The sequence below is a fragment of the Parabacteroides sp. AT13 genome, assembly GCF_002272965.1.
In the GTDB taxonomy this organism is placed as follows: domain Bacteria; phylum Bacteroidota; class Bacteroidia; order Bacteroidales; family Tannerellaceae; genus Parabacteroides; species Parabacteroides distasonis.
Genome location: NZ_NQMH01000001.1, coordinates 1995001 through 2052671 on the forward strand (window position 1 = coordinate 1995001; position 57671 = coordinate 2052671).

At 47.4% G+C, this 57671-nt stretch carries 48 protein-coding genes (2 of these 48 only partly in view); 24 read left to right on the forward strand and 24 right to left on the reverse strand.

Annotation, left to right across the window (positions count from 1 at the left end):
- Window positions 1-1623: the 3' portion of an inorganic phosphate transporter gene (locus tag CI959_RS08320; RefSeq protein WP_011967031.1), read on the forward strand. 633 nt of this gene lie to the left of the window's left edge; the window shows 1623 of its 2256 coding nt (coding positions 634-2256); the start codon falls outside the window, past its left edge; the stop codon is at window positions 1621-1623.
- A gap of 56 nt (window positions 1624-1679) precedes the next feature.
- On the opposite strand, the gene CI959_RS08325 is transcribed toward CI959_RS08320, so the two are convergent.
- A complete protein-coding gene (locus CI959_RS08325; protein WP_005863981.1) occupies window positions 1680-2552 on the reverse strand; it encodes a hypothetical protein in 873 nt (290 codons plus the stop codon).
- Window positions 2553-2748: 196 nt separating this feature from the next.
- Between CI959_RS08325 and CI959_RS08330 the strand changes: the two genes are divergently transcribed.
- From CI959_RS08330 to phnW, 3 genes are read left to right on the forward strand one after another with little or no spacing between them, the layout of a single operon-like run.
- Window positions 2749-4092, forward strand: coding sequence for a DUF5690 family protein (locus tag CI959_RS08330; RefSeq protein ID WP_034527989.1), 1344 nt, complete (start codon window positions 2749-2751; stop codon window positions 4090-4092).
- A 34-nt stretch (window positions 4093-4126) separates the two neighbouring features.
- Window positions 4127-4915, forward strand: a complete 789-nt coding sequence (gene phnX, locus CI959_RS08335; protein ID WP_057317530.1) for a phosphonoacetaldehyde hydrolase — start codon at window positions 4127-4129, stop codon at window positions 4913-4915.
- A gap of 31 nt (window positions 4916-4946) precedes the next feature.
- Window positions 4947-6032 (forward strand): 2-aminoethylphosphonate--pyruvate transaminase, encoded by a 1086-nt coding sequence (phnW, locus tag CI959_RS08340; protein WP_036618811.1) that lies wholly within the window; start codon window positions 4947-4949, stop codon window positions 6030-6032.
- Here the strand turns inward: phnW and CI959_RS08345 are convergent.
- From CI959_RS08345 to dapB, 4 genes are read right to left on the reverse strand one after another with little or no spacing between them, the layout of a single operon-like run.
- A complete protein-coding gene (locus CI959_RS08345; protein ID WP_008774292.1) occupies window positions 6016-6645 on the reverse strand; it encodes a WbqC family protein in 630 nt (209 codons plus the stop codon). The two genes, phnW and CI959_RS08345, sit on opposite strands and share 17 nt — an antisense overlap.
- 2 nt (window positions 6646-6647) lie before the next feature.
- A complete protein-coding gene (lepB, locus tag CI959_RS08350; protein WP_008774293.1) occupies window positions 6648-7508 on the reverse strand; it encodes a signal peptidase I in 861 nt (286 codons plus the stop codon).
- A gap of 19 nt (window positions 7509-7527) precedes the next feature.
- A complete protein-coding gene (locus CI959_RS08355) occupies window positions 7528-8925 on the reverse strand; it encodes a S26 family signal peptidase (RefSeq protein ID WP_005863994.1) in 1398 nt (465 codons plus the stop codon).
- A 16-nt stretch (window positions 8926-8941) separates the two neighbouring features.
- Window positions 8942-9658: a 4-hydroxy-tetrahydrodipicolinate reductase gene (gene dapB / locus CI959_RS08360; protein WP_005860661.1), complete on the reverse strand. Its 717-nt coding sequence runs from the start codon at window positions 9656-9658 to the stop codon at window positions 8942-8944.
- Between the two features lie 76 nt (window positions 9659-9734).
- Between dapB and CI959_RS08365 the strand changes: the two genes are divergently transcribed.
- The gene (locus tag CI959_RS08365) at window positions 9735-11015 is read left to right on the forward strand and encodes a DUF2851 family protein (protein ID WP_057317531.1); all 1281 of its coding nucleotides are present in this window, start codon (window positions 9735-9737) and stop codon (window positions 11013-11015) included.
- 331 nt (window positions 11016-11346) lie between these two features.
- On the opposite strand, the gene CI959_RS08375 is transcribed toward CI959_RS08365, so the two are convergent.
- On the reverse strand, window positions 11347-11592 hold the full coding sequence (locus tag CI959_RS08375; protein WP_005860665.1) for a hypothetical protein: 246 nt from the start codon (window positions 11590-11592) through the stop codon (window positions 11347-11349).
- Window positions 11593-12329: 737 nt separating this feature from the next.
- Here CI959_RS08375 and CI959_RS08380 point away from each other — a divergent pair.
- The 4 genes from CI959_RS08380 to CI959_RS08395 all read left to right on the forward strand — a co-directional run bounded on the left by CI959_RS08380 (window position 12330) and on the right by CI959_RS08395 (window position 17845).
- A complete protein-coding gene (locus CI959_RS08380) occupies window positions 12330-12944 on the forward strand; it encodes a hypothetical protein (protein WP_095231472.1) in 615 nt (204 codons plus the stop codon).
- Window positions 12945-13024: 80 nt separating this feature from the next.
- Entirely contained in the window at window positions 13025-14977 is a 1953-nt protein-coding gene (locus tag CI959_RS08385) for a hypothetical protein (RefSeq protein WP_057317533.1), read from the forward strand.
- A 146-nt stretch (window positions 14978-15123) separates the two neighbouring features.
- Entirely contained in the window at window positions 15124-17037 is a 1914-nt protein-coding gene (locus CI959_RS08390) for an Ig-like domain-containing protein (RefSeq protein ID WP_057317534.1), read from the forward strand.
- Window positions 16979-17845: a DUF3108 domain-containing protein gene (locus CI959_RS08395; protein WP_005860674.1), complete on the forward strand. Its 867-nt coding sequence runs from the start codon at window positions 16979-16981 to the stop codon at window positions 17843-17845. Before CI959_RS08390 ends, CI959_RS08395 begins: the two co-directional genes overlap by 59 nt.
- Window positions 17846-17925: 80 nt before the next feature.
- Here CI959_RS08395 and CI959_RS08400 read toward each other — a convergent pair whose 3' ends face one another.
- From CI959_RS08400 to CI959_RS08410, 3 genes are all read right to left on the reverse strand, one after another.
- Complete coding sequence (locus CI959_RS08400; protein WP_005860676.1) at window positions 17926-18333, reverse strand: PaaI family thioesterase; 408 nt, start codon at window positions 18331-18333, stop codon at window positions 17926-17928.
- A gap of 25 nt (window positions 18334-18358) precedes the next feature.
- Window positions 18359-19834: a cysteine--tRNA ligase gene (cysS, locus tag CI959_RS08405; RefSeq protein WP_057317535.1), complete on the reverse strand. Its 1476-nt coding sequence runs from the start codon at window positions 19832-19834 to the stop codon at window positions 18359-18361.
- A gap of 90 nt (window positions 19835-19924) precedes the next feature.
- Window positions 19925-22291, reverse strand: coding sequence for an ABC transporter permease (locus CI959_RS08410; protein WP_057317536.1), 2367 nt, complete (start codon window positions 22289-22291; stop codon window positions 19925-19927).
- 195 nt (window positions 22292-22486) lie between these two features.
- On the opposite strand from CI959_RS08410, the gene CI959_RS08415 reads away from it, so the two are divergent.
- From CI959_RS08415 to CI959_RS08430, 4 genes are all read left to right on the forward strand, one after another.
- A complete protein-coding gene (locus tag CI959_RS08415; RefSeq protein WP_011967021.1) occupies window positions 22487-23854 on the forward strand; it encodes a sigma-54 dependent transcriptional regulator in 1368 nt (455 codons plus the stop codon).
- A complete protein-coding gene (locus CI959_RS08420) occupies window positions 23851-25119 on the forward strand; it encodes a PAS domain-containing sensor histidine kinase (protein WP_009018739.1) in 1269 nt (422 codons plus the stop codon). Before CI959_RS08415 ends, CI959_RS08420 begins: the two co-directional genes overlap by 4 nt.
- Before the next feature lie 251 nt (window positions 25120-25370).
- Window positions 25371-27209, forward strand: a complete 1839-nt coding sequence (locus CI959_RS08425; RefSeq protein ID WP_057317537.1) for a right-handed parallel beta-helix repeat-containing protein — start codon at window positions 25371-25373, stop codon at window positions 27207-27209.
- Entirely contained in the window at window positions 27199-27984 is a 786-nt protein-coding gene (locus CI959_RS08430) for a phosphatase PAP2 family protein (RefSeq protein WP_008781033.1), read from the forward strand. The genes CI959_RS08425 and CI959_RS08430 overlap by 11 nt, the downstream gene beginning before the upstream one ends.
- A gap of 29 nt (window positions 27985-28013) precedes the next feature.
- Here the strand turns inward: CI959_RS08430 and CI959_RS08435 are convergent, their stop codons facing one another.
- The gene (locus tag CI959_RS08435; protein ID WP_057317538.1) at window positions 28014-29531 is read right to left on the reverse strand and encodes a GH3 auxin-responsive promoter family protein; all 1518 of its coding nucleotides are present in this window, start codon (window positions 29529-29531) and stop codon (window positions 28014-28016) included.
- A gap of 80 nt (window positions 29532-29611) precedes the next feature.
- Here CI959_RS08435 and CI959_RS08440 point away from each other — a divergent pair, with 80 nt between their 5' ends.
- Window positions 29612-30625 carry an ATP-dependent 6-phosphofructokinase gene (locus CI959_RS08440; protein ID WP_005860691.1) on the forward strand — a complete coding sequence of 338 codons (1014 nt, stop codon included), beginning with the start codon at window positions 29612-29614 and terminating at the stop codon, window positions 30623-30625.
- Window positions 30626-30689: 64 nt separating this feature from the next.
- On the opposite strand, the gene CI959_RS08445 is transcribed toward CI959_RS08440, so the two are convergent.
- The 4 genes from CI959_RS08445 to CI959_RS08460 form a co-directional block, all read right to left on the reverse strand.
- On the reverse strand, window positions 30690-33284 hold the full coding sequence (locus CI959_RS08445) for a T9SS type A sorting domain-containing protein (RefSeq protein WP_057317539.1): 2595 nt from the start codon (window positions 33282-33284) through the stop codon (window positions 30690-30692).
- A gap of 81 nt (window positions 33285-33365) precedes the next feature.
- The gene (gene rnc / locus CI959_RS08450; RefSeq protein WP_005860695.1) at window positions 33366-34208 is read right to left on the reverse strand and encodes a ribonuclease III; all 843 of its coding nucleotides are present in this window, start codon (window positions 34206-34208) and stop codon (window positions 33366-33368) included.
- Between the two features lies 1 nt (window position 34209).
- Entirely contained in the window at window positions 34210-35475 is a 1266-nt protein-coding gene (gene fabF, locus CI959_RS08455) for a beta-ketoacyl-ACP synthase II (RefSeq protein ID WP_005860697.1), read from the reverse strand.
- Between the two features lie 21 nt (window positions 35476-35496).
- A complete protein-coding gene (locus CI959_RS08460; RefSeq protein ID WP_005639879.1) occupies window positions 35497-35733 on the reverse strand; it encodes an acyl carrier protein in 237 nt (78 codons plus the stop codon).
- A gap of 154 nt (window positions 35734-35887) precedes the next feature.
- Between CI959_RS08460 and CI959_RS08465 the strand changes: the two genes are divergently transcribed.
- The gene (locus CI959_RS08465; RefSeq protein WP_005860699.1) at window positions 35888-36448 is read left to right on the forward strand and encodes a phosphoribosylglycinamide formyltransferase; all 561 of its coding nucleotides are present in this window, start codon (window positions 35888-35890) and stop codon (window positions 36446-36448) included.
- 13 nt (window positions 36449-36461) lie between these two features.
- On the opposite strand, the gene pdxB is transcribed toward CI959_RS08465, so the two are convergent.
- The 4 genes from pdxB to CI959_RS08485 all read right to left on the reverse strand — a co-directional run bounded on the left by pdxB (window position 36462) and on the right by CI959_RS08485 (window position 42559).
- On the reverse strand, window positions 36462-37571 hold the full coding sequence (gene pdxB, locus CI959_RS08470; RefSeq protein ID WP_036619007.1) for a 4-phosphoerythronate dehydrogenase PdxB: 1110 nt from the start codon (window positions 37569-37571) through the stop codon (window positions 36462-36464).
- 316 nt (window positions 37572-37887) lie between these two features.
- Window positions 37888-39087 carry an MFS transporter gene (locus CI959_RS08475; protein WP_005860702.1) on the reverse strand — a complete coding sequence of 400 codons (1200 nt, stop codon included), beginning with the start codon at window positions 39085-39087 and terminating at the stop codon, window positions 37888-37890.
- Between the two features lie 71 nt (window positions 39088-39158).
- On the reverse strand, window positions 39159-41684 hold the full coding sequence (locus CI959_RS08480; protein ID WP_057317540.1) for a carboxypeptidase-like regulatory domain-containing protein: 2526 nt from the start codon (window positions 41682-41684) through the stop codon (window positions 39159-39161).
- Window positions 41681-42559, reverse strand: a complete 879-nt coding sequence (locus tag CI959_RS08485) for a GLPGLI family protein (protein WP_057317541.1) — start codon at window positions 42557-42559, stop codon at window positions 41681-41683. Before CI959_RS08485 ends, CI959_RS08480 begins: the two co-directional genes overlap by 4 nt.
- A 160-nt stretch (window positions 42560-42719) precedes the next feature.
- On the opposite strand from CI959_RS08485, the gene CI959_RS08490 reads away from it, so the two are divergent.
- The 6 genes from CI959_RS08490 (at window position 42720) to CI959_RS08515 (ending at window position 48148) form a co-directional block, all read left to right on the forward strand.
- Window positions 42720-44135: a sensor histidine kinase KdpD gene (locus tag CI959_RS08490; protein ID WP_057317542.1), complete on the forward strand. Its 1416-nt coding sequence runs from the start codon at window positions 42720-42722 to the stop codon at window positions 44133-44135.
- Window positions 44132-44815 carry a response regulator transcription factor gene (locus CI959_RS08495; protein WP_005860708.1) on the forward strand — a complete coding sequence of 228 codons (684 nt, stop codon included), beginning with the start codon at window positions 44132-44134 and terminating at the stop codon, window positions 44813-44815. Before CI959_RS08490 ends, CI959_RS08495 begins: the two co-directional genes overlap by 4 nt.
- A gap of 84 nt (window positions 44816-44899) precedes the next feature.
- Window positions 44900-45505: a DUF4254 domain-containing protein gene (locus tag CI959_RS08500; protein ID WP_005864038.1), complete on the forward strand. Its 606-nt coding sequence runs from the start codon at window positions 44900-44902 to the stop codon at window positions 45503-45505.
- Window positions 45505-46560, forward strand: a complete 1056-nt coding sequence (locus CI959_RS08505; protein ID WP_008781045.1) for a glycosyltransferase family 9 protein — start codon at window positions 45505-45507, stop codon at window positions 46558-46560. The genes CI959_RS08500 and CI959_RS08505 overlap by 1 nt, the downstream gene beginning before the upstream one ends.
- Entirely contained in the window at window positions 46544-47278 is a 735-nt protein-coding gene (locus CI959_RS08510; RefSeq protein ID WP_008781046.1) for a lipopolysaccharide kinase InaA family protein, read from the forward strand. Before CI959_RS08505 ends, CI959_RS08510 begins: the two co-directional genes overlap by 17 nt.
- Window positions 47279-47284: 6 nt before the next feature.
- Complete coding sequence (locus tag CI959_RS08515) at window positions 47285-48148, forward strand: hypothetical protein (RefSeq protein WP_005864041.1); 864 nt, start codon at window positions 47285-47287, stop codon at window positions 48146-48148.
- A gap of 13 nt (window positions 48149-48161) precedes the next feature.
- On the opposite strand, the gene CI959_RS08520 is transcribed toward CI959_RS08515, so the two are convergent.
- Genes CI959_RS08520 through CI959_RS08545 form a run of 6 tightly spaced genes read right to left on the reverse strand, consistent with a single transcriptional unit; the run spans window position 48162 to window position 53772 of the window.
- Complete coding sequence (locus CI959_RS08520) at window positions 48162-49226, reverse strand: glycosyltransferase (protein WP_057317543.1); 1065 nt, start codon at window positions 49224-49226, stop codon at window positions 48162-48164.
- Between the two features lie 23 nt (window positions 49227-49249).
- Window positions 49250-50383, reverse strand: coding sequence for a glycosyltransferase family 1 protein (locus tag CI959_RS08525; protein ID WP_057317544.1), 1134 nt, complete (start codon window positions 50381-50383; stop codon window positions 49250-49252).
- 56 nt (window positions 50384-50439) lie between these two features.
- A complete protein-coding gene (locus CI959_RS08530) occupies window positions 50440-51075 on the reverse strand; it encodes a viroplasmin family protein (RefSeq protein WP_057317545.1) in 636 nt (211 codons plus the stop codon).
- Complete coding sequence (locus CI959_RS08535; protein WP_057317546.1) at window positions 51062-51859, reverse strand: polysaccharide deacetylase family protein; 798 nt, start codon at window positions 51857-51859, stop codon at window positions 51062-51064. Before CI959_RS08535 ends, CI959_RS08530 begins: the two co-directional genes overlap by 14 nt.
- Before the next feature lie 9 nt (window positions 51860-51868).
- Window positions 51869-52585, reverse strand: a complete 717-nt coding sequence (locus tag CI959_RS08540) for a glycosyltransferase family 2 protein (protein ID WP_057317547.1) — start codon at window positions 52583-52585, stop codon at window positions 51869-51871.
- A gap of 5 nt (window positions 52586-52590) precedes the next feature.
- On the reverse strand, window positions 52591-53772 hold the full coding sequence (locus CI959_RS08545) for a glycosyltransferase family 87 protein (protein WP_081024235.1): 1182 nt from the start codon (window positions 53770-53772) through the stop codon (window positions 52591-52593).
- Between the two features lie 113 nt (window positions 53773-53885).
- Here CI959_RS08545 and CI959_RS08550 point away from each other — a divergent pair, with 113 nt between their 5' ends.
- From CI959_RS08550 to CI959_RS08560, 3 genes are all read left to right on the forward strand, one after another.
- Entirely contained in the window at window positions 53886-55937 is a 2052-nt protein-coding gene (locus CI959_RS08550) for a hypothetical protein (RefSeq protein WP_229040583.1), read from the forward strand.
- An 80-nt stretch (window positions 55938-56017) separates the two neighbouring features.
- On the forward strand, window positions 56018-56539 hold the full coding sequence (locus CI959_RS08555; protein ID WP_057317549.1) for a shikimate kinase: 522 nt from the start codon (window positions 56018-56020) through the stop codon (window positions 56537-56539).
- Between the two features lie 3 nt (window positions 56540-56542).
- A protein-coding gene (locus tag CI959_RS08560) for an alanine dehydrogenase (RefSeq protein ID WP_005860726.1) crosses the window boundary here: on the forward strand, window positions 56543-57671 show its 5' portion. 83 nt of this gene lie beyond the right edge of the window; 1129 of the gene's 1212 nt are visible here — the first part of the coding sequence; its start codon is at window positions 56543-56545; its stop codon lies beyond the right edge, outside the window.

Below are 57671 nucleotides of genomic sequence, written 5' to 3' on the forward strand. Positions count from 1 at the left end.
AGTTCTTTTATGACGGGTGAGTTCAAGGATATGGTGTATGCCAATACGGGGATGATCGTTTTGGGATGTATGGTATTTTTTACGATCTTGATGCAGGTATTGCATTGGTTGAAGGTGAATGTATTCAAGGTGGTCATTTTGATGGGTACGTTTGCCTTGGCGTTGGCTTTTGCCGGGAATGACTTGGTGAACTTTATCGGAGTCCCCTTGGCTGGCTATTCCTCTTATATGGACTTGATGGCGCAGGGAGGGACCACTACCACGGATACATTTTTGATGACCTCCTTGTTGGGACCGGCCCAGACACCTTGGTATTTCTTGGTGGGGTCCGGGATCGTGATGGTAATCGCCTTGGCTACCTCCAAAAAGGCTCAGAACGTGGTGAAGACTTCCTTGGATCTGTCTCGTCAATCGGATGGAGAGGAGTCTTTCGGTACATCGCCTGTCGCACGGGTATTGGTACGGAATTGCAGTAATATATCCGCTACGATATTAAGTATCGTGCCCACTCCGGTTAAGAACTGGATTGATAGCCGTTTCAACCAAAGCGAGATGATCATGGATGACAAGGCTAGCTTCGACTTGGTACGTGCCTCGGTGAACGTGGTTTTGTCCGGATTGCTGATCGCTTTGGGAACCTCCTTGAAATTGCCTTTATCTACGACGTATGTGGCTTTCATGGTCGCTATGGGTACTTCGTTGGCAGACCGTGCTTGGGGGCGTGAGAGCGCCGTATATCGCATCACAGGCGTATTGTCCGTGATAGGTGGTTGGTTCATTACGGCAGGGGCTGCTTTTACGATCTGTTTCATCGTCGCTCTTTTGATTTATTGGGGAGGTATTCCAGCTTTGGTCGCTATGATTGGTTTGGCGATCTATTCGTTGGTTCGTAGCCACTTCGCTTATAAGGCTAAATTGCGGAAAGAGGCATTGAAGGAGGAGGTGAATTCTACGGTGTCTAAACTTCGTAAGGCTACGGATACCCGTGAGGCTTTGGCCCTGTTCCGCGAGCATAGCCGTGAGGAATTACAATCCGATCTGGATTTTACGGCGGAAGTATTCGGTAAGGCGGTAAATGGATTCATGAATGAGAACCTCCGTGAGTTGCGCAAGGTCTTGACTGCCGTGGAGGAGAAGAAGATTCACTTGAAGCAAGTGAAACGTGTCGGTACGCTTGGCGTTACCCAATTGGATCACGATATCGCCGTGGAGAAGGGGCTTTATTATTATCAAGGAAATGACTTCGCCAGCGAGATCATATTCAGTATCCGTCGCTTGGCCGAGCCGCTGAAAGATCATATCGATAATAATTTCAGCCCGTTGAGTCCGGTACAGAAAGATGATTTTGGTAAGGTATCTGAACAAATCATCTCCTTCTTGAGAAATTGCGCTACTATGATCCGTAAAAACGATTATATTGGTTTTGAGGAGCTGATCGCTGAGTCGATTACCTTGATGAACCAACTTACCGCCTTGAAGAAAGGGGAGTTGAAGCGTATCCAAGGGCAGTCCGGCAGCACGAAGGTGAGCATGGTTTATTTGAACATGGTACAAGAGGCCCAAAACGTGGTCTCTTTTACGGCGAACCTTTTGAAGGTGAGTAGGAAGTTCCAGAAGGAATAATCAGTCTCTATTATATTAGGATGGTGGGAGACGGGGCATGCCCCGTCTCTACTGGTTTATAGGGTTAGCATCTTCTTTTCTTTGACTAAATCACTCTCGTCCATCCGCAGGGATGGGACTGTACACATCTTGATAAAATCTCCTGTCTGGCAAGTATAATCATAGTAGACCTGTTGTTCCGGGGTAAAATCTTCTTTATCGATCAGTCCGCTTTTCCGGCTCATGAATTCATCGATCTCCGTGCTTTCTGATTCCTTGATAAGAAGGATTCGGCGGGCGATCGGGTTACGATTATAATCCTGCCCGATGTATAATCCTCGTAATTGGCGGGGATTCTTGAAAAATGGTATTTGCAGGTATATCGTTACCATCGTGAATTGGGGCGCTTGGTTCTCGTTCAGCATGCAATGGAAATTCTGAGGATCGGGCATGATCCCGAATCCCCATTGAGCCTCTCCATAAGCGCTGATCCGCCCTACACGGACTTGATTATCCGAGGGGGAGAGTAGGAAGGGTTCCATCTTGAGGCAGTCCGAGGAGGAAGAAAGGCTGTAACTGGTATAGATTCCTTTGAAAGCCTCTATTTTAGAGGCGGAGAGCCGTGTCTCCTCCATCAATTGCTTGGCGAAAGGATTATCTTTTAGGCTATCCGGTTCGGCGAGCTCCATCTGGTCTAGGCGAAGGATCATCTCCTCTATATGGGAAAGCAAACGTTTTTTCGACACGTTATTCACTAGGGCGAGCGCCGAGTCCAGTGCTTCTTCCGGCGGGTAACTCTTGATGCCCTCGAAATAATTCGGCAATACGGTCGTATATAGGGAGGACAATATGCTGGGAGCCATATCGATCCAGTCGGCTATCTCTTTCATCTTAACCCCATTGCTTCGTAGATATTCGATCTTTCGGTAGAATTCTTGAAGATTGTTCATGTGTTTATATTCTTGATTTACCTTACAAAATAAGAGGACATATGTTGCGTTTCCGTTTCATGAATGTTACATAAATATTTCTTTATAATTTATTGATTCCTAGTTGGGTATTAATAATATACATTCATGGGTTCAGTAATATGTCTGTAACATGGCGGCTGTACTTTTGCCTTCGAAAATAAAACGACAGAAGATTATGGACACTGCGATACAGAGCAATAAAACATCCCGGAAACGGATTTCCGATCTCCTTTTCATCCTATGGGCCGGAGGGGCCGCCTTGCTTTCTTATTCCTTGGTATATATGTTGCGTAAGCCGTATACGGCTGCCGCTTTCGAGGATCTGGAGGTATTCAATATGGACTATAAGGTGGCGGTCACGATCGTGCAGATCTTGGGATACGTGGTGTCGAAGTTCATGGGAATTAAGTTGATATCGGAGTTGCGGCGGGAAGAGCGTTTGCGGTTCATCTTGATGTCCGTGGTGATGGCGGAACTTTCGTTGGTATTCTTCGGGTTGCTCTCGGCTCCTTATAATATAGCGGCGATGTTCTTGAACGGGCTTTCGCTGGGATGCATGTGGGGGATTATTTTTAGCTTTATAGAAGGACGTAGGATGACGGATGTCCTCGCTAGTTTGTTGGGCGTAAGTATGGTGATCAGTTCCGGTACAGCGAAGTCTGTCGGCTTGTACGTGATGGATATATGGCAGGTCAGCGAGTTCTGGATGCCCGCCTTGATCGGGGCGGTGGCATTGCCTTTGCTAGCCTTGTTGGGATATGCGCTGAACCGACTTCCACAGCCTACGGAGGAGGATATCGCCTTGAAGTCGGAGCGGGAGACCTTGAACGGGCGGCAGCGTTGGGAGCTTTTTAAGCATTTCATGCCTTTCTTGACGATGCTTTTCGTGGCGAATATAGCGATCGTGGTATTGCGGGATATCAAGGAGGACTTCTTGGTGAATATCATCGATATGTCCGGTTACTCGCCTTGGTTGTTCACGCAAATAGATAGCGTGGTGACCTTGACTATCTTGGCGATCTTTGGTTTGATGGTGCTCGTGAAAGATAATTTTAAGGCGCTTTCAGTCCTGTACGGTTTGATTATTACGGGCATGATGGTCATGGCGTTCGTGTCGTTCGGGCAGGAGCGGATGGGATTGAGCCCGGTGACATGGCTTTTCTTGCAGAGCCTTTGCCTGTATATGGCTTACTTAACCTTCCAGACAATTTTCTTCGATCGCTTCATCGCCTGTTTCAAGATACGGGGAAACGTCGGTTTCTTTATTGTCTTAACAGATTTTCTGGGGTACACGGGTACGATACTGGTATTGGTGCTAAAGGAATTCGTGGGTACGGGATTGGACTGGGAGGTATTTTATAACCAACTTGCCGGATATGTAGGGATCTTTTGCTGCGCCACTTTTGTCGCTTCCTTCGTATATTTGCGGCAACGCTATCGCAAGGAGACCGCTTTATGTGGCTGCGAGGAAATAGCAACTCTTGAACCTACCGAAAACAATGTCCTTACGATCGCTTAAACAAGAAAATTATTAAATACGATACATACAGAATATGAAGAAGATTTCAGGTGTCATTATGGATTGGGCCGGTACGGCCGTGGATTATGGATGCTTCGCTCCACTGAACGCTTTTCTCAAGGTATTCTCGGAAGAGAAAGGGATTGATATCACTTACCGGCAGGCCCGTGAGCCGATGGGTCTCTTGAAGATCGATCATATCAAGGCGATCTTGAGCATGCCGGAGGTGAACGAGAAGTTCCGTGCCTTGTATAAGAGGGACTGGAACAAGGGGGACGTGGATGAGATGTACGCTAGTTTCGAGAAACATTTGTTCGCTTCCTTGAAGGATTTCACCACTCCGATACCGGGAGTCTTGGAGACGATGGCGATGCTTTGCGAGCAAGGTATAAAGATCGGCTCTACGACCGGGTACACGGCGAAGATGATGGAGATTGTCCGTCCCGGAGCCGAGGCCAAAGGATATAGGGTAGATAATCTGGTGACACCGAACGAGGTCCCGGCCGGTCGCCCCGCCCCGTATATGATCTATAAGAATATGATAGATTTAGCGATTCCTTCCGTAGATCAAGTGGTGAAGGTAGGAGATACGATCGCTGATATTAAGGAGGGCGTGAACGCCAAGGTATGGAGCGTCGGTATCGTGACCGGTAGCAACGAGATGGGCGTGAGCGAGGAGGAATATAACAGCCGTCCGGCGGAAGAATGGGAATCTCTGAAGAAAGAGGTGCGTGAGCGTATGTTGGCGGCGGGGGCTCATTTCGTCTTGGATACGATCGCCGAGCTGCCCGCTTGCATCGAGAAGATTAACAACAGGAATTAAGCTTGATAACCGAATAGAATAAAACAATCATATGAGAAACTATTTATTATTGACACCGGGCCCGTTGAGTACGTCGCAGACGGTGCGTGAGGCCATGCTTCAAGATTGGTGTACGTGGGATAAGGATTATAACGAGGGTATCGTTACCCCGATCCGTAAAGGCTTGCTGGCGATAGCGGGATTGGACGGGGATGAGTACACCAGTGTCCTGCTGCAAGGTAGCGGAACGTATTGTGTGGAGGCTACGATCGGGGCCGCCGTGCGTCCGGAGGATAAATTATTGATCCTCGCTAACGGTGCTTATGGCAAACGTATGGCGCAGATCGCCGATTATTATCATATCAATTACGTACTGGTCTCTTTGCATGAGACGGAACTGGTAACCGGCGAGGTAGCCCGACGTGCCTTGGAGGAACATCCCGGTATCACGCATCTCTCAATGGTACATAGCGAGACCACGACCGGTTTGTTGAATCCGATTGAGGAGGTAGCCGAGGTGATCAAGGGCCGGGGGATTACCTTTATCGTGGATGCGATGAGCAGCTTTGGCGGTGTCCCTATCGACGTGAAAGGTTTAGGTATCGACTTCTTGGTCAGTAGCGCGAACAAATGTATTCAAGGAGTTCCCGGCTTCGGCTTTATCCTCGCCCAAAAAGATAAATTGATGGCGACGAAGGGGAATGCCCGCTCGCTTTCCTTAGATATCTATGCCCAGTGGGAAGCGATGGAGAAAGGGGGAGGCAAATGGCGTTTCACGTCTCCGACGCACGTGGTTCACGCTTTCTACCAAGCGATGAAGGAATTGAACGAGGAAGGCGGTATCACGGCTCGTTATAAGAGATATCAAGAGAATCACCAGATATTGGTGGAAGGTATGCGTGGATTGGGTTTCAAGACCTTGCTGCCCGATGATGCCCAAGGGCCTATTATCACTTCGTTCTTATATCCTTCCGCGGATTTCGATTTCACCTCGTTCTACGCACGGCTGAAGGAGAAAGGCTTCGTGATCTATCCGGGTAAGATCTCGGATGCGGATACGTTCCGTATCGGTAATATCGGAGATATCTTCCCGAAAGATATGGAAGCCTTGATACAATCGATTAAAGAGATCCGGTAATTGATGCCCGTAACGTAACGAGTCCTTCGGGGCCCATATTGAACAGCAAATCTGCTATACTCAGATTGGGGAGGAATCCGAATTTCTCCCGGAATACTTGATAATAAGGTTCCGGGCGGAAGGCGGGATCTTCCCCTTCGTGTTTCGGGCGGATCGTTTCCCGGAAATCGTTGGCTACCTCTGGCTCATAATGCTCGGTGTAGACGACTGCGGGTTGCATATCCAACAGGTCACAGACTAGACGGCGCAGTTCCTCGTTGAAGTCGAGGAGGAACTCGTATTTCTTTTCGTAGAAAGGAGCGAAGTCATCGGCATAATACTCGAAAAACGGACTCATATTGTAGGCCGATACCAAAGCGTTCCAGTGTAGGTGCCGCCAGTTTCCGTGGTCGGAGATACGGATGTCCTTGGTCTGGCATTTCAAGGTATCCGGCTTGACGATGGGGATGGATAGGGAGAGTGGGCCGTTCGCGGCGGCGATGGAACAACGGTTACGATAGGTTTGCTTCACGTAATTCTCGGCGGTCTCGATACGGACCTCCGGGTATTGGAGCATCTTACAATATTGTTGTATGGGGCCTAGATAGGCGGTCGCTATATATACAGGTCGCATGATTAATGAACGGGTTTAAAGATTCGTTGTTTGTCGGGGCTGTACCAGCAGAGCCAAGCGTTGCCGACGATATGGTCGGCCGGTATGAAACCGAGATGGCGGGAATCTACCGCCTCGTTGGTATTATCGGACAGTACCCAATAGTAGTCTTGTTGGAAAAAGAAGAAATTAGTCTCCCGCCCGTCCAGATATAACTTTCCGTCACGGAAGGAAGCTTTACCATCCGTCTCCCGCATGATGATCTCCTTGCAGGCGGTGAGCGAGGCGGCGTCCAGCGGGTAAGCCCGGTCTTTCCGGGGGACGATCAACATGTATTCTTGCATTTGTTCCCCGATAAAATGACGGTTTATGGCGTCGGGCAATTCCTCCCTCAATTGATATTCCTCGAAAGCCGTGAGGCTGAGCATACAGCCGAAACTTTCCTGCCTGAAATCCCTAAGTGGGATGTCCAACTTCTCTAACGTCTCCAAGAACGTCTCCTTGGCGCTCAGTGTTATGAAATAGGAACAGAGGGAGCGAGGAGAGCGGGGGATTTTATGCCCGTTTATCGTATATCCGTCCATGCTGACCCGGATCGTATCGCCCGGCATACCGATGCATCGGCTGATGAATAAGGGAGCATCCGCTGAATCTCGAGAGAGCGGGCTGGTAAAAAGCACGACCTTGCCCCGGACGGGCTTATTCTTCCCCGGTATTTTATTGACTAGGATATAATCCCCTTTATGCAAAGCCTCTTCCATAGAGTCCGTGGAGATGCGATAGGACTCTATGCAGAAAAGGCGTATGAGCATGACGATCCCCGCGGCTAGTGCGAAAGCTGCCAGCCATTTCATGAGAACTATCAGGAATCGTTGGATTGTCATAATACGAAGTTTTCACCTCTTAATCCGGATGCACCCAACGGAACAGGCGGTTCCAACGGATACCACCGTCGAACAGACTGCGATCCTTGTCCAAGGATAGCCAAACCAAGATCGGCTTGCCGACAATGTGATCCTCGGGTACGAAACCCCATGAGCGGCTATCCGCGCTATTATGGCGGTTATCGCCCATCATCCAGTAATAATCGTATTTAAACGTATAGGAAGTCTCGGGCTTGCCGTTGATGTAGACCTTGCCGTCCTTCACTTCCAAGGTGTTGTTCTCGTAATTCTTGATACAACGGCTGTACAACGCCAGATTACGTTCGTCCAACGGGATGGTAGCCCCTTTCTTCGGGATCCAAAGCGGCCCGAAGTTATCACGGGTCCAGCCTGTATTGTATCCGACCGGATAGGTAGGGCCGCCCAATGTCTCCGGCTCGATGATAACCTTCTTCACGGTAGGTAACTTCTCCGCTATCGCCAAGGCCTTTTTCGTGAGTGGCAGGCGATATACCGGGTTGTACTGTCCGTTCGCGTTAGGCGTAAAGCCTAGGTATGACAATAGGTTTTGGTAATAACCGCCGCTGGAGGCCAGCATACGGTCATCCTTGCTTACGTCCATCAAACGGAATTGCTCCTCTGTGATCGGGGAACCGTCTGTTTCGATGAAGTAGTTGAATTGCATATCTTTCGGGTTCTCGGCGGGTTTACCGTCTATGTACACTTGGTTGTCTATGAGTTGGAGCGTATCACCCGGCATACCGATACAACGCTTCACGTAATTCTCCCGTTTGTCGACCGGGCGGTACATTACCTCGCCGAACGTGGCCTTATCCAATAAGATACGTTCCCGTCCGTACTCCTCGACCAAGGAGTAGTAATCCGGGTTTTGCACTTTCACGGCGATCGTGTCGCCTGCGGGGAAGTTGAACACTACGATATCATTACGTTTCACGTGGCCCAAACCTTTCACCCGTTTGTAGCCCCATTCCGGCCAATCCAGATACGATTTACAGTTTAAGATAGGCAACGTATTTTGTACCAACGGGAAGGAGATCGGAGTGTTCGGAACGCGAGGGCCGTAACTTAATTTGCTGACGAACAGGTAATCTCCTACCAGCAAGGATTTCTCTAGGGAAGAACTCGGTATCTGATAGTTCTGGAAGACGAACAAATTGATGAAATAAACGGCTACCAGCGCGAATACGATATCGTCCACCCATTCCAATACGTTGCGTACCGCCGGGTTCTTAGACCGTTTCCAAGCTCCCCAAGGGATGTAGTGCGTCAAGAATATATCGACTAGGACGATTAATCCCAGCAGTAACCATAAGTTTTGCATCCAGATAGCGAACAACGTGTATAATACGGCCGCTATACTAAACTTGATCCATTGTTTTTTCGTGAACTTCTTCATCTTTTAGCTAATACGTTTAGAATTTGAATAAGTCATTCATGCCTAGGAAACCTTTCTTTCCGGCGGTAAACTCTGCCGCTATTACGGCGCCTAGCGCAAATCCAGCACGGCTCTTGGCATCATGCTTGATGCTGATCGTATCTACGTCCGACTCATACGTGATCTCGTGGATACCCGGAACCTCACCCTCACGGATAGCGTGGATCGGCAGGTCGGTCGCGCTCTCGGCGTTCTCTAAGGTCCAGCGGTCTTTACGATCGATATTTTCCAAGATTCCTTCGGCCAACGTGATAGCCGTTCCACTGGGTGCGTCCAGCTTGTGGATATGGTGGACTTCTGTCATTTTAACGTCGTAGGAGGGGAAGTTGTTCATGATTTTCGCCAGATACTTATTCATGGCGAAGAAGATATTTACGCCGATGCTGAAGTTGGAGGCGTAGAAGAAGGTTTTGCCCTCTTTCTCGCATTTCTCCTTGATCTCGCCGATACGGTCCAGCCATCCGGTAGTACCCGATACGACCGGCACGCCTACCTCGAAACATTTCATATAGTTATTGAAAGCGGTAGCCGGGGTAGTAAACTCAATCGCCGCGTCGGCGCTCTTGAACGCTTCTGAATATATATCCTCAGCGTTATTGATATCTATGATGGAAACAATTTGATGTCCTCTTTGGATGGCGATCTGCTCGATCGTTTTGCCCATTTTCCCGTAACCTATAAGTGCAATTTTCATACTTTAATTCAATTAATGTCGCAAATATACAGAAAATGAATTACATTTGAATCCAAAATCTTAACTCTGAAAGAATATGGAACGTTTATTACACTATGTTTGGAAATACAAACTCTACGCGAGTACTCCATTGACTACCACCGAGGGGCTTCCTATCGCTGTTATCGATCCCGGAATACAAAACACCGACGCCGGTCCCGACTTCTTCAACGCCAAGGTAAAAATCGACGGCACGGTATGGGCCGGAAGCGTGGATATCCACGAAAAAGCTTCCGATTGGTTGCTACATCATCATGATTCGGATAAGGCATATGACTCCGTTATCTTGCATGTAACGGGTGTGAATGACGCATCTATCTGCCGGATGAACGGTGAGCCTATTCCTCAATTGATATTACCCGTTCCGGAACCTGTCCGGAAAAATATCGATTGGTTATTGGTAAGAGAGGTGCCCGTCCCCTGTCTTGAGCGGATTCAAGATGTGGACTCCGTACATCTGGCCTCATGGATGGATGCTTTGCTCGGTGAGCGGCTGGAACGAAAGACAGAGGATATATACCGTCTGCTGGATCAGTATCAAGAGGATTGGAACGAGGTGTTCTATATCCTATTAACCCGTAGTTTCGGCTTTGGCGTGAATAGCGACGCTTTCGAGTGGTTGGCGAAAAGCCTCCCCCTGCGATATATCCAAAAGCAAAGGGCTAGCGAGTCGCAAGTAGAGGCGATGCTTTTCGGACAAGCGGGTATGCTCTCGGAAGAGGGCTCCTGCCATTACTACCGTCTGCTGAGGCGGGAATATGAGTTTCTCCGCCATAAGTTCGGCCTCAAGCCTTTGGATGACTCCTTGTTCAAAAGCCTTCGCATCCGTCCGACCAACTTCCCGCATGTGAAGTTGGCGCAACTGGCCGCTATCTGGCATCGGTACGATACGTTATTCTCGATGATCCTGTCCGCTTCTTCTCCTAAAGAGATCAAGGATTATTTCCGTATCCAACCCTCGGATTATTGGAAGAATCATTATCATTTCCAATACGCCTCGGTGGAAAAAGATAAAATGATCGGGGAGAATGCCTTGAATATCCTGTTAATAAATACGGTAGTCCCTCTGCTATTCGCTTACGGCGGTCGAAATAAACTTCCTGAGTATTGCCTGCGTGCGACCCGCCTCTTGGAGAGTATCCCGCCGGAACGCAATCATATCGTAACCGCTTTCGCTCGATCCGGTATCGAAGTCCATAACGCTGGTGATACGCAATCACTCATCCAGTTAAAACGAGAATATTGCGAGAAGCGAAAGTGTTTGTATTGCCGGATTGGGTTCAGGTTGCTGAAACGGAGTGTTAATCCTCCTCCTTGATGGGGGCATGTATGTATTTGCCGTCTTTGTGGTTGTTAGTAATATAATTATATATAAGTCTTCCTGCCGGGAGAAAAATATATACCAAGTGGTATGCTTACTGCTTTTCCTTTTAAAAAAGGTATATTGTAAATTCTGCCCGTATCTGCTGAAATAGACTTGAGCGTAGGGGGTAAGATGATAATGTGGCGCATAGGGGATCGTTTTTACGAAGTCAATGATATCATCTACGATGTTTTCTCCATGTTCTATGTATGAGACGTAATCTTTCTCAAGTAAGGTTTGGGCTAAAACATCTAAAAAATCGTAAACTTCAGGGAGTAAGGCTACTTTATTGGTTTACTTCATGGCTATGTTTTTGATTGAATAATTCTCTTAATCGTATTTTCGCTTCTTTCCGGAATGTCTCCGGGTCGAGTGCTCTTTCCCAATCCTTGTCAAATTGAGTTTGTCCGATAACTCCTAGCTGTTTCAATATAGGATTGATCATATCCCCATATTTCTTTAAGTCGATACGGACGTAGCTGTTGTTCCCTGCCGCATCTTTCTCCAATTCGATACCTGATACTTCTGACATAGTCGTTGTATTTATTTGGTTATATTCCTATTAGATGCAAAGATACTGTTTTATATAAATGCCCGCTTCATTTTTAGTGATTTATTTTACAATAAGTTCGATACGAATTGCCATTTTGTAAATGATTGATAACCAATTTCAGAAAAACACGTACATGTTTTTTGCGAAACACTATGGTGTTTTTTCGAAAACATGTACGTGTTTTCTGGAAAACAAGCTAATGTTTTTTCCTGTCTGAGTTGCGATGACATACTTTAAGAGAAAAAAATGACAATAAGGGCTTCTGTTTACTGTCTTACAAAAATTAGTTGATATGAAATCCGTGATGTGGGAATATCCGGACAATGCTTTATTTATAACATGATATGATTAAGAAAATCTCTCTTTATCTACTCAAATATCTTGGAATAGTTAAATATAAGACCTATATTTGTTGATAGGATTTAACCTATTGTTAATAAAGAAAGGACGGTGGAAGTAAACAAAAATTTTATCATGTTATTGGCATATTTATGCCTTAGTCATATACTGACGAATATTCGGGGATACGGAGTACTATATATGCTTGATATCTCTGAGGTTGGATCGGGAAGTTATCAGTTAACTGGTAAGGGCTTTGGGAGGCTATCTTTATGGAGTTATTGAAAGATAGTTTTTATATCGAATATTTATGAACGTGCAATATGGGATGGAGTATGAGTAAGAAGTATATACTGAGGAGTAAATGGTTTTTGTCTATGGCTGTTCTTTTATTATTTGCGACATCCAATGCGCAGGAGATTACAAAGGAAAAGGAACCGGCTCGGTTTGGTATTGGTATCGCCTATGGTTTTAAAGATCGGGTGAAGGAGCTAATACATCCGATAGAGCTTACGGTACGGTATAATCTTTCAGAAAAGCATTCATTTTATGTGAATGTGCCGTTGGGATGGAAAAGTTGGAGAGACGATTATGCTTCCGTAGATCCCGTCATACGGGGTTACTATACTCATAAAATGCGATTGTATGGCTTGGGTATTGGATATGATTATTCCATTGTGTCGTATAAGAACTTAGATCTGTTTGCGGGTGGAGGATTGGAATACCAAAGATTCTATTTTCGATATCAGGAGGTTCAAGAAGGAGAGCCTTACCCTTTTCTGCGAGATAGATTCAATGATTATTCTTTATATCCCAAAGTGGGATTGAGATATACGTGGCGATTTGTAGGTGTTGAGTTTGATTATAGATGCTATTTCTCCGTGAGAGGGTTGGATCATTATTCCGAACAATTCTCAGAACTTCCTCGTGAAGTGGATTATGATACACATATCGATCATGCTTTTCGATGTGGAGTGTATTTTTTGTTTTAAACCTTTAAATTGATTTATTATGAAACGAATGAAATTGTTGTTATCCGTTTTGGTATGTTTTTTTCAGTATAGTTAGTGCGATGGCACAGCATCCAGTGTTAAAACCAGACAAAGACGTACCAGAGTTCGTTACTCCAAAAATGGGATATTATTATGTATTGGATGCAGGGAGTAATATTGCCCGAGTAAATTGGACTGTCTCGGGTGGGTCTTTTTCCCTTGGTTCATCCCAAACCTCAATCCCCGGTGGGAATTTCTATGGTATAACCGTATATTGGGATAATGTGAAGTCTACAAATGGTAGTACTCCTCAAGGGAAATTAACGGCTGAAGTTTATTATAGTTCGGGAGTTAGCGGAGTGCAGTCAGCCTCTTACACTCAAAAAATAAAAAGTTTGAATGGAGTAACTCCGCCTTCTCTTACTTCAAAAACTTCTACTAATTTAGACTATGGAGTTCAGAATATAACAGTTTTGCTTGGTCAAAAATTTTATTACCCGGGACAAACAACAACTGGAGATAAAAATCTGGTTACTAAATATGAGTGGACTTTACCTGAAGGATGGAAAAGTGGTACTCAAACAGGTGTATTTACTACTTCTTCTGAATCCATCAATATTACGACAAATAATGTCGGTACAGGAACAGTCAAGGTACGTGGTGTAAATCAAGGTGCTGAATTTGATAAAAGTGGGTATTCCTCTATATCTTTCACTCGTAAATTTGGCTTTACGGCTTATCCAACTTCTGTTCCTTTTGGAAAAACTCAGACTAATACATTTACCACTCAATTAGTGAAAGGAATGACTTATGAATGGAGTACGCCCTCCGGATGGAAAATCAATAATGGAGGAAATACGAAGGAAGGGTTGGAATTGAATAGCGTAAGTATCACCTCAAGTGTGTGCCCTACAGATGGAATAGTTAAGGTCCGGTTGAAGAAAAATGGTGAAGTATCTCAATGGTATAATTGTCCTTATAAAGGAATTTCAGATCCAGCGATAACTTCTACAGCTGCTTACCAATTTGAATATAGTACGTTAGCGTTGGACGTCGCTTCTTCTTCGTTAAGCAAGGCTACATGGTCCGGAACGGGTATATATGTGGCATCAGGGCAAGGAACAGCTGCCCCTAAAGTGATATTTACGAAGTCCGGATCTGTTACGGTGCAAGCTGTTGTTAGCTTGTCGGGTTGTTCCGGTGTGCGAACTATCTCTAAGACATTTACCGTATCACCTTTCCGTTATCTGATTTCTGGAGAATCCGTGATTTGCTATAATGGTAATTATACGATTAGTAATGTAACTGTTCCTTCTGAGGTACAATTGACTTGGAGCTATACTAATGGCAAGCTAGAGATACAGGGAGGACAGAGTACGAAAACAGTATCTGTAGGGATAGCTCCGGGTAAGTTTGGAGATGAGTGGATACGCTTGACCGCTAGTTTAGGAGGACAAAGTGCTGCGGTATCTAAAGCGATTTATGCAGGATATCCAACAGTAACTAAAGTTACCGGACCTTCGAGTGTACGCCTAAATCAAGGGGGGAGTTTTATAGCGAATCCTCTTTATGATAATAGTGTTTGTGAGTATAAATGGACCGTATCACCAAGTCAGGGAGCGAGCCAATCTCCTTCTCGTAATACAAATTATATAACATTCTCGATTCCGGGCAGTTATTATATAGCGTGTCGTGCTTATACTACTCAGTGTGGGGCGGCGGGCTCTGCGGCATCAACAACTGTATCCGTGCAAAGCTCTTATATGGTTTATTCTGATGGATCCAGTAAAATTGTGGATGTCATAGAAAATCAATTAGAGAATGACGAGTCATCTATTTTGTCTGATGTGGTTGTTTCAAATCAAGTCTCTTATCAGCTATATAATCAAGCGACAGGCCTATTAGTCGCTGAGGGGAAAATGGAACGAAGCGGGGGTACGCTTGATTTTAATCAAGTGAATTCCGGCATATATATTTTAAGGATACAAGTAAGCGATGCGATTTTTGAGGTTCATAGAGTAGCGTTCAAATAATTGAGATACTTGTAGAGCCCCTATCTCTTTTATTTAATAGGAGATAGGGGCTTTTTCATTTTAAGATAGATTAATTAGCGTATATATCCTTATCGTTCACGGGATTTTTCCCTATTTTTGTCCCTCAATTGAAATGAGAGTATTGAATGGAAGATAAATATGTGAGAAATAGTTTACGGTTCTTTATAGGGGTACTTCTGCTGGCCGTGCTGTACTCGTGCGCGAATATAGCCTCTCCGAACGGAGGGCCTTATGATGAGGCTCCGCCTAAGTTCGTAAGCAGTACGCCGTTGCCCGGCCAGATAAACTATAAGGGAAAGAAGGTGGAGATTATCTTTGATGAGTTGATCCAGATCGATAAGCCTACCGAGAACGTGATCATCACTCCACCCCAAATGGAGCAACCCGTTATCCGGGCGAACGGCCGGAAGGCGGTCATCGAGCTGATGGATACGTTGAAGGAGAATACGACCTATACGATAGACTTTACCAATTCGATCTCCGATAATAATGAGAAGAATGTATTGGAGAATTATTCCTTCGCGTTCTCTACCGGCGAATCCATCGACAGTATGGAGGTGTCCGGAGTCTTGCTGAACGCCGAGAATCTGGAGCCTATGCCGGGTATTACGATCGGTGTGCATACGAATCTGGAGGATTCCGCCTTTACGACGATCCCATTTGTCCGTACTTCCCGTACGAACGACAAGGGCGAGTTTACGATTCGTAATATGGCCCCCGGAACCTATCGGATCTATGCCTTGGAGGATGTGATGCGCTCCTACAAGTACAGCCAGCCCGGGCAGCAGATCGCTTTTTACGATTCCTTGATCGTCCCTGCGTTCGAGTTGACGACCCGTCAAGATACGATTTGGAAAGATAGCTTGACGATCGATACGGTGATGACAGTCGGTTATACCCATTTTATGCCGGACAATATCGAGTTGCGCCTGTTTAAGGAGAAAGTAGAGCGTCAATATATGTTGAAGCCGGAGCGTACGGATGAGAAAATACTAACCTTGCGTTTCAATACCTCCTTGGATACTATTCCGGTACCGGTTCCTTTGAATTTCACCCCGGCGGATAGCAATTGGTATTTCTTGCAGACAGCGGAGGAAGGAAAAGCCGTGCATTACTGGTTGACCGATTCTTTGATCTGGAAGCAAGATACGCTGCAAGTGGAGGTGAATTACCTGAAAAGCGATTCCATGAATATACTTCGTCCGCAGACCGATACGGTACAATTTACCATGCGTCGTCGTCCTGTGGAGAAGAAGAAAAAGAAAAAAGACGATGAGCCGGAACCCATCGAGTTTCTAGGAATGAACGTAAACGCTTCCGGTTCGATCAACCTGTATGATACGGTCGCTGTTACGTTTAGCGAACCGGTAGCGGGGTTAACGAAAGATCATTTTTATCTGGATCAGAAAGTGGATACGCTTTGGGAAGCCGTTGACTTCGATTTCTTCCCGGATACGACGAATTCCTTGAATTTCTTCATCAAGCGCCCGTGGAAATATGGCGAGGAATTCCGTTTGGAAGTAGATTCCGCCACGATATTCAGTGCCTATGGTAAATGGAACGATGTGTATAGCGGGGAATTCAAGATCAAGAAGGAAGATGAGTACGGGCATTTATATATCAATATCGAGGGAGCGGATACCACCGCTTTCGTGGAATTATTGAATAGCAGCGACCAGCCGATCCGTAAGGTGAAGGTAAAAGATGGCGGCGTGCTTTTCATGGACTTGAAACCGGATAAATATTATGCCCGTTTAGTATTAGACGTGAATGATAACGGTGTCTGGGATACCGGTAATTACGCCGATAAACGGCAGCCGGAACTTGTCTTCTATTGCCCGAAGATATTCAATATCATGCAGAACTGGCAAGTGGAGGAGACTTGGAATATCAAGGCTACACCGATGAAACGGCAGAAACCGATCGATATCACGAAGAATAAACCGAAAGAGCTAACGAAAAAGAAAAGAGATTACAAAAATGAGGGAACACAGTCTTCGTCCAATAGGAACAGCGGTGTGGGCGGCTTGCGCTTCTAAACTGTATATATGCGTTTTCTTTTTGTGTGTAGCGAGTCTTACGTCTTTGCGGGCACAAACGTTGCCGTTATCCCATGGGGAACGGGTGGATTACGATCTTTATTTCAAATGGGGGCTGATCATGTCGAAGGCCGGATTGGCTACCCTTTCCGTGAAAGAATCGGAATACCAAGGAGCGCCGTCATGGCATTATAACCTGTTGTTCCGCTCTGCCGGCGTGATCGAGAAAGTCTTCAGGATGCGTGATACGATGGATTGCCATTACTCAAAGGAGCCTCGGCTCTTGTTCAGCTCGAAGCGCACGAACGAGGGAGACTACTATCTGGTGGATAATCTCCAGTTTGAGTATCAAGGAAGCGGTAGGATCGATATCCACTCGCATCGCCATACATTAAAGGAGACGAAGATCGACACGATGCTAATGGCGAAAGGGCGTGTATTCGATATGCTGGGAGCTACGATGTATCTCCGTTCGCTGGATTGGCGGACGATGAGTTATGGTGCGGAGTTCCCTTTCATGATCGCTATCGGCCGGGAGCTCGTGAACGCTCGTTTCCGCTATACGGGACAACAGATCGTCGAGCATAAGGAGGCGAAATTCCGTACCCGTCATTTCTATATCGATATCTACGATGAGGCATTTTCCCAAGCCAAGGAAGCGGCGGAGGTTTGGATCGGTGATGACGAGAACCATATCCCGGTAAAGATCCGGGCGAAACTGAAGATCGGGGCGGCCGAGGTCTATTATAAAGACTCCTATAACCTGCGTGCCCCGCTTACTTGCCGTATCGTGGTGCAGAAGAAATGAAAGCTTTTTAGATAGGCTTGTGTTTCTCGCACCCAGCTCATCACGGAGCTGGGGCGAGAGCTTTTTATAGAATTTCTTTTTTAAACCAACGGAGTGAAGGGTAATTCCGTGTCTTTGCGGTAACCTGTACCATTAAAAGTCGCGATTAATTCTTCGGCTTCATTGGTGATACGGACTTCGCAATTCGCCAGTCTCTTATGGCTGAACGCTTCTTTCGCTTCCGCATATAAGTATCCCTTACTCTCCGCCTTAAAGAAATTGATGTTTGAGGTAATGGATAATGTCAGGCGTGCGTGGCTATTAGTCGCCGCGGCGAAAGCCAGATCCGCCAACGTGAAGATCGCCCCACCTTGACATACGCCTCCACCATTTAAATGTTCGGGCTTGATGAGCATACGCGCCTTGGCGTAACCGTTGCCCGTTTCTAATAATTCAACGCCCGCAAGCAAGGCGAATTTATCGCCTTGAAGAAATTCATGGATTGTCATAACCTCTTACTATTCGCTTGGTGGATTATTTGCTTAGTTTCCATTCCGCACCATCCTTGGTATCCTTTATCTCGAATCCCATCGCGGTTAATTCGTTACGGATCTTGTCGGAGGTGGCCCAGTCTTTATTCGCCTTGGCTTGCTGGCGGATGGATAATAATAAGTCTACGGCCTTGCCAAAAGTCTCATAGCTGTTACCACCGGCGGAAGCCTCGTCTTTCATACCTAGGATGTCGAACAAGAACAAGTGGAATACCTCTTGTAATTCTTTCAGGTCCTCCTCGGTTATGGTAGCCTTGCCGTCTTTTATCGAATTGATCGCACGGGCGGCATCGAATAGATGAGAAATCACGATTGGTGAGTTCAAATCGTCATTCATGGCCTCGAAACATTTCTCACGAAGACCTTTCGTGTCTACGGTAGAGGTAGCGGACGGCTGCAACTTCATCAAATGTCCGTATGCCTCCATCAAGCGTGACAAGCCCTTCTCGGCAGCCTGTAAAGCCTCGTTGCTGAAATCGACCGTGCTACGGTAATGCGCTTGCAGGATGAAGAAACGGATGGTCATGGCGGAATACGCTTGTTGCAAGGAGGGATGATCACCCGTGAAGAATTGCTCCAGCGTGATGAAATTACCTAATGATTTACCCATCTTCTGGCCGTTGATGGTGATCATATTGTTGTGCATCCAATAATGAACCATATCATCTCCTTGGGAAGCCACGGCTTGTGCGATCTCGCATTCATGGTGCGGGAAGATCAAGTCCATGCCACCCCCGTGGATGTCGAAATGCTCCCCGAGGTATTTCTTGCCCATAGCGGTACATTCGCAGTGCCAACCGGGGAAGCCGTCGCTCCACGGAGACGGCCAACGCATGATATGCTCCGGCTGGGCGCATTTCCAAAGGGCGAAGTCGATGGCGTTATGCTTCTCGTCCTGCCCGTCCAACGCACGGGTCGTATTCAACATATCCTCGATATTGCGACCCGAGAGGATGCCGTATTTATGATCTTTATTATATTTCTCTACGTCGAAATAGACGGAGCCTTGGCTTTCGTAAGCGTAGCCGTTATCCAGAATCTTCTTGACTAACTCGATTTGTTCGATAATATGTCCGGAAGCGTGCGGCTCGATGCTGGGAGGAAGTACGTTCAGCGCATCCATCGCTTGATGATAACGATTGAGGTAATATTGAACCACTTCCATCGGCTCCAACTGTTCTAGCCGTGCCTTCTTGGCGATCTTATCCTCCCCATCATCGGCGTCGTGCTCCAGATGCCCTACATCCGTTATATTACGTACATAACGCACTTTATATCCTAGGTGGGTAAGGTAACGGAATAGCAAGTCGAACGTGATCGCCGGACGTGCGTGTCCCAAGTGGGCGTCACCATAAACCGTGGGGCCACATACGTACATACCTACATGCGGCTCGTGCAGGGGTATGAATTGCTCCTTCTTTCTCGTAAGCGTGTTGTAAATATTCAATGGATGTTCCATATTCTATTATATATTTAGGAATCGCGAACTTACATAAAATCCTTGGTATTATCAAGCTGATCGTGAATAGTCTGTAGTTTTCATAGGCATTCATTGACTCTTGATGACTTCCGACGGATTCTCATTGGCTGCCTTACATACCTGTTCACGTATCGTACCTAGAACCATGCTGGTAATGGTGATGAATATTCCCACCAACCACCAGATCTGGATTTGGATGCGATAGGCGTAGCCTTGCAACCAGTAGTTCATGACGAGATAGCTGATCGGGAAAGCGATGATTCCGGCGATGACAATTAATCGCATGTATTCCTTGAAGAACAAGAAAATGATCTCGGAGGCTTTCGAGCCTACTACTTTCCGGATAGCGATCTCTTTACGCCGCCGTTTCGTGGAGGCTGTAGCGACGGCGTAGATGCCGAACAAGGAGATTAGCAAACAAGCGAAAGCGAGGAACGAGAAGATCTTCAGCCCGACGATCTCGGATTGGTTCAGTTGATCGTAAAGCGTTCCGATCGGGGTGAGTTGGGTGTCCGCTAATGTCGGGTCAATCTTGGGCAGTAGCTCCGTGATACGGTGGGTGACGTTTCCTTCCTCACCCGCTACGACCCGGATATACAAATTATTCACCAGTCCGCCCGAAGGAATGAATAGCATCGGATGAATGCTCTCCCGGAAGGATAGCGCATGGAAATCGTTGACGACACCGACGATTTCGTATTCTTTGATCACACTGAAATCAGACCACCACGGCATACGGATGATACTGCCGACCGGGTCTTGTAAGCCCATGGCTCGAACCGCCGACTCATTGAGCACGACACTAAGTTCGTTGCCTTCTGTCCACCACCGGCCCATTAACATCTTTAGGTCGAAGGTCTCACCGAACCGGTGATCGGTTCCATAGAGGTGGAAGTCCACCTTTGTGTCCAGCGGTTTTCCCTCCCATTCCACATTCGTGAAGATCGCCATGGGATCGACATGATGTTGAGGCTTAAAGTTCGTGTCGGTGAAACTTTTGACCTGCGGCAGGGCACTTAACTCTTGCATCAACGTGGATTCTATTTTCCCGGATACGTCTACGAAGCCGGATAGTTGGATAAGGCCTTTTGGATCGAAACCTAAATCTTTTTGATTTACGAATCGCATTTGCTCCATGACAACCAGTGATGCTACGATGAACAGGATACTGATCATCAATTGTAAGGTCACGGCCATGCGGCGTAACAAAAGGGGTTTGACTGTCTCTTTGGGAACGAGCGAGGTGGTTGCCGTATGGCTGAACTGTCCGAAGAATACTAATCCTGCACATTGGAGGATGAGGAATGTACCTATACCTACCCCTGCGAAAAGAAACAGGAACCGGCCCATCTCCAAATCAATCTCCAGCCATCGGGCGAAAAGCGGCTTGACTTGGACTATGAAGATCAAGGCTACCAACAAGGATGCAAGTACGGAACAGCCTAGTTCGACAGACATTTGTTCGATCAATTGCTTTCTCGTTGCGCCGTTGACCGTCCGTAAACGCCATTCCCGCACACGTTGCCGAAAGAGATCCATATAGGAATTCAAGAAATTGAAGAGGGCGGCAAACAATAATAGGGCACCAGATACGACAAACAAGCCGATGAAATTTAAGGTAAAAGGTGTATCTTCATTCAGATGATGCCGGATCTCACGGATGGGGAGTGTTCGCAACTCGATCTCCTTGTTCACCCCGATACGTTCGGGTAGCTCTTTTAGTTGATTGGCGAAGGCTTTTGGGTCTGCGCTTGGATGGAGTTTCACGTATAAGTCCATCACGAAGAAGCTCCATTGTGCCTCTGGAGGTAACTGGGAGAAATGCTGTATCATGTTATGGTTGATGATCGCGTCGAACGGTAGATTGGTATGAGCCGGTGGATCTTTTACCACCGCCGTGACGATGTAGGGAGGTAAGGAGGCTCTCATCAAGGTGTGTATCGGTTGCCCGATCGCCTTTTCCGCGTCGCCAAATAGACGGACCGCCATGCTTTCGCTCAAGATCATGTTGTTTACGATTTGTAGCGGATGACTCATTTCTCCACAAACGAAAGATTGCGGGAATACCTCTAGGAACGTGCTGTCCGTATAAAGCATATTCATTTGGATATAAGGAGTCGCTTGGGTACGGCAGTTTTCGGTTGAAAGCATAAGCGTGGTGGAGGCTTCGATAGCTGGGACTTGCTCTCGTAGGCTATTCTCGATACCTTTCGAGGCTCCTTTGTTTACTTTCCCGGATTGTTTCTCTACGCTATAGACACGGTAGATGGATTCGGAATCCTTGTAGAAAGAATCGTAAGTGGTCTCATGATCCATCCAATAGAGTATGGGCACGAAACAGACGAGGGCGAAAGCCAGCCCTAGGATACTGATGGAGGCGCTGACTTTATACTTCCAGATGTTTTTGAAGGCAATGACACAGTAATGTATTAACATGGCAATTCCGTTTTTTGATGATATCGCTGATGACTCAATTTCGCTGAATCCGATTCAAATATCATGCCATAAATGTAACGTATTAGAAAATAGAATCATAGAAAAATCTGTATTTCTTCATGTAGTGCGATAGCGTACATTTTTTGTGCGATAATGCACGTACAAGCTGTCTTTATTCCCTTTATCTTTGTCCGTATGGAAGAAAAAGGAAAGATATTGATCATCGACGATAATAAGGATGTGTTGTTCGCATTGAACTTACTGTTGGAGCCGTACATGCAAAAGGTGAAGGTAACGACACAACCGGCACGCATCGAGTATTTCATGCGGACGTTCCAACCGGACGTGGTCTTGCTGGATATGAATTTCCATCGGGATGCCGTGAGCGGGCAGGAGGGTTTTGAGTATTTGGGACAAATCTTGGAGATCGATCCGCAGGCGGTCGTGATCTTCATGACGGCCTATTCGGATATAGAGAAAGCGGTCAAGGCCATTAAGGTTGGCGCTACCGATTTCATCTCCAAGCCGTGGGAAACGGAGAAGTTGCTGGCTACCCTCTCGTCGGGCATTCGATTGAGCCATTCCCGTAAGGAGGTAGGACGTTTGCGAGAGCAAATGAAAGCCATGAAGGAGGACGACACATTGCCGGAATTGATCGGTGAGTCGCCGGCTATGCTGAAGGTAAAAGACACGATCTACAAACTTGTGGAGACCGACGCGAATATATTGATTACCGGTGAGAGCGGTACCGGAAAAGATCTGGTTGCCCGTTTGTTGAGGCATTACTCGCCCCGGCGTGACGATGCTTTCGTGACGATCGACTTGGGAAGTATCCCGGAACAATTATTTGAGAGTGAGTTGTTCGGCTATGAGAAAGGTGCCTTCACGGATGCCCGAAGATCCAAGCCGGGACGTATGGAGATGGCTTCCGGCGGTACGCTCTTTCTGGACGAGATCGGTAACCTGTCCTTGCCGATGCAATCTAAATTGCTGACAGCTATAGAGAAACGTCATATCACCCGTTTGGGAGCGGTGGAACCGATCTCGATCGATGTTCGTTTGATCTGCGCTACCAACGCCAATCTGCGTCAGCTGGTGGGCGAGGGGAGTTTCCGGCAAGACTTGCTCTATCGGATCAATACCATAGAGATAGCCATACCACCGCTGCGTGAGCGGGGAGAGGATATCTTGATGCTGGCCGATCATTTCCAGAGGCTGTATAGCCGGAAATACAAGAAAACGATCAAAGGGTTGAGCCGGGAGGCGGGGAGTAAGCTGATGAAATACCCTTGGCCCGGTAATGTCCGGGAGTTGCAGCATGTTTTGGAGCGAGCCGTGATCTTGAACGAGGGTACGGTGCTGAGACCGGATGATTTCCCTCTCTATACGGCCTCTTACGAGCGGAAGAAGGAGCTGGACCCTGATTTGAATCTAGAGCAAGCCGAGCGGAAAATCATCGAGCGAGCCTTGCGGCAAAGCAATGGTAATATGAGCTATGCCGCCGAGCTATTGGGTATCACCCGTTTTTCCTTGTATCGTAAAATAGAGAAGTTCGGCTTATGAGATCGTATGCGTTCACGGTCATCTCGCACATCGTAGGCATCGTCTTGTCTACGGGACTCCTGTTCTATTGCGTGCATGAGGAGATTATCTTTTGTCCTACTTTTTGCGGGATCGCGATCTTGTATTTCTCGATTCATCTTTATTTCATACAGATGCGGCAGGTGAAGTATTGGCGTTATGTGGTGGATTGCTTGCGGCAGCAAGACTTGATCCAGATCGTTCGTTCACCTTACGAGGATAAGGTGATGCGGGAGTTGGCGGACGATTTGTCCGCAGCCCTGCGATCCTTGCGTGGCCGATTGATGGACGAGGAGGTGAGGCGGCAGTATTTTGAGAGCCTGTTGAATAAGGTGGATACAGCCGTACTTGTTACCGACAAGGAAGGGGCTATTGAATGGAAGAACCGGACCGCCGACGCGTTGCTGGATACGAGGTGTCGGTTACCCAATGAGTTTTTGGAGGCTATCAAGGCGGGGAAGACGGTGGTGCGTTACGGAAAACCATCCGTTCCGCAAGATTGGGCGATCGATGCCACTCGTATCGACTTGCGAGGTTGCGAGCGTTGGATCGTCAGCTTGAAGAACATCCATTCTACCTTGGAGCGGAATGAGATGGAGGCTTGGCAGAAATTGATCCGTGTCTTGACGCACGAGATCATGAACTCCATCACACCCGTTATCTCGTTGTCCGAGACCTTGAGCAAACGTTGCAAAGCAGATCCGGATGATGTCCGGAATCGTTCGTATATCCAGCATGGGGTAAATGTCATCCATCGCCGGAGTAAAGGGTTGCTGGATTTCGTTGAGAATTACCGGAGATTGACCCGGATCGCCTCTCCGGTAAAGACCCGTATCTTAGTGAAAGATTTCTTTTCGGATTTAGGGCGTTTGTGCCCTGAGCCTTCTATCCGTTTCCGCTTGCCGGACGAGCCTCTGGAATGGTTCGCGGATCGGGCGCAGATGGAGCAGGTCTTCTTGAACTTACTGAAGAATGCTTGTGAGGCTTGTGCGGAAAAGTCAAACCCCGAGATTATCGTGGCGGCTCAGCAGGAGGGAAACGAACTCGTCTTTACCGTGCGAGACAACGGTATCGGTGTCTTACCCGAGGTGATCGACCGGGTTTTTGTACCTTTCTTCACCACCAAGCCCTCCGGCTCGGGTATCGGTTTAAGCATCTGTAAGCAAATAATCACCTTGCATGGCGGCCATATCTCGGTAGAATCCGAGAATGGAAAGGGTAGCTGTTTCTTTTTGTACTTTAATTGATTATCAGTCTATTGCAGTTTTTCTAAATTTCTTATACGGAAAACTTTAGTTTCTTCAAGGAAAAACTTTCGTTTCTATATAGGGAAACAAAAGTTTCTTACTGAGGAAACTTTTGTTTTATTAGGAGAAAACTCAGGCTGCTATTATAGGAGATTCGTGATAGGATTCATGAGACGGAAAGTTGTTGTCTGTTTTTAGTGCGCTTACCCTGTAAAATACATACCTTCGCGGATATATTTAATTGATTTTCTATGAAATGGTATCTATGGGGGGCAGTTGTCCTGCTTTATTCCCTGTTTGGAAGCGCTTGTTCTACGGAAGGGAGGTATGATTTGTCGGCTTATGGTTTATCCCCGGTCGAGAATGTGGATAATGCGCCCGCTATGGCGAGGGCATTGGAGCAGATACGGGAGAAATGCGAGGAAAACCAGACCATTGTGGTGACCTTGCCTAAGGGCCGCTATGAGTTTTATCCCGATAGCGCGGCGGAGCGTGTCTATTTCATCTCGAATCATGATCAAATGAATCCGAAGAAAGTAGGTTTGCCTTTCGAGGGGATGAAGAATATGGTGTTCGACGGGCAAGGCTCGGAGTTAATCTTCCACGGCAGGATGTTGCCGGTCTCTTTGCTGGATTCGAGGAATTGTGTCTTGAAGAATTTCAGTATAGACTTCAAGCATCCTCAGATTTCACAGGTAAAAGTGGTGGAGAACGATACGCTGAAAGGCGGGATCACCTTCGAGGTGGCTCCATGGGTACGCTATGAGATACGGGATAGCGTGTTTGTAGCGGAGGGAGAAGGCTGGGAGTTGACTCCCGGTTCCGGTATCGCCTTCGAGGGAGATACACGTCATTTGGTGTATAATACAAGCGATATCCCGGTAGGCGTGCGGGGCTTGATCGAGGTTTCTCCAAGGCTGATAAAGTCTCCCCGTTGGAAAGACAGCCGTTTGGTGCCCGGTACGGTGATCGCCATGCGTTCTTGGGAACGTCCGGCTCCCGGTGTCTTCCTGTATCATGACGTGAATACGACTCTGGAGAATATCAAGGTTCATTATGCCGAGGGAATGGGCCTCTTGGCGCAAGTGAGCGAGAATATCACGCTGGATGGTTTCTCCGTTTGCTTGAAAGGGGCGGACGATCCGCGGTATTTCACGACACAGGCGGACGCTACCCATTTCTCGGCCTGCAAGGGAACGATCATCTCCAAGAATGGCTTGTACGAAGGGATGATGGACGACGCTATCAATGTGCATGGAACTTACCTGAAAGTGGTGAGACGAGTGAATGACTCTACCTTGGTAGGCCGGTATATGCACCCGCAATCGTATGGTTTCGAATGGGGAAGGGTAGGGGATTCCGTGCAGTTCATCCATTCGAGCACCATGGAATTGATAGGGGCGAGAAACCGGATTACCGCTATCAAGGCAGTTGATCAACCGGATTACCGAGGGGCGAAGGAGTTCGAGATCCGGTTTGAGAATACGGTGAATCCTTCGATCCATGAGGGAAGCGGCTTCGGCATAGAGAATCTGGAGTGGACGCCGACGGTCCTATTCTCGGATAACGTGATCCGGAATAACCGTGCCCGCGGTTCCTTGTTCAGCACGCCTCGGCAAACGGTCGTAGAGAATAATGTTTTCGATCATACCTCGGGGACGGCGATCCTGCTGTGCGGTGATTGCAACGGCTGGTTCGAGACCGGCGCTTGCCGGAACGTGTTGATCCGTAAGAATAAGTTCATCAACTCCTTGACGAATATGTTCCAATTTACGAACGCTATTATCTCTATTTATCCCGAAATCCCGGATTTAGCGTCGCAAAGGAAATATTTCCATAGTGATATCGTGATCGACGCGAACGAGTTTATTACGTTCGATAGGCCATTGGTATACGCCAAGTCCGTGGACGGGTTGGTCTTCACGAATAATATTGTCAAACAAAACAGGGAATACCCGGCCTTCCATTGGAATAACCATCGTTTCTATTTCCAGCGGGTGATCCATTCGAAAATAGAGAACAACTATTTTGATGAAGGGTTTATCCGGGAGAGGGATGTCTTAGAGGAAAATAACGGATATGATATATAGGAAATTAATCGTCTTGGCAAGCCTTTTGATAGGCTTCGTAAACATTGCGTTCGCCGGCGTTGGTGATCTCGATACGTTAAACGTACGTTCTCAAGCCCCTGTCAAGGAGAGAATGCCTGTCGTCGCCTATAAGTTTAACCCGAAAAGCTTGATTCTTCCGGCCTCATTGATAACGGTGGGAGCCGTAGGCACGGCGATCGACGGGATGAATGACTTTCACCTGTTTTCCCGGAAAGATTCCGTGAAGCAAATCCATATCGACAATTACTTGGAGTGGGGAATGCTGGGTTGGGTATTTGTCTGCGACCTTATGGGAACAGAGAAGCATAACTGGGTGGACCAACTTTGCTTGGTCGCTTTAGCGGAAGGGATGAACGGATTGATGGTGCATGGGCTGAAGAACTGGGTAAACGAGCCTCGCCCGGACGGGGCGCCTTATTCGTTTCCGTCCGGACATACCTCGAATGCTTTCTTAGGGGCGCATATGGCTTATAAGGAATTTAAGGATAGCTCGCCTATACTCGCTTACTCGGGTTATGCGATAGCGGCGTTCGTGGCGGGTTCCCGCTTATACAATAACAGGCATTGGGTGGCGGATGTAGTAGCCGGCGCGGGTTTCGGGATCTTGTCGGTAGAGTTATCGTATCTGATCTATTTCCCGATTCGTAACGCTATCGCCCGGCGGATCAATCGAAATGTGAAGAACTGCCCGATCGTGGCCGCTCCGGTATTCAGTTCGAATATGGCGGGATTCTATCTGACTTATCAATTTTAATGCGTCTTATGAATAAAGCGCATACCGGCTTATAGAGACTGGTTGATGCGCAAAAGCTCCTCTATATGCGTGCGGTCGTTGCTGAGGCGTGGGATCTTGTGTTGGCCGCCTAATTTACCTTTCTGCTTGAGCCATTCATAGAAAGCACCGTCGTGGGCGATAACGATTTCCAGCGGTTGAAGGGAGATCTCTTTATACCGCTTCGCCTCATAGTCCGAGTTCAGCTTTTGTAAGTTCTGATCTAATAAAGTGGCGAATTCATCGAGAGATTCCGGTTTCTTGTCAAACTCGATAAACCATTGGTGCCGTCCTTTTGCCTTATCCAGCATAAAGAGTGGGGCGGCGGTATATTCTTTTACTTTCGCCCCGGTTCGTAGGCAAGTCATGGCGATCGCCTTATCGGCGTTATCCACCATTAGCTCCTCGCCGAAGGCGTTGATAAAGTGCTTGGTACGTCCGGAGATAACGAATTTATGAGGGAATAACGAGGTGAAACGTACCGTATCCCCGATCTGATAGCGCCATAATCCTCCCGAGGTCGTGATCACCATCGCGTAGTTTTTCCCGGTCTCTACCGATTCCAGCGGTAACACGGTCGGATGGGCGCTACCCACCTCGTTCATCGGGATGAACTCATAGAAAATACCGTAATCCGGCATCATAAGCAAACTGGGGTCTGTCGGATCGTCTTGCAGCCCGAAGAAGCCCTCGGATGCGTTATAGGTCTCCATATAATGCATCTTATTCGATGGAATCAAGGTTTTATATTGCTCCCGGTAAGGCTCGAAACTGATTCCCCCATGGAAGAAGACCTCCAGATTAGGCCATACGTCCGTAAGATATTCCCTACCCGTTTTTTTCAATACGGCCTTGATCAAGACCAACATCCAAGAAGGAACACCGGATAGGCTGTTTACATCCTTATTCCAAGTGTTCTCCACGATCGCCTTGATCTTGCTTTCCCATTCATCCATTAGGATAATGGGTTTCTTGGGGACGCGTATTAAATTGACGAGCGGATTGAGATTTTGAAGTAATACGGCGGATAAGTCGCCTTGATGAGCCTCGGAGTTTAGCGGGGAAGGGCTATGGCTGCCGCCTAATATCAAGCCTTTCTTGGAGAAGAAACGGCTTTCCGGGTTGTTCCGCAGATAAATGGCCACGCAATCGAAGCCTCCTTTATAGTGGCAACCCTTTAATATCTCGGGGGTGACGGGCAGGAATTTACTTTTGTCGTTCGTGGTCCCGCTACTCTTAGCGTACCACCGCACCACCGAAGGCCAGAGAATATTCCTTTCTCCGTTTATCATTCGGGTGACATACGGCTTTATCTCGTCATAAGTCTGTAAGGGAAGACGTTGGCAGAAGTCAGAATAAGAGCGAATGCTTTTATAATCATATTTGAGTCCCCATTCCGTCTTGCGTGCCGTCGAAAGCAGAGCATGCAGCTGTTTGCGCTGGATATGGTCTATATCCTGCCCAAATCGTCCGATCTCCGTTTGTCGATGGCGGAAAAGGAGCGAAATCATCTGTGTTAAAATATCCATGCTCTTTTTATTTGTTCGAGTGCAAATGTAGGCATTCTCTTTTTATTTATATCTTTGCTAGGTACTAAATTAACGTTACGATGAAAATAGGGATTCTCTCATCGGGTGGCGATTGCCCCGGTATCAACGCTACGATCCGTGGTGTTGGCAAGACCGCTATCATGCATTACGGCATGGAAGTGATAGGTATTCATAGCGGTTTTATAGGTCTTTTGAATAAAGACGTCCAAGTTTTCGATGAACGGAGCTTATCCGGCATATTAAATTTAGGGGGAACCATTTTAGGAACGTCCAGAGAGAAGCCTTTCCGTAAGCTCTTGGCCTCGGGAGATTCGGAAAAGCCGGAGATCATTAAGAAAAATTATGAGGAGCTGGGGCTGGACTGCTTGGTTTGTATCGGAGGAAACGGTACGCAGAAGACGGCCAATCTGTTATCTCAGATCGGATTGAACGTGATAGGCGTTCCCAAGACAATCGATAATGACATATGGGGTACGGATATTACGTTCGGTTTTAATACCGCCGTGAATATCGCCACGGAATCTATAGACCGTCTTCATTCTACGGCTAGTTCACATAAGCGGGTGATGGTCGTGGAGGTGATGGGCCATCATGCCGGATGGATCGCCTTGTATGCCGGGATGGCTGGAGGTGCCGACGTGATCTTACTTCCGGAATTGGGATACGATATCGATAAGGTGAACGAGGCGATCTTGGATCGGGCTCGCAGGGGCAAACCTTATTCCATCGTTGTAGTAGCCGAGGGTATCGAGACTCCGGATAAAAAGCGTCCTTCTGATTATATCACCCGGGCTATCGAGGCGGGAACGGGTATCGAGACCCGGGATACCGTATTGGGATACACCCAACGGGGTGGAAACCCCTCTCCGTTCGACCGTAACCTTGCGACTCGCTTGGGAGGCCATGCCACGGAACTGATCGCTACTGGTGAATTCGGACGTATGGTTTGTATGAAAGGAGACACGGTGGAATCCATTCCCTTGTCGGAAGTAGCGGGAAAACTAAAATTGGTGACACCGGATCATGATTTGATCGTACAAGGAAAACGGATGGGGGTAACATTCGGGAAATAAAATAAAAAAGGTTGTGTGTCAGAGAACGCACAACCTTTTTTACTTTATACTAGTAGGCGGCCGTTTATTTTTTAATACCTTGAACGGTTTGGCTTCCCTTTTCGGTAGTCAAGCGGAAGATATACATTCCAGTGGCAAAATCACCCGTGCTGAGACTGCTTCCCGGTTGCGGGACGCTACGTATCAACTTTCCATCGGCCCTGTAGATCTCAAGCGATTTCAGTTGTTGATAATTCTGGATCTGTACTTCATTCGAGAAGATACGTGGTTGAATATCTACTTCTTCGCCTGTTGGCTTCAGTTCGTTACCTACGCTCGTTTCCGGAATTACCGTAGCCGGAGCGCTTTCGTCGGTTCCATAAAGTGCCGTTACTTGGAGCAGAGGGGTACTTGTTGTCAGATTTTTCACCGTATAATTCCGTTGAGAAACAGGTAATGTCGTCAGTTCCCGGGTATCTTGATATACCTTATAACCGGTCAGCTCCGGAAAAGCCGTGATCAACTCTGCTTCTTGCGCATCAGAGGCGATAGCCAGTTTCCGGAATGATAATCGGCCCGTTCTCATGGGTTGCGGTTTCTCCGAGAAAGTGCTCGTGGAGAATACGGAACTTGAGGGGAGCTCACCTTCTTCCGCGCTTATTACGATCGATAACACAACATTGGCATCTAGCTCATCATCTGAGAATGTTTCCCATTTTTTTCCGTCCAAAGAATATAAATTCCCTTTTCCGTCGACTGCGGGGCCTTCATCGGAGCATGCCGGGTATGTGTTATTGGCATAGCTTATCACATGAATGGCTACCAGTAAATCCTGCTTCGCGTCGATTACGAATGGTGTTTTAAGTGTGACCGAATTTATTTTACCTGATTGCAGTTGAGTGAAACTCTCTTCATACTCCCGGTTTCCCTGTTTGATATAGACTCCATAAGTGACCCCTTCCAGTGGATAGAAATTAACCTTCCGGATCGTTTTTTTATGCACCGGTTGTAGATCTTTCGTATCCCATTTCTGAGCGAAATAGAATGGATCTCCTCCGAGACCGAACTGTTGATAACGATCTTGTGATCCCCAACCAGCTATTTTTTCGAGGACTGGGGCATTCCATGTCAGTTGAATCTCACCCGTGGAGATCTGTTTGTATTTCAAATCAGTCGGACCTTCATACTCGTTTCCGATCGTTTTCCCATCCTGCGTCATTCCCTGCAACGAGGTGACGCCCGTTCCGAGTGGATCTAGCCAGACATCCATCCGGGCTGTATCATTATCACTGTATTTATTCCAGTGATAATACAATTTACCGTATAAATTCAATTCTTCGGGCAGTTCGCAACTGGAGCTTCCACCGCTCAGCGTACCTATAATCAAGCCTTTGCTATTAAATAAAGGCGAGCCGGAAGAACCTCCCTCGGTCACCCCGTGTCCGTTTAACGTGGCATCGAAAGTCGCGTTCCAATGAGCGTTCGTGGCCCCGGTTTTCCCAACATCACTATTACGCCATGTAATCGATTCTGTCGGATAATTTCCATAGGTGGAGATTTTCATATAATCGCCGGAAGGATGATGGATGCCTACGCCCGAGAGTGAAAGCATATTTGAACGATCCCATCCGTTAAAGAATACATTATAATCGTCGGGGATCTCGTCGTTAAGCAACAGCAACAGTCCGTCGGAACCGTTTTCGACAGGGGTAGAGGCTTTCCGTGTACATCCTACCATGGTTTTTATCGGATAAATGGGTGACTCATTATCGCAGCCCACATGTTCTTGGTGGAAATAAAACAACCAGACCGCTAATTCCTCGGGAGTAACCGTCTGTTCGCCCAGTATATCTTGCGAACAATGGAAGGCGGATAATACATAAGGCTTTTTGTCACGGGCCGTATTATTTACCAGAGAAGCCGTACAAATATAGCTTCCTCCTTCTCCCTCTTTATTACGGATGTATTGAATCATTTGTATCACCCCCTTCTTTTGCTCCTGCCAATCGGCTCCCTCCTCGCAATTGATATTCACTTCGCAAGCTTCTGAAAAGCCAGCTCCCGGCGCTTCCTGTACTTCAGGCATGATCGCTTCAAGATGATTATACCCGTAACCGACCTCCCGGATGCGTAGTCGAGGTGTCTCGCCGGATGGTGCCGGTACATATTCGAGGATCACCTCATCGCCTGCTACGGCTTGGGTTGCGAACGGTCCGTTTTCAGGATGCGTACGATGCGTATAGGCACCCAATACTTGGGTTTTCGCTGCGTTATACAGGTATAACCGGGCACCTTTGGGTATATAAAAATCGGAGTAATACAGGATCAAGGCGATCGCTCCTTTCGCTTGAAGGTGAAGTTGCCATATTTGGCTACCGTCGGGTAGTGAAATCCAATCGCCGCTATCGGCGATGTCGAAGCTGGTTGGGATCGACTTGGCTACACGCAACGGAGCGCCTTGGCTGACCCTCCACGCATCGACCGCCTTGAGGTCTTCCACACTGAAATTCACTGGAACTTGTTCTGCTAGCTTTTCACTTCGAAGTGAACCTGCGAATTGAAAGCTGGGGGGGAGTCCTCCTTCGCTGATCTGCGCCAACGAACTTGAAATCGAGAAATAGCCGATATATAATATGCTGGTTATTAATATTCGGAGAAATTTACTGTACTGTTTTTTCATACATACAACTTTATATGAGCTTATTCTTATATAACTAAGAACTTGGGTATATCAAACGATATACCCAAGTTCTGCTATTTATCATACAGTTTCTTCCTCTGGGAGGTCAGAAAACTCTTTTTCATCGGTTAGTTCACCCGTCTTCTTTTTCTTTGTGGCAGAGATACGTTGCTGGAGTTCTTTGTCTGTCCGCAATCTTTTGACCGCCATTTTAGAAGCCGCTTGCTGGGATTCTTTTTTGGAGTAACCGATACCTATGCCAATTTGCTCGCCGAGCAATTTAATCGCGCTTTGGAATACAGGATTTCCATCATGATCCGTAAAAGACTCTATTAGATCGAACGAGATCGATATTTTGTTCTTTTGGCTCCATTCAATCAAGTTTGACTTGAAATTTATCTCTTTCCGGACGAGTGTATCTACATCGATATACTTTTCTATCATCACGTCACGGATAAACTTATAACAAACGTCATAACCTTGATCCAGATAAATAGCGCCGATCAAAGCCTCGAGCGCATTACCATACATATGATTGTTATGAGAGTTTATCTTGGTTGAATAGACTACCATTTGATCGAGGCCGAGTTGTACGGCAACCTTATTCATCGTTTCCCGTTGTACGATCTTGGAGCGTGTGTTTGTCAAAAAGCCTTCCCGCTTATTCGGGTAGCGCTTATAGACAATATCGGCGACCGCCGCATCCAAAATGCCATCTCCTAAAAATTCAAGACGCTCATTGTTAAGCCATTTACCATCACCCGTCTCTACTGATGATGATTTATGCAACAAGGCCTGCTCGTAAATCTGGAGATTATCCGGATAAAAACCTAGAATCTTTGATAAAGACAAATAAGGCTCCCTACCTTTATTATGCAGGAGCCTTATTCTTTTATGTAGCTGTTTGTATAGCTTTCTAAACACGTTATTTCACGAATTTTTTAACAATGGCGCAAGCGTTGTGTCCACCGAAACCAAACGTATTCGATAAAGCGGCTTTCACTTCTCTCTTTTGAGCCTTATTGAATGTGAAATTCAGTTTATAATCTATTTCAGGATCATCGTCGCCTTCCGCATGGTTAATGGTCGGCGGGATAATACCATCGTTTATAGCCATAATACACAGGATCGCCTCTACCGCTCCGGCAGCACCAAGCAAGTGACCGGTCATTGACTTTGTAGAACTGATATTCAGTTGATAAGCATGTTCTCCGAACACATCTTTGATCGCCTTAACCTCTGAGATATCGCCTACGGGAGTCGATGTTCCATGAACATTGATGTAATCAATATCTTCCGGAGTCATTCCCGCATCTTCCAATGCGTTGCGCATAACCAGCTTCGCTCCTAAACCATCCGGATGAGAAGCGGTCAAGTGATAAGCATCGGCAGACATTCCGGTTCCTGCGATCTCGCAATATATTTTAGCGCCACGAGCCAATGCGTGCTCCATTTCTTCCAATACCAAGCAAGCTCCACCTTCACCCATCACGAATCCGTCACGGCTAGCGCTGAACGGGCGAGATGCGGTCTCGGGAGAATCATTACGTGTCGATAACGCGTTCATGGAGTTGAATCCACCTACACCCGATTCAGAAACAGCAGCTTCCGCTCCACCGGTGATGATGACGTTAGCCTTGCCTAAACGGATATAATTGAATGCGTCGCTGATAGCGTTTGTAGAAGATGCACAAGCTGAGACGGTCGCAAAGTTCGGGCCGTGGAATCCATAAAGCATGGAAATATGTCCAGCCGCGATATCCGAGATCATTTTCGGGATGAAGAACGGGTTAAACTTCGGACCGATCGTATCCTTGATCTTCGCATAACTCAATACTTCCTCGTCGAATGTCTTGATACCACCGATACCTGAAGCGAAAATAACGCCGATACGGTTCTTATCTTCGTTATCCAAGTCCATTGCCGCGTCCTCGATCGCTTGTTTCGCCGCGTCGATCGCGAATAAGCTATAACGATCACACTTGCGGGCTTCCTTACGATCCATAACTTTCAACGGATCGAAGCCTTTAACTTCGCATGCAAATTGTGTCTTGAATTTGGATGCATCAAACTGAGTAATAGGTCCAGCGCCACTTTTTCCATTGATAATACCTTCCCATGTTTCGGGGAGGGTATTACCAAGAGGAGTAATAGCTCCAAGACCTGTTACTACAACTCTTTTTAATTCCATACCTTTAGTTAAAAGGATTGATTACTTCGCGTTAGCCTCGATGTAAGCGATAGCGTCACCTACAGTTGTAATCTTTTCTGCTTGATCGTCAGGAATTGAGATACCGAATTCTTTTTCGAACTCCATAATCAATTCTACAGTGTCAAGAGAGTCTGCTCCTAAATCGTTAGTAAAGCTTGCTTCGTTTGTAACTTCTGTTTCTTCAACACTTAACTTGTCAACGATGATAGCTTTTACTCTTTCAGCAACTTCAGACATAACTTTTTCAATTTAGATTAATAAATACGAATATACTTTTTAAATTTGCAGTGCAAAGAAAAGAATTTTTTATGTTACAAAGCAAATTTAATAAGCTAAAAATGCGGAAAACTGCACATTTTTTCTTTTCTTGTGCATTTAAACATCTAAAAATATGAAAAACATAGCGATTTTTGCTTCCGGATCTGGTACGAATGCCGAGAACATCGCCCGATATTTTGCTAACAGTGAAAACGTTAATGTTGCGGTTGTTTTATCAAATAATCGTAATGTTGGCGTGCATGGGCGGGTAAATAAGTTGGGCGTACCTTCTTTCGTGTTTTCACGGGAGGAATTTATTGCCGGTGTGCCGATCTTGGAAAAGTTGGCGGAATATGATGTCTGCCTTATCGTGTTGGCCGGTTTTATGAATAAGATCTCAGACGTGATTCTTCAGGCTTTTCCCGGTAAGATCGTGAACATCCATCCTGCGTTACTCCCTAAATATGGCGGCAAGGGGATGTATGGCATGCATGTGCATGAGGCGGTCGTGAAGGCTGGTGAGCGGGAGTCGGGTATTACTATACATTATATTAATGAGCATTATGATGAGGGCGCTATCATCTTCCAGGCTTCTTGTCCGGTATTACCTTCGGATACGCCGGAGGAGGTAGCCTCGAAAGTGCATGCCCTGGAGTATGCGCATTATCCTCATGTGATCGAAAGTTTACTGTAAGGCTTTTTTGTCATTAGCCTACTTGAAAACCTAGTTTCTGGAGTACGGCGAATTCTTCCGGGTCAGCTTTGATCGCTTGGTAAGCATGGAACTCACGGGGATGGTCATACGCTGCCCTAAATCGCTCGAAATGATGAGGATTCGCTCTTAGTGCTTGGTCGATTACTTCTGGGTTGAAACTTCTCAAGATGGCTCCTTCCACCCGGTGCTCCTTGAATTGTCCCAAGTCGATGAATGGGTTGGTTGGGGCAGGCGGAATGACTTCCTTGATCTTTTCGATACGGATACCGAAAAAGCATCCTATATTCTCTAGGCACATTCGTGTCCCGTTCGCCTTCCCGTCAGCGGAGAAACCGGCTATATGAGGAGTGGCGATCGTGGCTTCCGACAGTAATTCCCGGTCGATATCCGGTTCGTTCTCCCAGCAATCGATGATCAGTTCGCTGACCTTGCCGGTTCGTTTGGCCTGCAATAAGGCCTGCGTATCATGTACGGCACCTCTGCAACTGTTGATAAACCAAGGCTTCCGTTCCAGCTGGTCGAAAAAGGCATGATCGGCTAGATGGCGGGTGGCGAAGCGTCCCTCCTTGGTCAGCGGGACATGCAAGGTGATGATATCCGCCTCTTTCGCGATCGTGTCCAAGGATACGAATCCATCCTCACCTTCCTGCTCGGCACGGGGCGGGTCATTGCGAAGCACACGCATCCCCATGGCCTCGCATAGCCTCTCTACGATACTCCCTACATGGCCTACGCCAACGATACCGATAGTCTTCCCTGCTAGTCTCTCTCCTTTGCGGAGGGCGACGGCTACCAAAGAGGATAATACATATTGCCCCACGGAAGCGGCGTTGCAACCCGGGGCGTTCTTCCACGTGATCCCTGTCTTCTCGCAATAATGGATATCGATATGGTCGTACCCGATCGTGGCTGTCGTGATGAGGCGAACCCGGCTACCTTCCAATAGCTCGCGTGTACATTTATCTATGCTACGTACGATCAAGGCATCCGCGTCTTTTATGTTCGTGGGAGTAAACTCTTTGGAGTCAAGGTAGGATACGTCCGCTATCGGCTCCAAGATCCCTTTTAGGTAAGGAACCGTGTTATCTGCTATTATTTTCATCTTATCAGCTTGATTATCGTTACGCGATATTAAGTAAAAAACAGGGGATATACAAGTGATGATGGCTTCTTGTCGATTTCTATATGCGCTTTTGTTCTCAGCCGAAAGATTCGGGAAAACACGTACGAGTTTCATCCAAAACACGTACGACTTTTTGAAAAAACATGTACGTGTTTTGACGGAAAGATTCTCGTGTTTTTTTGACGCTGATTCTTAGCTTCTTACGTGCGCAGTTCATGAGTAGGCTTATTGTATGGAATTAAAGCTTCTCGGCTTAACTAAGAACGGATAGATTAATGGAAGAGCCGTGCAGTACTTATCTCAGCTTGTGCCGGTTGAAATGCGGCCCTGCCTTGAACAAAAAGAAAAACGTAGACAATACCGTAAGGCAAGCGCCGGACAGGTAGGCGTAGTTGAAGCCACCTAGCTCTTGTGCGATGCTGCCCCCGGCCATCAACCCGATACCGATACCTACATCCCAACTAGTTAGATATGTAGACGTGGCCGTACCCCGCTGGTTATTGGGTGCCAGATTCACGAAAAGCGTGTTGAAAGCAGGGAACATGGTTCCGAATGCCACGCCTTGCGAGAGGGCTATACCTATGTAGAGATAAGAGGAAAATACCGGATTCCAATGCATCAACTCCTTGAGCGCCGCGAGAAGAAAGAATGTGGCCGCCGCCAAATACATCCCGAGGGAGATAACAAGCGTGATCCGTCCTTTATCCACTTGCCGTCCGGAGAACAGGCGGGAGACGGCTAGTCCCACGGCCATAAAGGTGAAATAAAGTCCGGAGTTTACGCTGATCCCGATCTCAGCGGCGTACATCGCTACATAAGTGGTAGTCATACCATAAGGAATGGAGAGTAATAATAGGGAGATACCCGCCCAAGTTCCCTTCACCAAGAAAAAGCGGTCTAGGGAGATCGGTTCTCGTTTGACCGGTTGCTTATAAGGAGTCTTGACCATATAGGCCATGATAAAACCAAGGCTTCCGGATAGCAACGAGCAGGAAAAGATCACGTCGTATGTGAAGTTCCCTTGCATGAACAGACCGATCATCGGCCCGAAACTCATGGCGATGTTATTGGCTAGGCCGTAATAGCCAATACCTTCCCCACGGCGGGAGGAGGGCAAGATATCGATCAGTATCGTATTTCCAGCCACCGTCACCATGCCGAAGGCGAAACCGTGTACGACGCGTAAGGCGATAAAGAGGGTAAGCGCCGTGGCTACCATGTATCCGCCGAATATGGCGGTGAAAATGAAATAAGCCACCAGATATAAGGGACGGCGGGCGAAAGTATCCAGCAAATATCCGGCGAACGGACGGATACAGAGCGCCGCTAGCGTATAGCACGACAAGATAAACCCGATCATAGACTTCCCGATCATGAATTCTTCCTTCAGATAAAAAGGCAAGATCGGCAGGATTAGATAGAAAGCGAAAAAAAGCAGGAAATTCGCCGCTAGTATATAGCAAAAGCTGGGTGTGACGATCTTATCATTATTCATAAAGCCGCTTATTTATCAAGACGCAAAATTAGTTGATTTTTCACAATAGTATCCCCTAAACGACCTAATAATTATAAACGGTAGCGGATCGCTACCAGAAACTCCCGGGGACGGATACGTACCCATGAGGTATAGCTTTCCAACGATGCGTATCGTGTGTATGCGTAGGTACGTTTGTCGAACAGGTTTGTCGCCGTGGCGGTGATTTGCCAACGCCGGGATTTCCATAAGACCGAGAAGTCTGCGAAAACGGCGTTGACGGATTGGTCTTCATTCACGTCATTGTGATAATGATCTACGGAAAGGCTTGCCTCTATGGGTGAGAAAATGTAGGAGAGTTGTACTTGTTGGGTGACGTTCCATAAGGGCGCCAAACGGGTACGTTCTCCTATTTTATTTCCTCCGTACCGGATATCGGTTTGGTAGCTGGTCTCCCAATGGCGGTTGGGAGTCCAGATCACTTTGGGTTCTAGGCGCATGAGACGATATTGATAGGGAAGCCTTTGTCCCCCGCTGCTTTGCTCGGCCTTGCTGATATTAAGGAGCGCCAGGAACGAGGTCTTTAGCCCTAGATCGTAAAAGCCTTTGGATAGCGTGCTTTTGACGGTATATCCGGAACCGTGGTTGGACAGTGGTAAGGAGACTCGTTGTACCTGTCCGTTCTCTATACGTTGCTCGTATATACGATTGTACCACTCCCGGTTGTGTGTTAGGTTTACCGTGGCGAAGAATTCCCGTGCCGTATTCTTGTATTCCCCATAAACGGAATAAAGCTGTTGTCTGTAAACCGGGAGGATTCCGCAATTCCAGACGCTATTCCGGTAATCCGTTTGATAAGGCCGGTCGTATAAGTCGGTCATCTCTCCGTATCTTTCCTTATAGGAGGCGTGCGCCGTGAAACGCCATGCGTAATTCAGTTTGTAGATAATGGACAGGGACGGATTAACCGAGATGCGGGAGAAACCGACCCCTGTATATCCGGTCCATCTGAGAGGAACGCTGAGGGATAGGGTCCATTTATAGGTATTCCATTGGTAATCGGGTGAAAGATAAGTTTGCAGGCTTTTCTCGATATTGCTGATCTCCCCGTTTATGCCCACCGTATATCGCTGGGTGAGGGAACCGCTCTTTTTCAGGAATGAGAAGGAATTATCGGTATAAAAGTCGCGTAAGCTCATTGGATAAGGGTGGTTATCCAAGCGAAGATCGGCCGCGTTGCTGTGGTAACGGAGCGAAGACTGGGCTTCTAACGTGTATTTGTCCAAGCTCCACAGGGTCCGTAAATTATTACGCAAGTCGAGGTTCGGGGTTTTGATGCGTTGGTCCAATGTTCTAAGGCCAGTAGAAATTGTGTTTCCGGTTATATGGGAAAGGCTGGATTGCCAATCTCCGGTGGCTGAGAACTGGTTCTTGAGATACCTTTCCTGCGAGTTGTTTTCCACTCCGATATTTAGGTTGGCTTGATCCGAGCGAATGCGGCTATCGCTTTGTTCAGTTAGATGAATCGTGTCCTCGGATTGGTAATAAGTCGTCTCACTCCCCCTTTCCTGTGTTCGCAGGTCGTGGATATAACCGGCGTTTATACGGAGTTGGGTGTTCTCGTTCAGTTTATATAGGCGATTTGCGGATAGGCTGTGTATGTGGTTGAACAGCCAGCGCTCTTTCTTTAGCGGGGCGGAGAATGAGGGCTGTAGCAGAAATTGGGGAATCTTGGGCTCGGATAAACGGGGTTCGGGTGATTCGGTAAGCGTATTTTGCTCGCCCGATACATCCTGCCCGGTATTATTCCCTTTATATAGATAAGCGGATTGGCTGCTGCGGCTGATCTGCAAGGCGTCAGCGGCTCCTTTCCATAAGAACGGGGATGCGCCGAGACCGCCTTCGGCATTGATCAGCCAGCGATCCCGGAATTCCGGTCTCAGTTTGAGGTTCAACGCTACGTCTTCGGTCTTGATCTTTCTCTGTAACACACGGATCGGTTGGTGGTTCTCCATCACTTGTACGTTCTGCACGGCGTCGGCTCGCAGGTTCTCGCTGATTTGCTTGTATTTCCCGTTGGTGAGATCCAGTCCCTCCACATAAAAATTACGGATATCTTTCCCGTTGTAAGAGATCTTCCCCAGATCATCGATATCGATACCCGGAAGTTTCCGTAATACGTCCTTGATGGATTGATCCTTTGGGGAGAGAAAGCGGGTGACATCATAATTGATCGTATCTTGCCGCCCCCAGACACGTCCCGGACGGATTTCCACCTCCTTTAGGCTGAATACCTGCGGCTCCATCTCAAAACGAAGCGTTTGTCCGGCATGTACGGCTTGTTGCTGGGTTTGGTACCCTAAGAGCGAGACGGAGACGAGAAGTGAGTCCGTCCGCTTCGGTTGGGTGAGGGTAAAGGTCCCTTCATTATTACTTAACGTATAGTTGATCGGAAGGGAAGCGTTGCCTCTGGTTAATTGCACGGTGGCCGCTTCTACCGGCAGTTGGCTTTCCCTGTCGATCACGATCCCTCGGATGACGGATTGGGCGGCCAATCCTGCCGGGCAGAGCAGCGTAAGTAAACAAAAAGTGTGTATATGTAGTATGATCCGTTTCATCTTTCTTCCCTTTCTATAGGGTTATACGGCATATTCTTGGGTTGGTAAGGTTTTCCGTTATCGTCGGTGACGGTCACTTTCACCTGTGGCGAGGTCAAGGCGATGTATCCGATAGGATCGGCGGCATATCGTTCGTAAGCCTTTTGCAGGTTCTTGCGGCTGATCGGCTCGAAATCGTTTCCCCCGAAAAGGATCGGGTTCTTACCCCGGCTCAGTTCGATACCCGTGCAGATGAAAGTGTAATGTCCTTGGCTGTCTTGGGCTTTTAGGATCAGGCCCGGTAATCCGTATAATTTCCAGGGACCCTCGCTTTTCGGTATCTCCGGCGTGTACCAAGCCTCATAATGCCTGCCCTTGAAATGGCATGTCGCTTTCCGGCAAGGGTAGGACAGGATGGTCATCGTATCGGGCAGTAAGGTCCATTCCGGGCGTTCCTCCTTTTCCTCGCAGCGAAAGCGACTGGCGGCAAGGGCATCCAAGGTCGTGGTCTTTCCCGCCGGATAGTTCTTGTAGACCTGTGCGTTGGTCTTGGATGAATATTGTTGCAGGTGTTCATTGATGACTTCTTGTGAGGCTCCGGCGGCTTTGTCGGCCTCTAGTACGGAATCGGTGAGGAATTTGGCGTAACTATAGTAAACGGAGCATTTATCCCCGACCTTCAGCATGAGGGTCTCTTCCTCTTTCTTGTCGGGTTGGAGCGTGTCCGGCATGGACGTGGTTTGGTATTGTACCGTGAAACGTGTCTCGTCGATGGGCTTGGCTCTTAGTACGTCGTTTAGGTTGAAGATGTTGATTGTCACTTGGGCGTTCGTCTCGTGTCCCGCCCCTGACAGACCTACGCAAAGCAGGCCGATTGTCGCTATGATTCGTTTCATGATCTGTTGGTTTTAGAAGTTATTTGTCGCGAATGTAGGGAAGGGGCGTTCGCCGTAAGGAAGATTTTTATTACTGAAATATTACTCCGCTTATAAAAATGGCTACATGTACGTTGTAATCATGGAGTAGCTATCTATCTTTGCCGGAAAGGAATAAGATATGGGAAAGAGGATTCGATGGATATGGGTAATCTCGTTGGCGGCGGCTTTGGCTGCGATCGGGGTACAAGGCTATTGGCTGTTCAATCAGTTCCGGTATGAGATGTGTACTTATGCGGATGAGATCGCCGGTGAGGTATTTCATGCCGGGCAGGAGGAATTTCGTATACGGAAGGAAGAGGCGGAGATGACGAAAGGTACTTATATCATAGAACGCCAGTCGAAATACCAGTCTGGTGATAGCGTGTTAAACGGGTTGAAAAACTCGTTCGGTTTCCAGCTTTATCCCAAGGATACGACAAAGATCCATAGTTTTCGGCTTCATCTGGACCCGAATATGCCGGAAGATAGCTTATTGGTTGGGGTAGATCGTTCGGTCGTGGAGTTCTTCGTGCCTTTCTCCGCGGAGCGTTTGGACTCCATCTTGTCTGTCGGTCTGCCCGATCTGGATTATCGGGTCCGTCCGTTCGTAGCGAGCGATACCTTGTCCGGGCAGTCGTCGGCCTTATGGTTGCCGTTATCGAAAAACCTGTTTTCAACCTCTATCTCGATATGCTATGAGTTCGCCCCGATCGAGCGAAAGGCGGTGTGGGTGGATGTGGATCTTCCCATGAATCCGTTATTGGGCCGGATGGGATGGCAGCTTTTCCTAAGTATTTTCCTTATCTTGTTATTGCTGGCTTGTTTGGGTCTCCAGATCCGTACGATCTGGGAGCAAATGCGCTTGAACGAGTTGCGTGAGGGATTCGTGCATACGATGATTCATGAGCTGAGGCGACCGGTACAAACCTTGAAGGTATTCGTCTCTTTTTTGAATGACCGGGAGATGCGGATGGATGAGGCCACGACGGAACGGGTCCTTCAAGACTCCATGTTCGAGTTGGATAATCTTTCCGCCTATCTGGGAAAATTGAAAGATATGGTCTGTGCGGACGAGCGGGAGACGCTTCTGAGACCTTCCGCTTTTAATCTCCGTGAGTTGGTGGAGAAGGTGGTACGCCTAACCAATATCCCCGCCGGGAAAAAAGTCTCTTTCTCGACGGCCTTTCCCCCGGATATGCCGGATCTGACGGCCGATCCGGTACATGTGGCGAATGTCTTGTCTAACTTGATAGAGAACGCGATCAAATATTCGGGAGAGGAAGTGAATATCGATATCGTAGTGCTTTGGAATCATCAAGGGGTCGAATTGACCGTTTCGGATAATGGCTTCGGTATCGCTCCGGATGAGCGGCGAAAGGTATTCGAGAAGTTTTACCGTTCGTCTCATCTGCCTGATAAGCAAATTCCCGGTATTGGGTTGGGATTGAGCTACGTTCGCCAAATAGTAGAGGCGCATCATGGTTCAGTATCCCTGCGAAGTGAATTAGGTGAAGGCACTCGAATTACTATAAATCTACCGACTACAGCCTTATGAAATCGACATTGAAAATACTTTTCGCTGACGATGACCTTAAGTATTCCCTCGTCTTGAAGCGATTCTTGGAACGGGAGGGGTATGAGGTGACTTATACCGGCAATGGTACCATGGCTTTGGAGCAATTCCCGGTCGTGAAACCGGATCTGGTCTTGCTGGATATCAACATGCCCGGCCTAAACGGTTTCGAGGTAGCGGAAAAGATCCGTGAGCAAGACCGCCATGTCTTGATCTTTTTCCTTTCCGACCGTTCCGATAAGAACGACCGTTTGAAAGGTTTTAGCTTGCGCGGAAACGATTACTTGGCGAAACCCTTCTATCCGGAAGAGCTGATCGCCCGTATCAAGGACCGTTTTGAGATCGGTGTCCATGAAAGCGTGCAGGAGGAGAGCTTCCATTTCGGAAACACGACCTTCAACTATACCACGAATGAGATCCGTACGGGCAATAACAAGGTATTGATCACTTCCCGCCAAGCGGATCTTCTGCGAATCCTGGCGACAAACCTGAATCTGGCGGTGGATCGTGACCTTCTGTTGGAAACCGTCTGGGGAACTAGCTCATACGCCAACTCCCTGGCCTTGAATGTGCAGGTCACCTATCTCCGTAAAGCGCTTCATAACGATCCGTCTACCGGCATCGTATCCTTGCCGAAGAAAGGATATATGCTAAGAGGATAGAATTTATCCGGTAGAATTGGGTTTCTGATCCGTAAGCATTATCTTTGTCCCACAAAGTATTCACAGAAAGAAAATGAATCATATATGAACTTCAGCGAACAATGTTTCCGCATTTTTGAGCAAGCTACGGAGGCTTATCATGTAACTGACAATGTAGATGCTACAGTGCATAATCCCTATGCGGTAAAGAGCATCGAGTTTTATCTTTATCTTAAGAACTGGATCGATGCCGTCCAATGGCATTTGGAGGACATTATCCGGAATCCGGAGATCGACCCGGTGGAAGCGCTGGCTATCAAACGCCGCATCGACAAGTCGAATCAAGATCGTACGGATTTGGTAGAGTTGATCGATAGTTTCTTTCTGGATAAATACAAGAACGTGAAAGTATTGCCGGACGCTACGATCAATACGGAAAGCCCGGCTTGGGCGATCGATCGTCTGTCGATCCTTACGCTTAAGATCTATCATATGCGTGAGGAGGCAAACCGTCCGGATGCTACTGCCGAGCATAAGGCTCGTTGTGAGCAGAAGTTGGCCGTCTTGTTGGAACAGAAGAAGGATTTGTCGATGGCTTTGGATCAATTGCTATCCGATATCCGTGACGGTAAGAAATACATGAAGGTCTACAAGCAAATGAAGATGTACAACGACCCGGCCTTGAATCCTGTGTTGTACGGTAAGAAATAATGGCAAATATATTAGTAATACGACTTTCGGCTATCGGGGATGTGGCGATGACCGTTCCCGTTATCTATTCCGCAGCCAAGGCGAATCCTACGGACTCGTTTACCGTGTTGACGCAAGCGTTCTTGATCCCGGTTTTTATCAACCGCCCGAAGAACGTGAACGTGATCGGTATCAATACGAAGAGCACGGAGAAAACGTTGGCGGGATTGCTTCGTTTTGCCTCTGCCTTGGTGAAATACGATTTCGATATGGTGCTGGATTTGCACGATGTGTTGCGAACCATGATTATCCGTACGCTGTTCCGCTTGAACGGCAGACGGGTGTTTGTCGTGGATAAGGCCCGGAAAGATCGTGCCCGGTTGACCGACGCGAAGCATAAACGATTTAAACAACTTCGCCCGGTGATCGAACGTTATGCGGATGTGTTCCGCAACGCCGGGCTTAACTATACGGAATCGTTCACCTCGCTTTATGAGACCTCTATCCCGGATGTATCCGCCTTGGAACCCCTTGTGGGAGCGAAGACGGGCAAATGGATCGGTATCGCCCCCTTCGCCAAGCACCGGGGAAAGATTTATCCGACCGGGGAGATGGAGCTGGTCATGGCCGAGCTTTCCGATCGAGAGGATTTTACCATCTTCCTGTTCGGTGGTCGTGGCTACGAGGAGGCGCTCTTGGATCAATGGGCTTTTGAGTATCCCCGGGTAAAAAGCGTGGCGGGCAAGTATTCCTTGGATCAGGAACTGGCCTTGATCAGCCGGTTGGATCTGTTGATTTGCATGGATTCCGCCAATATGCATTTCGCTTCCTTGGTCGGTACACGGGTGCTTTCCGTTTGGGGCGCTACCCATCCCTATGCCGGATTTTACGGATATCATCAGGATCCGGAAGATTGTATCCAGTTGGACTTACCTTGCCGTCCTTGTTCCGTATTCGGCCAAAAGCCCTGCCTGCGGAAGGATTGGGCGTGTATGAAACAGCTCAATCCGGATCTAATCATAAACAAGGTATTAACCTCTTTAAATGAAATGGTTTCGGATGAAGGAGATCATTAACCCGGCGTACGGGCGATTCGAGGATTTTGTAAGGCGTGTACCTCGTATATTTTCAGAAGAGGGAAAAACGATTTATAAGGCGAGGAATGAGATCAAGGTTTTTGAGGTAGATGGTGTGGAACTGAATGTCAAGCGATATAGAGTCCCCCTCTTGATAAACCGTGTTATTTATCGTTTTTTCCGTCAGCCTAAGGCTGTGCGAGCCTATGAGTACGCTCTGCGATTGGTTGCCAAGGGGTTTGAGACTCCTGCCCCGATCGCTTATGTCCTTTTTCGGGAGAAAGGCCTTTTGGGATATAGTTATTTTATCAGTTTGCAATCCAGCTATAAGACATTGTATAAAGTCGGACAGCGTCCGGTAGAGGAGAACGAGGATATTTTTCGTGCGTTAGGCACTTATATGGCAGAGTTGCATGAGGCGGAGGTCTATCATGCCGATTTCTCTCCCGGAAATGTATTGTACGATCGTACGGAGGAAGGGGTTAGGTTTTCCTTGATCGATATAAACCGGATGTATTTCGGGCCTGTCTCGCTAAAACGAGGATGCGCGAATTTCTCCCGCTTGTGGGGACGGGAAGCCGCTTTTCATTTAATGGCTGAGACCTATGCCGAGAGCCGGCATTTTGATAAAGCGGAATGCCTTCGTTGGATATTATACTATCGAAATCGTTTCTGGAAGAAATATGCGTTGAAGCATGAGATTGAATTTGAATTATAGACTTTTATGAAAATACAAATACTCCGGTTCTGTTTAGTTGTTAGTTGTCTTTTGGCCTATGTATCTCCGGTTAAGGCGTTAGAATGGTGGGAAAAGGTAGAGTATCTGACTTACTCGCCCCGTTATTTCGGGCCAAATGCCTTTCCGATTCCCGAGTTGGTAGGAGGAAGCCTGTCCAGCCGTTGGGAAGTGGAGCTTCGGGGGGAATATCATAAGACGCGAGGCGATCAGACGAAAGATATCTTTACCCGTTTGTACATTCCTGTCGTAAAGGGACGTGTAGGGGTGAATGTCAGTTGGGTATTCCAAGAATGGTATGAGATGTCGCCGGAAGTGCGGGATGAGCGTTATGCGGTAGAACTGAAATCCCCGATCGTTTGCCGGGGCGACGTGATCTTTAATTTTTATTTCCAAGCCCTCCGGAGCGAGAAATGGATGGATATCGTGGTAAGCGCCAACCTGAAAACCGCCAGTGGCGGACGCTTGTGCGACGCTCGTTATACGGATGCGGCCTCTTATTGGTTCGACGCCAATCTGGGACGTACGTTGTGGAAGCGGAAAGATGTAAACGCTTCGATCCGTGTGCAAGCTTTAGCGGGTTTTTATTGTTGGATGACTAACGATGTCGTTAATCGTCAGAACGACGCTTTCTGTTATGGGGCAGGTGTGTTAGGGACCTATCGGGGGTTCTCGTTGGATTGTAATTATGCCGGTTTCCGGGGATATCGGGATAATGGGGATAAGCCGATGATTCTACGGACAAAGCTAAATTATGAGCTTAAGAAAAATATCCTGTCCTTCCAATATAAACATGGAATGAAGGACCATCTTTATGATAGCTATTCATTAGCTTATATCCGTTGTTTCTGAATCTGTAAATAATCTATGCTTTCTTGATCGATCTGAATAACGTGGCGAAGCCGTCTGTATAAGCCTTTACGCTGAAATCTTGGATGATATGCTCACGTGAGGCCTTGGCGAACGCTTCCAATCGCTCCGGGTTATCGATAAGCGAGCGGATAGACGCCGCCATTTTTTGAGGAGAAGAAGGCGGCACTAACAATCCGGTGACTCCGTCTATGATTAAGTCTCTTGCTCCCGGTATGTCTGTTACGATACAAGGAACGGAACAAGCCATAGCCTCCCGCACGACTCTCGGGGAGGCATCCCGGTGCGAGGGAAGTATAAACAACTGGGACGTGACCAGAAAAGAGATGGCGTCGGAACGCTGTCCCAGAAAATGAATTTGTGCGCTTACCTTCGACTGTTGGGCTAATTGGAAATCATTTTCCCCATATTCTCCCACGATCGTAAGATGTACCCGTGGATCATCCAATAAGATAAACGCATGAATCAAATCGGTTAAGCCTTTGAACGGCCTGTTCTTCGTCGCTCCGATATAGATGCAACGAAAGGCGTCGTCCGGAATATCGTCTGCTTGTTTGGGCGTACGGATTGCCTCCTTGATCCAATCGATATCAAATGGCTTTGTGCTGGTCGTTAGTCTTTTTCGTGCGATGAATCGGGAGAGATATTCCTCGATATCTTTGGTCTCGCATACGACATGCTCCACGGCGGGATTTAATATGCCTAGATAATAGGTCGGATCGAACCGCTTCAATTTAGCCTGCGTACCTCGGTATGCGATATTCTTCGCCCGTGTGCCTATGGAGGCGAATAAAGCGTTTGATAAACCGGAACTGCTCGGCGAGTAAATTAGGTCGATCTGATAAGTCTTGATGATTTGGCGCAGGGCACGAATAACGTTCCAGTTGAACTTCGAGGTAATGACCGGCAGATCCAAGGGTGTACAATTCCCATAGATCTTTTTGTCGGTATACGATTGGGGAGAAGCGATATAGATGTTGAAGTCCTCAAGCTTGGACAATCCTTCCAGCATTTTGTAGGTCGCTATATCGGCTTCTTTATAGACTAAAAGTATATTCATTGTGTATGGATAAAATGGATTTGCTAAGATCGTGAGATATTCTCGTATACTCGCATGAAATGAGCCGCTAATACGTCGGGCATGAATCGCCGTATATTCTCTCGTCCGCCGGAACGCATGGATTCGGCCAGCTTCGGCTCGTTCAATACGGACTCTATCAAGCCGCGCAGTTCTTGTTCGTTTCTCGGATCGGTATATAAAGCGGACGGTCCTCCCGCCTCTTCCAGACAAGAACCGGTAGCCGCTATCACCGGAATACCGGCAAGTTGGGCTTCTAAGATCGGGATACCGAATCCTTCGAAAAACGAGGGATAGACAAATAAGGTCGCCATCTGATAGAAAGCGGCTAATTCGTTAAAAGGTATATGGGTCAAGATACGGACGCGACCGGACAGGTTGTTTTCCCGGATATAGGTCTCTACCGTATCCGTATAAGGCGTATGCTTACCGATAGCGATCACGGAGATATCTTCTTTCAGGGCTTTCAGGGCTTTTACCAGAAGCAATAAATTCTTCCGTTCCTCGATGCTCCCTACATATAATATATAAGGCCCGTTTATCTGATATTTCTCGCGTACGGACGATTTCACGTCTTCTTGAACCGCTTGCCCGAATATCGGGTCACAACCTTGGTAAACAACCTCGATCTTGCTTTCCGGAATGTGGAAGAAGTCCCGGATGTCTCGCATCGTCTGCCTGCTGATCGCTATGATCTTGTCCGATCGTAAACAAGCTTGCTTGAATTTGTAGGTATAGATGGAACGATCGATCGGTTTATAAAGCTGCGGGTAACGCAAGAAGATCAAGTCATGTATCGTTACGACCGCTGGGATTCCGTTCTGTTTTAGATTCATAGGAATCTCATTACTCAAGCCATGGAACAGATCTACGTGCTCTTTTCGAAGCGTAGCCGTTAGACCGGAGGTACGCCATAAAGACGGAAATAGTTTATCGAACCTGCCTTCCGGATAATGGAATGAGACACTTGGACGCTCCTCGATCCGTTTCCGTAACGCCTCTTTGCCTTTGCCCGGCGTATAGAGTTGATAGATATGCTCCGGGAAAGAAGCGGACAAACTATTCACTACGAACCGGCTATAATTACCCAGTCCGGTAGCGTTATGCGTAATCCGTTTTGCGTCGAAAGCGATCTTCATAGGCTTGAATTCGATATATTGGGCAAATATACGATATAATTTTAATTACCTTTACCTCATTTCCTTCCGAAATCCGCCGGGATCTCCCCCCATACGGATGTTTCCCATTTGAGGATCCGGGTGGTATAGGTATGGGTGTTCAACCATTTCTCGGCCCGCTCGATGAGGTCGAAGATAGGTTCGTTGATCGGTTTACGTGCTAATAAGGTTTTGCATTTCTTTTTCTTGACCCAGCTGATGGCGTTGCGGCTATCCGAATAGATCGGCAGGTCGCTTCCCTTTTGCTGTAGCAAGGCGAGGCCGTGTACTAAGGCGAGGAATTCCCCGACATTGTTCGTGCCCTCCTTCAGCGGGCCGATATGGAAGATCTCTTGCCCGGTAGCGGTATAAACGCCTCTGTACTCCATATCCCCGGGATTACCGCTACAGGCGGCGTCTACGGCAAGACTCTCATTGATCGGGTTTCCGATCGGGGCTTCCGGCGCGAGACGGGCCACGGCTTTCGGGGAAAAGGCGGTCTTTAGGTAATGGGTATAGCCGGCCTCGAAGGCTTTGGCAGCTTCCTCCCGGTTCTCGAAGGATTTATATTTGGCTCCCTCTTGTCCGTCTACCTGTGCCTTGCATTCCGCCCAGTTATCATAGATTCCCGGGTTCAACCCTTTCCATACGACATAAAACTTATTCTTGGCCATGACTCTTACTCAAGATTTCTTGTGAGAATTGCGTATAGGTACCGAACGACGCTCTTTTATCCTTGAAGAAACGGATCAAGGCGTCCAGCCTTCTTTCCATGCCGCAACCGGAATGGTTGGTCATGATAAACGGTAACTTTAGCTCTTTCCGATCACTTAAGGAGGTGAACTCCCACGGATGGAAATAGGTTAGGAAATAACCGTCCTCTTTCCAAGTCCAAAGCGCTAACTTACGATACAAGGTGGCCGGAAGGTTATGGTAAGCCAGCCAAAATAAGGGGAAACGGACGATCGGGGTCACCGAGGCGGGCAGTTGCAATACGCCATCTTTCATGAAATAGGTGCGGGGTTGTCCCAGATGGTTATAACGGCCGGGAATACAAGTCGGGTTCAAGGACGAGTTGTATAAGTAACCGGCCTTATGTATCTCTTCTTCTTCGACGGGCATCATGCGGGCCATACGGAAACCGTTCACCGGTTGTCCGGTCAGTTCCTCCAATGCCTCTTTGGACTTGCGTAGATCGGCGGTCTCGAACGACGAGTGATAAAAACCATGCGAAGCGATCTCATGTCCACCCTTTTGGATGTCCAAGATCAAATCCTTTGCGTGAAGGGCGAAGTTCGCCGTGCAAAAGAAAGTCGCTTTTACCCGGTGACGGGCCAGACATGCCAGTATCTTCCGGGTTCCTTCTACGGAAGTACGCATTTGTTCCTCGAACGGCAATTCCACGCCGTGTTCCAATGGAGCGTCAAACTCCTCGATATCAAAACTAAGTAATATCATGTATGTCAATTAATCTCTATGAAATAAGATGGATAAGAAGTTCAACGCTTCCCGCCGCAGGACCTTGAATCCCATATCGGATACCGCCAGTCCTTCTTTGATGTTCGCGTTGATTGTCTGTAAGTTTATCTCTTTCCGGCGACTTGCCTTATAGATAAATTCCGTATCGAATAGGAAGCTATTGATACGGGTCGTCAGGAATATCGCCTGTCCCGCTTGGCTGAATCCCTTCATGCCCCCTTGCGTATCCTTGATCTTGATCCGCAAGACCCATGTATTGCATATGTGGGACAGTTTGGATAACATTTGCCGGAAAGGAGGTAGATTATCCTGATAACTTTTGCCGCGGGTAGCCACGACTACGTCCGCTCCTCCTAGCAACGCCTCGACCATCCTGCCGAATGAGTCGTTTGTATAAGGGAAATCGTAGTCCGTATAAATAATGTAGGGAGAGGTACATCGCTTTACTGCCTCTCGCAAGGCATATCCTTTTCCCCTGTTGGGCTTATAGTCTACGACGCAGACATTCGGTATCAATTGCCGGAGGCGGTCGATCGTTTCCGGCTCGTATCCCCGTCTCGAACCATCACTGACAATAAAAAGGTGGAAACGTACCGGGCTGAATAATCGCTCCACTTCGCGGAAATGGGTGGCTACTCGTTCCTCCCAGCCCGAAGGCGGGTTGTAACAAGGTAATACCAAATCTATGTCTGCTCGTGCGTTCATTCCATTTATACCTTTACCGGATTATAACTCCTCGTACACATCTCAAATGTCAGCTTTAGCCAGATCAGCATACAAGGCAACGCTTTTAACGCATACGGGTATACATAATGCACTCGTATGTATTTCGGGAAAAGATCGGACGGAGACATGCTGGTCAATATAAAGGCGAAGACCATCAAGACAATATCCAATGTCGAACGTTTCCACGGTACAGCCGTATACCAAATAGCGACTCCGATAAACGCTATGATATAGGTACTGGACTCGCTACCCGTGCTGAACAGTACGACAAACATCAACACCGAGGCCAATAACGTTTTCCGGAAAGCCTCATATTTATATTGACTGATGCGTAGATAAGGCAGGCCGAATAATATTAATCCCCCTATTATCAGATAAATGTCCGAGTAACTGACCGATCCCGATATCTTACGAACCATTCCCAAGAAGGAAATGTTCTGCATGAGCGCGAATAAGTTCTCCGAATTTTTTCCGGATAAGTCCTCGAACCAACCGGTATATTGGGACATTATATAATCCGGCCCGGACAATATCATCGGGGCTACGACCATGACGACCGCCCATCCTACGCAAGATAGGCAGAACTTCATCTTATGGCGAGAGAAAAAGAAGAACGCCAATCCCGTGATCCCATACAATTTAGTAAAGGTACCCAACATGATCACGAAAGCGGCCCATACGTCTTTCTCTTTCTCTATCAATACGTAAGCGAGGACAATGATAGCGGCGATACTGATATTGAATTGCGACATGAAAAGCGAGGTAAGCAACTCGTGGGCACAAAACCAATAGATAAAGATGCGTTCCCGCTTGGTCCCCGGTAGCATCTTGACCGCCCAGAATAAAAAAAGGCTTTGCGCCACCGACCAAGTAAGCAGTCCTAACCATAACGGTGTAATGGCGAACGGAGCTACTACCAAGCTAAATACCGGCCCGTAGTGAAAAATATCGTTGTATTCTTCCGGATAGGCGGCATAGAGCGGTAACTCATTCAACGTATGCCAAAAGGATTGCCTGAAGATCGAGAAGTTGTTATATTTCCCGGGGAAATACTTGGTAATCCATGCGATAACCCCCAGCAATGCCCATAGCCCCATTAAGGTACTATATTTGCTGAAAAATGGCTTATGGATGATTGTATTGAACTTATCTATAAATTTCATCATCGAATCTACATCTGTCTACGGGGCAAAATTACATAAAAACGGTGACTTTTATGCGAGTTAAATAAAAATACTATTTTTGCGTCCAAAACTGGTAGAGATTATTTATGAATGAAATGTTGAGATACACGATCATTCGTGTCATTCTGTTTGTAATGGGAGGCTTTCTTGTTCTCGGATGTTCGGATGAAGATGATGTGGATAATAGTGGAGGAACGAGTAAATATGGTTTAATACGGATGGCGGAGGAGGATTATGATTCGTCGAATACTTCTTATATCCTTCAGGATGAGGAACCGGACGAGGTTCTTTTCGATTCGTCGCAGCGAAAATTCAAGGTGAATGAACCTTTGCAGGTGTCGGTTACCGAGCAGAATGAGCTGATGCTTCGTTTCTATTCACCCAGGGCTATACATAACGTGATCGTATGGGCGACGATTGAAGGCTATGAGGACGAGGTACGGTTTGCAGAGTTTACTACGGTTTTACCTTTTCAGGAGTTTAAAATGAAGTTGCCTTTTCTGGAACAGGCGAAGGTTTATTATACGCGTTCCGGCGAGGAGGTTACCATAGAAGCCTATCCGGATATGGCGGTCGAGAATATAAGTTTGCGGATTGAATGTGGAGATCCGGTATATCAAGGAATGATTAACGTGAAACCAAAGTGGAATATTTGGTTTGGTAAGTATTCTGGTTCAAACTGGGGTAACTTCAGGCCACATCTGGCTCGTGAGGCGGTTGCCCTTTCCTTGAATATGGCGGCGATGTTTTCTTCCTCGCTTTTTGACGAGGAACTGGAGAAGTGGCGTGGTAAGCTGATAAATAACGAGCAAATCGTGGATATAGATGTATTGAAGAAAAAGATCTTGAATCATGGCGGATTGTGTTATGGGCGTGTGGTGAATGTTGTCGGCCTGGGCGGGGGAAATACCTTTGGATTAGGTGAATATGTCTATCTTACCCATTATGCGGATGATGCCAACGGGACTGATGTGCCGTATCATGAGCTGGCGCACTGCTTGGGATATGGGCATAGTGGGAATATGACGTATTATCCGGCGGAAGGAGGCTTCCCTACGATTTGTATGAAGGTTTACTCACAGCTTTCCGTGAGTAAGAAATTGCCGATTTATTCCCGCCGTTTCTTGCATACCCGGAGGAATAAGAATCTGGTAGAGAATAAAAACGTGTATACCTCCTCGAAATACATTATCGATGATCCGGAATTGGATGCCATAGATGGCGGGCTTGGGCTTGCTCCGATGGAGACGGATAGGGCTGGCGATGAGGGTTCTCCTCTCTCATTTACACTTTCAGTCTTGGATATTCCCGGTGCCACTGTGGAAACTTTTCATCCGAAAGCGGTCCATCTTTATGGGAATACGCTATATGTAGCAAATGACGCTCCGGGACATTATAGTTTGGAGGTCTTTGATGTATCTTCCGGTAATGTGCGTCATGTGAAAAGTATGGTTGAGTGGATGAACGGAGATAAGAAAGAGACCTTTGCGGGGGAGCCAAACGGCGTGACTCGCTCGTATGGGAAAATATATGTCACGAATACGGGAAGCCGTACGGATGTGTTTGATGCGGAAACGTATGAGTTCATTACTTGTATCGGTACGGGTACTTGGGGTGAGGGTGGTTATCAGACCGTTCATGCGTTTGATGTGACGGCTAGTCAAGGGGCTGTCTTTATCCGGGATAAACGGAAACTGGTAGTTGTCTTGGAGCAAGATGTACAGCCCGGTTCCGCTGCTCGGGTACCTATATATAGCCGTAGCGTGAATTTGCAAGAGGCAATGGGTACTTATGCGGTAGCGGCACGGAGTGATGGATTTTTGTATGTGACGGCTCAGAATAAAAATATGATCTATTTATTCGATCCTGCGGACATTCGGGTAGGGAACGTGGGTTTCGAGCCGTATCTGGTGGCATTGGGATTTGAAAAGTCTCCCCAGTCGATAGCGTTTGTAGGGGATCGTTTGTTTGTTACGCTTCGTGTCGATGATAAACGGTCGGAGCTATGGGAGATCAGCCCTAAGAACGGAAAATTATTGCAGGACTTTACAGATTCGATGGTCTATCCCGAGAAAATAGCCGGTGCTCGTCATACTTTATTAGTAGTGGATCGTGCGACCCAGACCGTAAAAGCCATTGGCCTATGATTTTTTTATTGATTCTTAGGAATAAAGAAGATAGAGTTCCCGGAAAAAGTTTACATTTGCGAAAACTATTATAATAACGTATGAAACGTGTTTTTTTGGTCGGATATATGGGAGCGGGCAAGACAACGGTGGGAAAGGAGCTTGCCAAGCTCGCCGGTCTTTCGTTCATAGATCTTGATTACTATATCGAAGGGCGTTATCATAAGGCCGTTTCGCAGATATTCGCCGAGAGAGGGGAGGAGGCTTTCCGAGAGATAGAACGGAATATGCTTCACGAGGTCGCTGAGTTTGAGGACGTGCTGATCTCCACGGGAGGAGGCGCTCCTTGCTTTTTCAATAACATGGAGTTTATGAACGCTTCTGGCACGACGGTTTACTTGAAGGTGTCAGTCGAGGAGCTGGCGAAGCGTCTGGAGTTGTGCAAACATACCCGTCCGGTGTTGAAAGGACGTTCCGGGGAGGAACTGAGGGCGTTTATCGCCGAGAGTCTGGAGAAAAGGAATCCGTTTTATACGAAGGCGTCCATAACGTTTGATGCCGAGAAGATGTTAACAGAATCTGATGTACATGACATATCGAACGCGTTAATGAAAATCCTATAGCATATGGAAGCGAACGACGGCCGGCAGGCACAGGGGGCCTATATCCCGCAGGAATTATTGAAAGAGATCAGCAAGGTGAATAACCGTTTGCTCATCGGTATTCCTCGTGAACGATGCGAGGCGGAAAAACGTTTGCCGTTAACTCCGGAGGCAGTGGATATGCTGACCGATTGCGGTCACCGGGTGCTGGTGGAAAGTGGCGCCGGATTAGGCATCAACTATTCCGATAATCATTTCTCGGAGGCGGGGGCGGAGATTGTCGATACGCCTGCGGAAGTTTTCCAAGCGGATCTGATCTTGAAGATATTGCCTCCGTTGCCGGTGGAAATTGCGCTTATGAGACCTCGCACGACCGTTTTCTCATTGGTGCAGTTTAATTTATTCGCTCAAGAGGCTTTCGAGTTGATGATGGCGAAACGGATTACCGCTATCTCTTATGAGTTGATGGCGGATGAATATAATCGTTTCCCGGTGCTGAATGTCACTTCCGAGATCGAGGGGGCGGCTTCCATAACGATCGCTTCCGAGCTGTTGAGCAATACCCAAGGAGGTAAAGGGATCTTATTAGGCGGTATCCCGGGCGTATCCCCTACGGAAGTGGTGATCATCGGGGCCGGAAACGCCGGGACCGTGGCCGCGCGTGCCGCATTGGCCTTGGGAGCATCCGTGAAAGTATTCGATGATGATATCAATAAATTGCGTATAATACAACAGGTCTTGGGGCAAGGGCTTTTTACTTCCACGTTCCATCCGAATGTGCTGCATAACGCGTTTCGTAGCGCTGACGTGGTGATCGGGGCGATGCGTTATATTAATACGAGACATCGCTATATTATCGCTACGGACTTGGTGCGTACGATGAAAAAGGGAGCTTTGGTGATCGATCTGAGGGTAAGCCAAGGCGGTTGCTTTGAGACGACTTGCTGCTTGTCGAGGGAAGATCCCGCGGTGTTCGAGCAATATGGGGTATTACATTATTGTAAACTGAATATCAGCAACCGGGTGGCTCGTACTACCTCGATGGCTTATAGTAATATATTCGTGCCTTTATTATTGTCGTTGGGCGACGCCGGTTCCGTGCAAGGAATGATCAAATCGGATAAGGGCTTTAGGGCGGGAGTATATATGTATT

What these genes read in the sequence shown, in the direction of transcription:
- CI959_RS08515 (WP_005864041.1), top strand. Translation starts at nt 47,285, where the DNA reads ATGAAAATACAAATACTCCGGTTCTGTTTAGTTGTTAGTTGTCTTTTG.
- CI959_RS08435 (WP_057317538.1), bottom strand. Translation starts at nt 29,531, where the DNA reads ATGGATATTTTAACACAGATGATTTCGCTCCTTTTCCGCCATCGACAA.
- CI959_RS08325 (WP_005863981.1), bottom strand. Translation starts at nt 2,552, where the DNA reads ATGAACAATCTTCAAGAATTCTACCGAAAGATCGAATATCTACGAAGC.
- CI959_RS08490 (WP_057317542.1), top strand. Translation starts at nt 42,720, where the DNA reads ATGGGAAAGAGGATTCGATGGATATGGGTAATCTCGTTGGCGGCGGCT.
- CI959_RS08510 (WP_008781046.1), top strand. Translation starts at nt 46,544, where the DNA reads ATGAAGGAGATCATTAACCCGGCGTACGGGCGATTCGAGGATTTTGTA.
- CI959_RS08420 (WP_009018739.1), top strand. Translation starts at nt 23,851, where the DNA reads ATGAGATCGTATGCGTTCACGGTCATCTCGCACATCGTAGGCATCGTC.
- fabF (WP_005860697.1), bottom strand. Translation starts at nt 35,475, where the DNA reads ATGGAATTAAAAAGAGTTGTAGTAACAGGTCTTGGAGCTATTACTCCT.
- CI959_RS08465 (WP_005860699.1), top strand. Translation starts at nt 35,888, where the DNA reads ATGAAAAACATAGCGATTTTTGCTTCCGGATCTGGTACGAATGCCGAG.
- CI959_RS08355 (WP_005863994.1), bottom strand. Translation starts at nt 8,925, where the DNA reads ATGAAGAAGTTCACGAAAAAACAATGGATCAAGTTTAGTATAGCGGCC.
- cysS (WP_057317535.1), bottom strand. Translation starts at nt 19,834, where the DNA reads ATGGAACATCCATTGAATATTTACAACACGCTTACGAGAAAGAAGGAG.
- CI959_RS08460 (WP_005639879.1), bottom strand. Translation starts at nt 35,733, where the DNA reads ATGTCTGAAGTTGCTGAAAGAGTAAAAGCTATCATCGTTGACAAGTTA.
- CI959_RS08395 (WP_005860674.1), top strand. Translation starts at nt 16,979, where the DNA reads ATGAGGGAACACAGTCTTCGTCCAATAGGAACAGCGGTGTGGGCGGCT.
- CI959_RS08505 (WP_008781045.1), top strand. Translation starts at nt 45,505, where the DNA reads ATGGCAAATATATTAGTAATACGACTTTCGGCTATCGGGGATGTGGCG.
- dapB (WP_005860661.1), bottom strand. Translation starts at nt 9,658, where the DNA reads ATGAAAATTGCACTTATAGGTTACGGGAAAATGGGCAAAACGATCGAG.
- phnW (WP_036618811.1), top strand. Translation starts at nt 4,947, where the DNA reads ATGAGAAACTATTTATTATTGACACCGGGCCCGTTGAGTACGTCGCAG.
- CI959_RS08530 (WP_057317545.1), bottom strand. Translation starts at nt 51,075, where the DNA reads ATGGCCAAGAATAAGTTTTATGTCGTATGGAAAGGGTTGAACCCGGGA.
- CI959_RS08430 (WP_008781033.1), top strand. Translation starts at nt 27,199, where the DNA reads ATGATATATAGGAAATTAATCGTCTTGGCAAGCCTTTTGATAGGCTTC.
- CI959_RS08485 (WP_057317541.1), bottom strand. Translation starts at nt 42,559, where the DNA reads ATGAAACGAATCATAGCGACAATCGGCCTGCTTTGCGTAGGTCTGTCA.
- CI959_RS08540 (WP_057317547.1), bottom strand. Translation starts at nt 52,585, where the DNA reads ATGAACGCACGAGCAGACATAGATTTGGTATTACCTTGTTACAACCCG.
- CI959_RS08535 (WP_057317546.1), bottom strand. Translation starts at nt 51,859, where the DNA reads ATGATATTACTTAGTTTTGATATCGAGGAGTTTGACGCTCCATTGGAA.
- CI959_RS08555 (WP_057317549.1), top strand. Translation starts at nt 56,018, where the DNA reads ATGAAACGTGTTTTTTTGGTCGGATATATGGGAGCGGGCAAGACAACG.
- CI959_RS08365 (WP_057317531.1), top strand. Translation starts at nt 9,735, where the DNA reads ATGGAACGTTTATTACACTATGTTTGGAAATACAAACTCTACGCGAGT.
- CI959_RS08330 (WP_034527989.1), top strand. Translation starts at nt 2,749, where the DNA reads ATGGACACTGCGATACAGAGCAATAAAACATCCCGGAAACGGATTTCC.
- CI959_RS08445 (WP_057317539.1), bottom strand. Translation starts at nt 33,284, where the DNA reads ATGAAAAAACAGTACAGTAAATTTCTCCGAATATTAATAACCAGCATA.
- CI959_RS08400 (WP_005860676.1), bottom strand. Translation starts at nt 18,333, where the DNA reads ATGACAATCCATGAATTTCTTCAAGGCGATAAATTCGCCTTGCTTGCG.
- CI959_RS08480 (WP_057317540.1), bottom strand. Translation starts at nt 41,684, where the DNA reads ATGAAACGGATCATACTACATATACACACTTTTTGTTTACTTACGCTG.
- CI959_RS08495 (WP_005860708.1), top strand. Translation starts at nt 44,132, where the DNA reads ATGAAATCGACATTGAAAATACTTTTCGCTGACGATGACCTTAAGTAT.
- CI959_RS08550 (WP_229040583.1), top strand. Translation starts at nt 53,886, where the DNA reads ATGTTGAGATACACGATCATTCGTGTCATTCTGTTTGTAATGGGAGGC.
- CI959_RS08380 (WP_095231472.1), top strand. Translation starts at nt 12,330, where the DNA reads ATGGCTGTTCTTTTATTATTTGCGACATCCAATGCGCAGGAGATTACA.
- CI959_RS08390 (WP_057317534.1), top strand. Translation starts at nt 15,124, where the DNA reads ATGGAAGATAAATATGTGAGAAATAGTTTACGGTTCTTTATAGGGGTA.
- phnX (WP_057317530.1), top strand. Translation starts at nt 4,127, where the DNA reads ATGAAGAAGATTTCAGGTGTCATTATGGATTGGGCCGGTACGGCCGTG.
- pdxB (WP_036619007.1), bottom strand. Translation starts at nt 37,571, where the DNA reads ATGAAAATAATAGCAGATAACACGGTTCCTTACCTAAAAGGGATCTTG.
- CI959_RS08520 (WP_057317543.1), bottom strand. Translation starts at nt 49,226, where the DNA reads ATGAATATACTTTTAGTCTATAAAGAAGCCGATATAGCGACCTACAAA.
- lepB (WP_008774293.1), bottom strand. Translation starts at nt 7,508, where the DNA reads ATGACAATCCAACGATTCCTGATAGTTCTCATGAAATGGCTGGCAGCT.
- CI959_RS08440 (WP_005860691.1), top strand. Translation starts at nt 29,612, where the DNA reads ATGAAAATAGGGATTCTCTCATCGGGTGGCGATTGCCCCGGTATCAAC.
- CI959_RS08545 (WP_081024235.1), bottom strand. Translation starts at nt 53,772, where the DNA reads ATGATGAAATTTATAGATAAGTTCAATACAATCATCCATAAGCCATTT.
- CI959_RS08525 (WP_057317544.1), bottom strand. Translation starts at nt 50,383, where the DNA reads ATGAAGATCGCTTTCGACGCAAAACGGATTACGCATAACGCTACCGGA.
- CI959_RS08415 (WP_011967021.1), top strand. Translation starts at nt 22,487, where the DNA reads ATGGAAGAAAAAGGAAAGATATTGATCATCGACGATAATAAGGATGTG.
- CI959_RS08475 (WP_005860702.1), bottom strand. Translation starts at nt 39,087, where the DNA reads ATGAATAATGATAAGATCGTCACACCCAGCTTTTGCTATATACTAGCG.
- CI959_RS08385 (WP_057317533.1), top strand. Translation starts at nt 13,025, where the DNA reads ATGGCACAGCATCCAGTGTTAAAACCAGACAAAGACGTACCAGAGTTC.
- CI959_RS08500 (WP_005864038.1), top strand. Translation starts at nt 44,900, where the DNA reads ATGAACTTCAGCGAACAATGTTTCCGCATTTTTGAGCAAGCTACGGAG.
- CI959_RS08375 (WP_005860665.1), bottom strand. Translation starts at nt 11,592, where the DNA reads ATGTCAGAAGTATCAGGTATCGAATTGGAGAAAGATGCGGCAGGGAAC.
- CI959_RS08410 (WP_057317536.1), bottom strand. Translation starts at nt 22,291, where the DNA reads ATGTTAATACATTACTGTGTCATTGCCTTCAAAAACATCTGGAAGTAT.
- CI959_RS08345 (WP_008774292.1), bottom strand. Translation starts at nt 6,645, where the DNA reads ATGCGACCTGTATATATAGCGACCGCCTATCTAGGCCCCATACAACAA.
- CI959_RS08425 (WP_057317537.1), top strand. Translation starts at nt 25,371, where the DNA reads ATGAAATGGTATCTATGGGGGGCAGTTGTCCTGCTTTATTCCCTGTTT.